The organism is Sphaerisporangium aureirubrum (assembly GCF_042658925.1).
Taxonomy (GTDB): domain Bacteria; phylum Actinomycetota; class Actinomycetes; order Streptosporangiales; family Streptosporangiaceae; genus Sphaerisporangium; species Sphaerisporangium aureirubrum.
The window spans coordinates 1-42,443 of record NZ_JBHSRF010000080.1 but is presented as its reverse complement, the minus strand read 5'-3'; the positions used below and the strand labels follow the sequence as shown (position 1 = coordinate 42,443).

General features: G+C 72.1%; 34 protein-coding genes. 23 read left to right on the top strand and 11 right to left on the bottom strand.

The features are described 5' to 3' along the window. The 5 genes from ACFP1K_RS34050 to ACFP1K_RS34030 form a co-directional block, all read right to left on the bottom strand. Positions 1–831, bottom strand: an 831-nt coding sequence (locus tag ACFP1K_RS34050; RefSeq protein WP_380761211.1) for a serine/threonine-protein kinase, incomplete at its 3' end; no start/stop codon positions are given. Between the two features lie 121 nt (positions 832–952). After that, positions 953–2,032: an ABC transporter ATP-binding protein gene (locus ACFP1K_RS34045; RefSeq protein WP_380761207.1), complete on the bottom strand. Its 1,080-nt coding sequence runs from the start codon at positions 2,030–2,032 to the stop codon at positions 953–955. After that, the gene (locus ACFP1K_RS34040) at positions 2,029–2,898 is read right to left on the bottom strand and encodes an ABC transporter permease (protein ID WP_380761205.1); all 870 of its coding nucleotides are present in this window, start codon (positions 2,896–2,898) and stop codon (positions 2,029–2,031) included. Before ACFP1K_RS34040 ends, ACFP1K_RS34045 begins: the two co-directional genes overlap by 4 nt. Then, positions 2,886–3,779: an ABC transporter permease gene (locus ACFP1K_RS34035; RefSeq protein WP_380761203.1), complete on the bottom strand. Its 894-nt coding sequence runs from the start codon at positions 3,777–3,779 to the stop codon at positions 2,886–2,888. Before ACFP1K_RS34035 ends, ACFP1K_RS34040 begins: the two co-directional genes overlap by 13 nt. A 25-nt stretch (positions 3,780–3,804) precedes the next feature. Further along, on the bottom strand, positions 3,805–4,965 hold the full coding sequence (locus ACFP1K_RS34030; RefSeq protein ID WP_380761201.1) for an ABC transporter substrate-binding protein: 1,161 nt from the start codon (positions 4,963–4,965) through the stop codon (positions 3,805–3,807). A 282-nt stretch (positions 4,966–5,247) separates the two neighbouring features. Here ACFP1K_RS34030 and ACFP1K_RS34025 point away from each other — a divergent pair, with 282 nt between their 5' ends. From ACFP1K_RS34025 to ACFP1K_RS34000, 6 genes are all read left to right on the top strand, one after another. Further along, a complete protein-coding gene (locus tag ACFP1K_RS34025) occupies positions 5,248–5,514 on the top strand; it encodes a DUF6504 family protein (RefSeq protein WP_380761199.1) in 267 nt (88 codons plus the stop codon). Further along, positions 5,514–9,041: a DNA polymerase III subunit alpha gene (locus ACFP1K_RS34020; protein ID WP_380761209.1), complete on the top strand. Its 3,528-nt coding sequence runs from the start codon at positions 5,514–5,516 to the stop codon at positions 9,039–9,041. Before ACFP1K_RS34025 ends, ACFP1K_RS34020 begins: the two co-directional genes overlap by 1 nt. Before the next feature lie 46 nt (positions 9,042–9,087). Beyond that, the gene (locus tag ACFP1K_RS34015) at positions 9,088–9,312 is read left to right on the top strand and encodes a FitA-like ribbon-helix-helix domain-containing protein (RefSeq protein WP_380761197.1); all 225 of its coding nucleotides are present in this window, start codon (positions 9,088–9,090) and stop codon (positions 9,310–9,312) included. Further along, a complete protein-coding gene (locus ACFP1K_RS34010) occupies positions 9,309–9,722 on the top strand; it encodes a type II toxin-antitoxin system VapC family toxin (protein WP_380761195.1) in 414 nt (137 codons plus the stop codon). Before ACFP1K_RS34015 ends, ACFP1K_RS34010 begins: the two co-directional genes overlap by 4 nt. 115 nt (positions 9,723–9,837) lie before the next feature. After that, entirely contained in the window at positions 9,838–11,763 is a 1,926-nt protein-coding gene (locus ACFP1K_RS34005; RefSeq protein ID WP_380761193.1) for a WD40 repeat domain-containing serine/threonine protein kinase, read from the top strand. Between the two features lie 30 nt (positions 11,764–11,793). Next, positions 11,794–16,200, top strand: coding sequence for an nSTAND1 domain-containing NTPase (locus ACFP1K_RS34000; protein ID WP_380761191.1), 4,407 nt, complete (start codon positions 11,794–11,796; stop codon positions 16,198–16,200). Here ACFP1K_RS34000 and ACFP1K_RS33995 read toward each other — a convergent pair. Then, complete coding sequence (locus ACFP1K_RS33995; RefSeq protein ID WP_380761189.1) at positions 16,197–16,877, bottom strand: DUF4328 domain-containing protein; 681 nt, start codon at positions 16,875–16,877, stop codon at positions 16,197–16,199. The two genes, ACFP1K_RS34000 and ACFP1K_RS33995, sit on opposite strands and share 4 nt — an antisense overlap. 260 nt (positions 16,878–17,137) lie before the next feature. On the opposite strand from ACFP1K_RS33995, the gene ACFP1K_RS33990 reads away from it, so the two are divergent. Beyond that, positions 17,138–17,800, top strand: coding sequence for an alpha/beta fold hydrolase (locus ACFP1K_RS33990; RefSeq protein ID WP_380761188.1), 663 nt, complete (start codon positions 17,138–17,140; stop codon positions 17,798–17,800). Positions 17,801–18,611: 811 nt separating this feature from the next. Here the strand turns inward: ACFP1K_RS33990 and ACFP1K_RS33985 are convergent. Beyond that, a complete protein-coding gene (locus ACFP1K_RS33985; protein ID WP_380761186.1) occupies positions 18,612–20,207 on the bottom strand; it encodes a TIGR03086 family metal-binding protein in 1,596 nt (531 codons plus the stop codon). Between the two features lie 64 nt (positions 20,208–20,271). Then, positions 20,272–20,733: an ATP-binding protein gene (locus ACFP1K_RS33980; protein ID WP_380761184.1), complete on the bottom strand. Its 462-nt coding sequence runs from the start codon at positions 20,731–20,733 to the stop codon at positions 20,272–20,274. Positions 20,734–20,954: 221 nt separating this feature from the next. On the opposite strand from ACFP1K_RS33980, the gene ACFP1K_RS33975 reads away from it, so the two are divergent. Continuing rightward, positions 20,955–22,559: a hypothetical protein gene (locus ACFP1K_RS33975; protein WP_380761182.1), complete on the top strand. Its 1,605-nt coding sequence runs from the start codon at positions 20,955–20,957 to the stop codon at positions 22,557–22,559. On the opposite strand, the gene ACFP1K_RS33970 is transcribed toward ACFP1K_RS33975, so the two are convergent. Beyond that, entirely contained in the window at positions 22,532–22,903 is a 372-nt protein-coding gene (locus tag ACFP1K_RS33970; protein ID WP_380761180.1) for a VOC family protein, read from the bottom strand. The two genes, ACFP1K_RS33975 and ACFP1K_RS33970, sit on opposite strands and share 28 nt — an antisense overlap. A gap of 130 nt (positions 22,904–23,033) precedes the next feature. Between ACFP1K_RS33970 and ACFP1K_RS33965 the strand changes: the two genes are divergently transcribed. Further along, positions 23,034–23,504: a MarR family winged helix-turn-helix transcriptional regulator gene (locus tag ACFP1K_RS33965; protein WP_380761178.1), complete on the top strand. Its 471-nt coding sequence runs from the start codon at positions 23,034–23,036 to the stop codon at positions 23,502–23,504. Between the two features lie 274 nt (positions 23,505–23,778). Here the strand turns inward: ACFP1K_RS33965 and ACFP1K_RS33960 are convergent, their stop codons facing one another. After that, a complete protein-coding gene (locus ACFP1K_RS33960; protein WP_380761176.1) occupies positions 23,779–24,711 on the bottom strand; it encodes a U32 family peptidase in 933 nt (310 codons plus the stop codon). Between the two features lie 169 nt (positions 24,712–24,880). After that, positions 24,881–25,900, bottom strand: coding sequence for an LLM class F420-dependent oxidoreductase (locus ACFP1K_RS33955; protein WP_380761174.1), 1,020 nt, complete (start codon positions 25,898–25,900; stop codon positions 24,881–24,883). Positions 25,901–26,126: 226 nt separating this feature from the next. Between ACFP1K_RS33955 and ACFP1K_RS33950 the strand changes: the two genes are divergently transcribed. From ACFP1K_RS33950 to ACFP1K_RS33885, 14 genes are all read left to right on the top strand, one after another. Beyond that, complete coding sequence (locus tag ACFP1K_RS33950; protein WP_380761172.1) at positions 26,127–26,903, top strand: (Fe-S)-binding protein; 777 nt, start codon at positions 26,127–26,129, stop codon at positions 26,901–26,903. Next, the gene (locus ACFP1K_RS33945; RefSeq protein ID WP_380761170.1) at positions 26,900–28,300 is read left to right on the top strand and encodes a lactate utilization protein B; all 1,401 of its coding nucleotides are present in this window, start codon (positions 26,900–26,902) and stop codon (positions 28,298–28,300) included. Before ACFP1K_RS33950 ends, ACFP1K_RS33945 begins: the two co-directional genes overlap by 4 nt. Next, positions 28,297–28,929 (top strand): LutC/YkgG family protein, encoded by a 633-nt coding sequence (locus tag ACFP1K_RS33940; protein WP_380761168.1) that lies wholly within the window; start codon positions 28,297–28,299, stop codon positions 28,927–28,929. The genes ACFP1K_RS33945 and ACFP1K_RS33940 overlap by 4 nt, the downstream gene beginning before the upstream one ends. Positions 28,930–29,039: 110 nt before the next feature. After that, the gene (locus ACFP1K_RS33935; protein ID WP_380761166.1) at positions 29,040–29,486 is read left to right on the top strand and encodes a hypothetical protein; all 447 of its coding nucleotides are present in this window, start codon (positions 29,040–29,042) and stop codon (positions 29,484–29,486) included. Further along, positions 29,468–29,800: a winged helix-turn-helix domain-containing protein gene (locus ACFP1K_RS33930; protein ID WP_380761164.1), complete on the top strand. Its 333-nt coding sequence runs from the start codon at positions 29,468–29,470 to the stop codon at positions 29,798–29,800. The genes ACFP1K_RS33935 and ACFP1K_RS33930 overlap by 19 nt, the downstream gene beginning before the upstream one ends. Continuing rightward, on the top strand, positions 29,793–30,689 hold the full coding sequence (locus ACFP1K_RS33925; RefSeq protein ID WP_380761162.1) for an ABC transporter ATP-binding protein: 897 nt from the start codon (positions 29,793–29,795) through the stop codon (positions 30,687–30,689). The genes ACFP1K_RS33930 and ACFP1K_RS33925 overlap by 8 nt, the downstream gene beginning before the upstream one ends. Continuing rightward, positions 30,686–31,855: an ABC transporter permease gene (locus tag ACFP1K_RS33920; RefSeq protein ID WP_380761160.1), complete on the top strand. Its 1,170-nt coding sequence runs from the start codon at positions 30,686–30,688 to the stop codon at positions 31,853–31,855. The genes ACFP1K_RS33925 and ACFP1K_RS33920 overlap by 4 nt, the downstream gene beginning before the upstream one ends. A gap of 142 nt (positions 31,856–31,997) precedes the next feature. Then, positions 31,998–33,110: a GNAT family N-acetyltransferase gene (locus ACFP1K_RS33915; protein WP_380761158.1), complete on the top strand. Its 1,113-nt coding sequence runs from the start codon at positions 31,998–32,000 to the stop codon at positions 33,108–33,110. Positions 33,111–33,263: 153 nt separating this feature from the next. After that, positions 33,264–34,175: a sirohydrochlorin chelatase gene (locus ACFP1K_RS33910; protein WP_380761156.1), complete on the top strand. Its 912-nt coding sequence runs from the start codon at positions 33,264–33,266 to the stop codon at positions 34,173–34,175. A 2-nt stretch (positions 34,176–34,177) separates the two neighbouring features. Further along, positions 34,178–35,269 carry a nicotinate-nucleotide--dimethylbenzimidazole phosphoribosyltransferase gene (gene cobT, locus ACFP1K_RS33905; RefSeq protein WP_380761154.1) on the top strand — a complete coding sequence of 364 codons (1,092 nt, stop codon included), beginning with the start codon at positions 34,178–34,180 and terminating at the stop codon, positions 35,267–35,269. Between the two features lie 128 nt (positions 35,270–35,397). After that, on the top strand, positions 35,398–36,438 hold the full coding sequence (gene speB / locus ACFP1K_RS33900) for an agmatinase (protein ID WP_380761152.1): 1,041 nt from the start codon (positions 35,398–35,400) through the stop codon (positions 36,436–36,438). Positions 36,439–36,483: 45 nt separating this feature from the next. Further along, complete coding sequence (gene cobA, locus ACFP1K_RS33895; RefSeq protein ID WP_380761150.1) at positions 36,484–37,722, top strand: uroporphyrinogen-III C-methyltransferase; 1,239 nt, start codon at positions 36,484–36,486, stop codon at positions 37,720–37,722. Continuing rightward, positions 37,719–40,325, top strand: coding sequence for a GTPase (locus tag ACFP1K_RS33890; RefSeq protein WP_380761148.1), 2,607 nt, complete (start codon positions 37,719–37,721; stop codon positions 40,323–40,325). Before cobA ends, ACFP1K_RS33890 begins: the two co-directional genes overlap by 4 nt. Next, positions 40,322–41,971 carry a GTP-binding protein gene (locus ACFP1K_RS33885; protein WP_380761146.1) on the top strand — a complete coding sequence of 550 codons (1,650 nt, stop codon included), beginning with the start codon at positions 40,322–40,324 and terminating at the stop codon, positions 41,969–41,971. Before ACFP1K_RS33890 ends, ACFP1K_RS33885 begins: the two co-directional genes overlap by 4 nt. Positions 41,972–42,443: the final 472 nt, after the last annotated feature.

Sequence of the window (42,443 nt, the reverse complement as noted above, 5' to 3'; positions counted from 1 at the left end):
CTGGGGGGCGGCGGGGAGGGTGGGGGAGGCTTGGCGCCAGGCCTGGGCCACCGAGTGTTCGGCGTGTTCGGGGGTGGTGCGGCCGACCATCTGGTCGAGGATCTGCTGGGAGGTGGGGCGGCGGGACGGGTCCTTGGAGAGGGTGGCGAGCACCAGGGAGTGCAGCGCGGGTTCCAGGCCGAAGAGGGACGGTTCGGCGTTGAGGATCTGGTACACCACGGCGGGCAGCGCCTCGGCGGCGAACGGGGGCCGGCCGCTGGCGGCGAAGGCGACCAGGCACCCCCAGGAGAAGACGTCGCACGCGGGGGACACCGGCTCGCCGCGCAGCGTCTCGGGGGCCATGTACCGGGGCGTGCCCATGAGCTGGCCGGTGCCGGTGAGACCGCTCAGGGTGTCCATGGCACGGGCGATGCCGAAGTCGATCACCCGGGGCCCCACGGGGGAGAGCAGCACGTTGGACGGCTTCAGGTCCCGGTGCACGATGCCCGCGCTGTGGATGGCGGTCAGCGCGGTCGCCACCCCGACGGCGAGCGCGTCCAGGCTGGACCCCCGCATCGGGCCGCCGCTGCGCACCGCGTGGTCCAGGTCGGGCCCGTCCACGAACTCGGTGACCACGTACAGCTGGTCCCCGTCCAGGTCGGCGTCCAGGACCGCCGCCGTGCAGAAGCGGCGGACCCGGCGCGCCGACTCGGCCTCCCGCCGGAAGCGGGTGCGGAACTGCTCGTGACGGCTGTACTCCGGGTTGATCACCTTGATGGCGACCCGCTGCCCGGTGCCGTCCAGCCCGAGGTAGACCGTGCCCATCCCACCCCGGCCCAGTCGGCCGACCACCTGGTATCGGCCGATCTGGGAGGGCTCACCCGGACTTAGGTTGTTCACCACGTCGCCTAACCGCTATGCACCTGTTCGCGAGTGCCTACCTTATCGAGCCAGGCCGCACCCGGACGGGCACTCATTCGGCCGCGACGGCCTCCGGCGCGCCGGCCGGTGCGGAGGACGTCCGCGCGGCGACCAGCACGGGCCGTTCCACCAGCCGTACGGACGCACAGTCGCCGGGCGCGAGCCGCACGGCGTCGTGCCCCGGCAGGTCGGCCAGGAACTCGGTCTCCCCGACCCGCAGCCGCAGCCGCACCGACGCGCCGCGGAACGAGGAGGACACCACCAGCGCCGGACCGTCGCCGGACGGCGTGACCAGCACGGTCTCCGGCCGCACCAGCACGTCGACGTCCGGCGTCGAGGGCACCGCGCCGTGCACCGGCAGCCGCTGGCCGAGCACCTCGACCTCCGTCCCCGACAGCCGCCCGGGCAGGTGGTTCATGGTGCCGACGAACTCCGCCACGAACGGCGTCGCGGGCGTGTCGTACACCTCGGCTGGGGTGCCGGACTGCTCCAGCCGCCCGTCCTTGAGGACGGCCACGTGGTCGGCGATCGACAGCGCCTCCTCCTGGTCGTGCGTCACGAAGATCGTCGTGATGCCCAGGTTCTGCTGCAGCCGCCGGATCTCCTCGCGCAGCGAGACCCGCACCTTGGCGTCCAGCGCCGACAGCGGCTCGTCCAGCAGCAGCACCCGCGGCTCCAGCGCCAGCGCCCGGGCCAGCGCGACCCGCTGCTGCTGCCCGCCGGACATCTGGTGCGGGTACCGGTCGCCGTGCACGGGCAGCCCGACCAGTTCCAGCAGCTCGGCGGCCCGCGCGTGCCGCTTGGCGGCGGGCACCTTGCGCACCCGCATGCCGAACGCCACGTTGTCGCGCGCGTTGAGGTTGGGGAACAGGCTGTAGGACTGGAACACCATCCCGGCGTCGCGCCGGTTGGCCGGCACGTGGGTGATGTCGTCGCCGTCGACGAGCACGGCCCCCTGGTCGGGGGTCTCGAAGCCCGCGACGCAGCGCAGCGCCGTCGTCTTGCCGCACCCGGACGGCCCGAGCAGGGCGATCAGCTCACCCGGCGCGACCGTCAGGTCCAGCCCGTCGAGGGCCGTGGTGGCGCCGAACGCGCGGCGCAGCCCCCGGAACTCCACCCGAGCCCCGTTCACGATTCGCTCCTTCTATTGGTTCCCGCGGTGGAAAGGACGAGCAGCAGCAGCCAGGTCAGCAGCAGGCTGAAGATGGACACGGCGACCGACATGGCGGCGTTCGACCCGGAGATGGTGACGATCCACACCGAGAACGGCTGGAAGCCGAGCAGCCGCGCCACCGTGTACTCGCCCAGCACCAGCGCCAGGGTGAGGAACGACGCGCTGGCGAGGCCGGACTTCAGGTTGGGTACGATGACCCGCAGCAGCACCTGCGGCCAGGACGCCCCGCAGTTGCGCGCGGCCTCCACCAGCGTGCGGACGTCCATCGCGCCGAGCCCGGCGTCCAGCGCGCGGTATACGAACGGCAGCGCCAGCACGACGTACGCGACGACCAGCACGACCGGGAACGTGGGGTTCTGGATCGCGATCATCGTCTGGTAGAACGGCGTGGTCGCGAGGTAGTCCGGCCCCCAGCGCAGCACGGTGCTGATCCCGGCCACGAAGGTGATGGGCGGCACCACCAGCGGCAGGGTGCACAGCACCTCCATCACCGGCCGCAGCCTCGGCGCGCTGAGCCGTACGGCCAGCATCGCGGGCAGCGTCAGGGCCAGCACCACCACGATGGTCGCGGCGGCCAGGCCGAGCGACAGCAGCAGGCTCGCGCCGAAGCCCTCGGCGTCGAAGATCTCCAGGTAGGCGTCCAGCGTGAACCCCTGGACGGGGTCGTTCACGGTGAACACGAACGAGGCCAGCAGCGGCACCACGAAGTACAGCGCGGCCAGCGCGAGCACGATGCCGCGCCAGACGCGCACCCGGCGGGGCCGCCCGCCCCGCCCGGCGGGGGCGGTGACCTCGGGCAGGACGGTGGGGGTCAGCGCAGCCATCGCGCGCTCCTGCGCTGGAGGGGAAGGTAGACGGCCATGACCAGGCCGGCCACCACGATCATGTCGAAGCTGAGGGCGAGCGCCACGTTCTCGTGGCCGATCAGCACGTTGCCGGTCAGGGCGTCCGCGATCTGCAGGGTGACCAGCGGCACCACCGTGCCCACCATGGCGGCGGCGGTGGCGTACGCGGCGAAGGCCCCGCCGAACAGCAGGACCACGCCGCCGAGCAGCGACGGGGTGAGCACCGGGATGCCGACGTACCGCCAGAACTGCCAGGCCGAGGCCCCGTTGTTGCGGGCCGCCTCGCGCCACTGGGGACGCAGGCCGTCCAGCGCGGGCACGACGACCAGCACCATCAGCGGGATGGAGAAGTAGAGGTACACCAGGGCGAGGCCCCAGAAGCTGTAGAGGCTCCAGCCGATGCCGTCCAGCCCGAGGCCGCGGGTCAGGACGCCGGAGTTGCCGAGGGTGGCGATCCAGGCGAAGGCCAGCGGGACGCCGCCGAAGTTGGCGAGCACCCCGGACGCGGTCAGCACGGCCTCGCGCAGCGCGCGGTGCCGGGAGGTCACGATGGCCTGGGCGAGGAACGTGCCGAGCACCGCGCCCACCACGGCGACCAGCGCGGACAGCTTGACGCTGCCGAGCAGGGAGGTGAGGTAGGCCCCCTGGAGGGACTCGGTGAGGTTGGCCGTGGTGAGGGAGCCCTCGGAGGTGAACGCCCCGCCGAGCAGGGCGACGGCCGGGATCCCGAAGGCGAGCCCGATGAAGATCAGTAGAGGGAGCGCGGCCGCCCAGCCGGGCGAGCGCGGGCGCCCCCGGCCGCCCCGGGCCGGTGTGGTCCGGGGCAGGCGGGCGGGCGCCGTCGAGGATGTCTCGGTCATGGCGTCGTTGCCGGGTGCGTCAAGATCAGCCGGAGACCGCGGCGCCCCAGCCGGTGGCCAGGACCTCCTTGGCCTTGGTGACCTGGGCGTCGGTCGGGAACTCGGGCGTGCCCTCGACCGCGGGCAGCTTGGCGACCAGCGCGGCGTCGGCCGTGCCGTCGGTCTGCATGGCGGGCAGCAGCACCGCGCGGGCGTAGCCCTTCAGCCACAGGTTCTGGCCCTCGGGGCTGTACAGGAACTCCTCCCACAGGCGCGCGGCGGCGGGGTGCGGGGCGTCCTTGTTGATCGCCTGGGCGTAGAACTGGGCGTACTTGCCGTCGCTCGGGACCGCGACCTTCCAGTCGACGCCCTTGCTGACGAACTCGTCGGTGTAGCCGGCGTTGAGGTAGTCCCAGTCGATGCTGATCGGGGTCTCGCCGCTCTGCACGGTGGCCGGGGTCGACTCGACGGGGTTGAAGTTGCCCGTGTCCTTCAGCTTCTTGAAGAAGTCGATGCCGGGCTGGATGTCGTCGAAGTTGCCGCCGTTGGCCAGCGACGCGGCGTACACGCCCGCGAACGCGGCGCCCGCCTTGGTGGGGTTGCCGTTCAGCGCGACCTTGCCCTTGTACTCGGGCTTGAGCAGGTCGGCGAAGGTCTGCGGGCAGTTCTCCACCTTCTTGGCGTCGCACCCGATGGAGACGTAGCCTCCGTAGTCGTTGTACCAGGTGCCGCTCGCGTCCTTCTGGCCCTCGGGGATCTTGTCCCAGCTCTGCACCTTGTACGGTGCGAACAGGCCTTCCGCCGCGCCGCTGAGCGCGAAGGCGGTGCCGAGGTCGAGGACGTCGGGGGCGCGGTCCTGGCCCTTGCGGGTCTTGACGGCGTTGATCTCGTCCTGGCTGGAACCGTCGGGGTTCTCGCTGTTGACCTTGATGCCGTACTTGGTGGAGAACGCCGAGATGATCTCGCCGTAGTTGGCCCAGTTCGGCGGGAGGGCGATGACGTTGAGCTGTCCCTCCTTCTTGGCCGCTTCGACCAGCTTGTCCAGGCCGCCGAGGTCGGCGGCGGAGGTGGCCGTCTTGGCGGCGGAGGCGGCGCCGCCGGCGTCACCGGAACCGGCGGTCGGGGCGGCGCCGCAGGCGGCACCAAGGGAAGTGGCGACGGTAAGGGCGGCCGCCAGGCCGACGATACGCGTACGGGGTGAATGCACGTTTAGCTCCCGCTATCTGATGGTATGGGGGAAAGTTACGCGACCCCGGACAATAAATAGTGTCTAGTCCGCTGCGTTCCGGTGTAGTTGTGTGAACGAACACTGATGTGATCGTCACAGTCAAGGCCGTGCCACGCATCCCTGCGATCACCAGGCACGTTACCGCAGCATGTCCGGCTCGTCCGGATTTGCCTCCGGGGTGCTGGGAACGTATGTTCGAACCAGCACCGCCCGTCTTCCCCCGGGTGTTCAGTTCCGAAGGCCCCAGGGAGAAGATCCGCCTTGAGCAGAATCTACGGCGATCCCATCGAGGTGTGGACGCGAGACGGCGAGCCCGCCCGCTTCGTCTGGCGGGACCGGCTGTACGTCGTGCGCCGCGTCCTCGACCACTGGGTGACCTCCCGCGAGTGGTGGCGGATCGCGGAGAGCGACCCCGGCGAGCGGCGTTTCTGGCGGGTCGAGGCCAGCCCCGGCGGCGACACCGGCACCTACGAGCTGCGGTTCGACACCGCGAGCGGGGGCTGGCTGATGCTGAGGGCGTGGGACTGATGTTCCCCCACCTGCACGTCGCCTCCGCCTACTCGCTGCGGTACGGCTCGGCGTTCCCCGCCGCCCTGGCGGCGCGCGCCGCGGCGCACGGCATGGACGTCCTCGCGCTGACCGACCGCGACGGCATGTACGGCGCGGTCAAACACGTCCAGGCGTGCGCCGAGGCGGGCCTGCGTCCCGTCGTCGGCGTCGACTTCGCGCTGGACCGGCCCGGCGAGGACGCCTGCCGGGTGACCGTCCTGGCCAGGGCCGCCGGGTGGGCCCACCTGTGCCGCCTTACCGCCGACGCCCACCGGGCGGGGGAGCGGGGCGAGCCCCGGGTGACCCGCGAGATGATCGCCCGGCACGCCGGCGAGCTGGTGGTCATGCTCGGCCCGAGGTCCGACGTGGGCCGGGCGGTGGCCGAGCGCCGCGACCGGCGGGCGCACGAGCTGCTCACGGACTGGCGGGCCGCCGTCCCCGACCTCGTGGTCGAGGTGGTCGACCACTACGGGCAGCGGGACACGAGCGTCGCCCGGCGCATGCTGGCCCTCGCCGGGCCGGCGGGCGTGCCGGCCGTGCTGACCAACGCGGTGCGCCACCTGGACCCGGGGGACTACCGGGTGGGGGACGTGCTGGACGCGGCGCGCAAGCTCGTGCCGCTGCACCCCCGGCACCTGGAGCACTCCGCCGCGCACGCCTACCTCAAGGACGGCAAGGAGATGGCGCTGATGGCGTCGCGCGTCTGCGGCGACGACGGCCGCGCGCGCGACCTGCTCGCCGCCACCCGCCGGGTCGCCGAGCGCTGCGTGCTGGACCCTCTGGAGGTCCTCGCGCTGGTCGGCGACCCGCAGCGGCTGCACCTGCCCGAGGTGGACGGCGACCCCGTGCCGCTGCTGCGCTCGCGCTGCGAGGAGAGGCTGGCGTGGCGCGGGATGGAACGATCCAGGGACGCCAGGGAGCGGCTGGAGGCGGAGCTGGCGGTGATCGAGCGGAAGCGGCTGTCCGGATATTTCATCGTCGTGGCCGGGATCACGGACATGATCCGCGAGATGGGCGTGCGCTGCGCCATCCGCGGCTCCGGCGCGGGCAGCCTCGTCACCCACCTGCTGCGCATCGGCGAGGTCAACCCCCTCGACCACGGCCTCCTCATGGAGCGCTTCCTGTGCGACAGCCGCCGAGGGCTGCCGGACATCGACGTGGACGTGGAGTCGGCGCGGCGGCTGGACTGCTACCGGGCCATCCTCGACCGGTACGGCGAGAGCCGCGTCGCGTGCGTGTCCATGATGGAGACCTACCGGGCCCGCAGCGCCATCCGCGACGTCGGGGCCGCCATGGGCCTGCCGCCGCACGAGATCGACACCATCGCCAAGGCGTTCCCGCACGTCCGGGCCCGGCAGATCCGCACCGCCCTGACGGATCTGCCGGAACTGCGCGGCAGCGGCCTGAACGACCGGGCCCTGACCACCATGTTCCGGCTGGCGGAGAAGCTCGACGGCCTGCCCCGGCACATCGCCCTGCACCCCTGCGGCGTCCTGGTCGGCAACGCCGGGCTGCGCGACCGCACGCCGGTGGAGCGCAGCCTGCTGGAGTTCCCCATGAGCCAGTTCGACAAGGACGACGTGGAGGAACTCGGCCTGCTCAAGCTGGACGTGCTCGGCGTGCGCATGCAGTCCGCCATGGCGTACACGCTGAGCGAGATCGAGCGGGTGGACGGCGTGGACGTCGACCTGGAGCGGGGCGTGCCCCGGGACGACACCCCCACCTACGACATGATCCGCACCGGGCGCACGCTCGGCTGCTTCCAGATCGAGTCCCCCGGCCAGCGCGAACTGGTCGCCAAGCTGGAACCCCGGGTGCTGCACGACCTGATCGTGGACATCTCGCTGTTCCGCCCCGGACCGGTCAACTCCGACATGGTGACCCCCTACCTGGAGGCCCGGCACGGCTGGCGCGAGCCGTCCTACCCCCACCCCCGGCTGCGCGACGCGCTGGCCGAGACGCACGGCGTGGTCGTCTTCCACGAGCAGGTGCTGCGCATCATCGACGTCATGACCGGCTGCGGCCTGTCGGAGGCCGAGAGCATCCGCCGCAAGCTGGGCGACTCCTCCGCCAGGGCGGGGGTCATGGTGTGGTGGGAGAGCAACGTGCTGCCCGAGTACGACCGCGCCACCACCGACCACGCCTGGCACATCCTCGACGCCTTCGGCTCCTTCGGCTTCTGCAAGGCCCACGCCGCCGCGTTCGCCCTGCCCACCTACCAGTCGGCCTGGCTCAAACGCCACCACACCGCCGCGTTCTTCGCCGGCGTCCTCACCCACGAGCCCGGCATGTACCCGAGCCGCGTCCTGCTGGACGACGCCCGCCGCTCCGGCGTCGCCATCCTCCCCCTGGACGTCAACCACTCCGCCCGCCACTGGCGCGTCGAACGCCACCTCTCCCCGGTCCCCCCCGAGGGCCCGGCCGCGCCTGGGGACTCCGCCGCGCCTGGGGACTCCGCCAGGCCGGGGGGTTCCGTCACGTCCGGGGACTCCGCAGCGCCGCAGGCCTCAGGACCGTCCGAGGGCGACCTGGACCGCATCGGCCACGGCTACGGCCTGCGCGTCCCCCTCTCTTCGGTCAAAGGCATCAGCGAGGCCGAGATCGACCGCATGGTCGCCGGCCGCCCGTACACCTCCCTCGCCGACTTCTGGGCCCGCGCCCGCCCCTCCCGCCCCGTCGCCGAGCGCATCGTGGAGGTCGGCGGCCTGGACGCACTGCACGACGTCCACCCCGGCGGCCCCCGCTGGCGCCCCGGCAGGCTGACCCGCCGCGACCTGGTCGCCCACGTCGGCACCCTGGACCGCGCCTCCGCCGCCGGCACCGTCACCGCCGCGCGGGCGGCGGCCGTGCAGATCCCCATGGCCTTCACCGAGCGCATCGAACCCGGCGAGTTCCCCGAGATGACCGAGGCCGAGGCCGTCCAGGCGGAGCTGGAGATCCTCGGCATGGACGTCAGCCACCACATCCTGGCGTTCCACCGCGAGCTCCTGGACGCCGCCGGCGTCGTCAGGTCCCACGAACTGCCCGGCATGCGCAACGGCGCCGAGATCCTGGTGGCCGGCGTCAAGGTCGCCACCCAGACCCCCGCCGTCCGCTCCGGCCAGCGCGTCATCTTCACCACCCTGGACGACTCCACCGGCCCCATCGACTTGACCTTCTTCGAGTCCGTCCAGGGCCACTGCGCCGCCACCGTCTTCAGCTCCTGGCTCCTGCTCGCCAAGGGCGTCGTCCGCCGCGTGGGCCGCGCCGTCACCCTGCGCGCCCTGGACTGCTGGAACCTCGTGGACCTCGACGAACTCTGGCGCACCCAAGGCCCCGAAAACCTACGCGACCTCCTCCTCACCCCCCGCCCCACCACCCCAGGCGTCACCGCCACCCCCCTCAAGTACGCCAACGGCTACCGCATCTCCCCCTACGCCGACAACGGCCCCCCCGCCGGCATCCGCACCCCCCCGAAGAAGCTCTGGCACACCAGCCCCGGCAGCTCGGGCCCAACAGGCCGGTAGCCATTGCATGCTAAATTGCATGCAGTCCGCATGCTAGGGTGGTGGTATGGGAACCATGCAGATACGCGACGTCCCGGACGCGACCGAACGAACCCTCAAGGCCCGGGCGGAGCGTGAAGGCAAGTCGCTGACGGCTTATGTGCGGGACCTGCTGAATGAGGAAGCGGCCACTCCGACGCTGGACGAGGTGATGGCCAGGATCGCCGCTGATGAGCCGGTGCCATATGACCCGGACTTCGTTCGCGAGACGATGCGTGAGGGCCGTCGGTGACCCTTGTCGTAGACGCCTCCATCGTCTTCCGTCTTCTGGCCAACGTGAAGGGTGATGATCTTCTTCGCCAACGGCTCACCCGTAAGCTGCATGCTCCGGCATTGATCGACGTCGAGATCGCTTCAGTCGTGCGCGGGCACGTCATCACGAGCAAGCCCGAGGTGCGTATCACCGAGACGCGCGCTCGCACGATGCTGGACCGGTACGCGCAGCTCAAGATTGTCCGGCACTCGATGCTCCAATTGCAGCCACGGGTGTTGGAGCTCCGCAACAACCTCAACGCCTACGACGGCATGTACGTGGCGCTCGCCGAGCTGCTGGAGGTGCCGTTGCTCACCGACGACGCCAAATTCGCCGGTGCGACAGGGCACCGAGCGGAGATACATCGCTACCCACCACCGTTGACGTAGTACCCGCGCGGCGAATCTCTTTGCGGATTCCGTGCCATCGCAGCAGGTCGGACAATTCAAATAAATCACAATCGGCTAGCCCTGCCCGGAACGTATGGGCATGCATGGTTTCCTGATGCTTGTGGCGGAGGACGTGGGTACGGTGGTCGCCGGGCGGTATCGGCTGGTGCGGCTGCTCGGTGAAGGTGGGATGGGGTCCGCGTGGCAGGCCGTGGACGAGCGGTTGCGGCGGAATGTGGCGATCAAGCAGTTGAGGATGCCGCCGGGGATGCGGCAGGAGGCGCGGGACCAGCTGGTGGCGCGGGTGGAGCGTGAGGCGCAGGCGGCCGGCGGGCTGCGTCATCGCGGGATCATCACGGTGTACGACCAGATCACCGACGAGCGGGGGCTGCCCTGGATCGTCATGGAGCTCATCTCGGGCCGCTCCCTGAACGAGCTGGTGGACGAGGGCGGGCGGCTGTCCCTGGAGTGGGTCGCGCGCATCGGCGCCGAGGTGGCGTCCGCGCTGGCCGCCGCGCACGCCGCGGGCATCGTACACCGCGACGTCAAACCAGCCAACATCCTGCTCGAAGGCGACCGTGTCGTGCTCACCGACTTCGGCATCGCCTCGCTGGAGGGCGACACCACGCTCACCCCCACCGGGGTCGTCATCGGCACCCCCGCCTACATGGCCCCCGAGCAGATCGACGGCAAGGAGGCGACCGCCGCCTCCGACATGTGGTCCCTCGGCGCCACCCTCTACACGGCCGCCGAGGGCCGCCCGCCGTTCAGCGGCCCGACGACCGCCGCGCTGCTGATGGCGGTCAGCCGTGGCAAGCCCGCGCCGATGGTGCACGCTGGAGCGTTACAACCGTTGTTACGCGAGCTGATGAGCAAGAACCCCGACGCCCGTCCCACCGCCTCCCGCGCCGCCACCGCCCTGCTCCGGCCCGCCGCCGCGCCCACCAGGCCCCAGACCCGCAGACCCACCCGGTCCACGCGCCCGGCCCGTGAACCCCTCCGGATGCCGCCCCTGACCCGCCGGCGCCTGCTCATCGGCCTCGGCGCGGGTCTGGTCGGCGCCGTCCCCGTGGCCTACTTCCTCACCCGCGACGGGACTCCGAGCTGGGACGCTCCCACCTCGCTCGGCCCCGCGCTTCCCGGGCACGGCGAGGAGATCCTGACGCTGGGGTTCGGCTCCGACGGCGCGACCCTGGTGAGCGCCAGCGGCGACGACGTCGTGCGGTGGTGGAAGGCCGACACCCGCGCCCCCATCGGCCGGCCGCTGACCACCGGCGCCGGTTCCCTCTTCTCGATGGTGCTCAGCCACGACGCCACGTGCATGGCCGTCGCCGGCAACGAGGGGACGGGAGACGCCGCGGCCTACAAGTTGCGGTTGTGGGACATGACCACCCGCAAGGCCAAGGGCGAGATCTCCCTCCAGGATCCCGGTGACTACCCCCGGCAGATGGTGTTCAGCGCGGACGGCAAGACCCTGGCCGTGTTCCACCACTACGACTTCCAGATCCGTCTGTACGACACGGCGACCCTCAAGCAGCTCGCGGAGTTCGCGCGCAAGGGCAACGACGCCGACGGCATGGCGATGAGCCGGGACGGCAAGATGATCGCCACCTCCAGCGAGGTGGGCAACGCGAGTGAGCTGCAACTGTGGGACGTCACCACGCGCGTCCCGGTCGAGCCGGCCCTCAAGTACCCGAGGCGGACGTTCGCCCTCGGGTACAGCCCCGACGGCATGCTCCTCGCCGCCGGCGACGCCAACGGCACGGTGTCGCTGTGGGATCCGAACACCAGCACCCTGATCGGCTCGCTGCCCAGACGCCACGCGGGAAGCATCAACACGCTGGCCTTCAGCCGGGACGGCGCCGTCCTGGCCACCGGCGGCGCCGACAAGAAGGTCTGGCTGTGGGACGTGTCGTCCCGCCGGTCGTTCGCCAAAGCCATCGAGCAGTCCGACGGCATCACCGCGCTGGCCTTCAACCCCGGCGGCACCGTCCTCGCCGTCGGCGCCGCGGACGGGAAAGTCCAGCTGTGGCGGTCCTGAACGCCTTCTGACGCGGGTGAGGTGGCCGGGATGGCGGTGGGCGCCGAAGAACAGATGCGGGCCGGTATCCGGGCCAGGGTCGCGGGCGGCTTCTGGAAGATGTCCCCCTACGCGGTGCTGGCGGTGCTCTGCGCCAGTGCCCTCGGCCCGGTGGTGGCGGCCGGGGCCGGCGGGGCGGCCGTGGCCGGGCTCGGGCTGGCCGCCGGGGTCGGGACCAACCTGCTGAGCGAGATGGTCGGCAGGTCGGTCGAGGCGATGCGGCGGCGAGGACGGGAGCCGTCCGGCCCGGAGGTGGAGAGTGAGCTCGCCGGAAGGCTCACGGCGGCCCTCGAAGGAGTGGACGCGGCCGGGCTGCGGGCGGAGATCGCGGCGGTGCTGCGGGAGATCGGCGCGGCGGGGGTGGCCCTGGAGGCGGCGGTCGAGAGCGGCGACCAGGCGATCCAGCGGCAGATCACCTCGGCGTTCGCGGAGCTCGGAGAGGAGCTGGACGAGTTCCGGTTCCTGATCACCGGGGTCGGGGAGAAGGCGGCCGAGATCCAGGAGATCCTGCACCGGCAGGACGCCGAGCGCCGCTTCGACCGGGACCGGATGCGGGAGCAGTCGATGCAGCTCACGCTGATCCGCGAGGACCTCGCCGTCATCGGGCGGCGCCGCCGGGGGGAGCGGGCCGGGCCGCGTGCCGTCCGGGAGGGATGCCCGTACCGGGGGCTGCTTCCGTTCCAGGAAGACCACGCGGAGGTGTTCCACGGGCGCGAGCTGATGACCGCCAAGCTGCTCGGGAAGGTCGCGGAGCGGCTGGGACGGCCGAGCCTGGTGACGGTGACCGGGGCCTCGGGGGCGGGCAAGTCGTCGCTGATCCGCGCGGGGTTGCTGCCGGGGCTGGCCAAGGGGCTGCTGCCGGGGTCCGGGCGGTGGGCGAGCATCGTGGTCACCCCCGGGCGGGACCCGCTGGAGGAGCTCGCGGCCCACCTGTCGGCGCTCGGCGGGACGGACGCGGCGACGCTGGCGCGCTCGCTGGCCGGGGACCCCGGCCGCGCGCACCTAGCCGTACGGCAGGCCGTCCTGGCGCGGGGCGCCGACCGGCTGGTGATCGTGGTGGACCAGTTCGAGGAGATCTTCACCCTCGGCGGCGACGCCGGGCGGCGCGAGGCGTTCGTCACGGCGCTCGCCGCGGCCGCGTCCGTCCCGCCGGAGGACCCCGGGGCGCTGGTGGTCCTGGCGGTGCGGGGTGACTACGTCGACCGGTGCGCCGCCCATCCGGTGCTGGTCGAGGCCCTTCAGGAGGGCCAGTTCGTGGTCGGGCCGATGACCGGCGACGAACTGCGCCGCGCCGTCACCGGCCCGGCCGCGGCGGCGGGCCTGAAGATCGAGAACGGGCTGGCCGAGACCGTGCTGGCCGAGCTCGGAACCGAGGGGCGGGCGGCCGGGGTGCTGCCGCTGTTGTCCCAGGCCATGCTGCTGACCTGGGAGAACCGCGAGGGAGACCTGCTGACCCTGCGCGGGTACGGCAGGGCGGGCGGCGTCCGTCACGCCGTGCAGTCCAGCGCCGACGCCGTCTACGACGCCCTGCCGGCGCACCGCCAGGCCGTTGCCCGCGAGGTCTTCCAGCGCATGACCGTCGTCTCCGGCGACGGCCGCGCCACCCGCCGCCCGGTGGCCCGCGACGACCTGTACGGCCACGCCGCCCCCGGCCGCCGCGCCGACGTCGACGCGGTGCTGGAGGCGTTCACCGCCAAACGCCTCCTGGTCCTCGGCGACCGCGTCGCCGAGATCGCCCACGACGCGCTGCTGCACGCCTGGCCCCGCCTGCGCGGCTGGCTCCAGGAGGACCAGGCCGGCCAGATCCTCTACCACCAGTTCCTCGACGACGCCCGCGACTGGGCGGACCACGGCCGCGACCCGTCCTTCCTGTACCGGGGCACCCGCCTGGCGGCGGTCCGGCAGGAACGCGAGCGGTGGGCGGCCGCGCCGGAGAACTATCCGCCGCCGGCCGCGGTGCCGAGCGAGTTCCTGGGGATGAGCGAACGGGCCGAGGTCCAGCGGCAACGCAACCGCTGGCTGACGGTGGTGGCGCTCGTCCTGGCCCTCGTCGTCTCCCTCGCCGGGACGCTGGTCGCCACCAACGCCGCCGGCCGCGCGGGCGCGGAAAGCCTGCGTGCCCTGTCCCGGCAACTCGCCTCCGACAGCGCCTGGGTGGGGGCGTTCGACCCCGCGGCCTCCCAGCTCCTCGCCGTCGCCGCCTGGCGCACGGCCCCCACCGCCGAGGCCCGCCTCAGCCTGCTGAACGCCCTCGCCAGCCCGGCCCGCGGCGCGCTCACCGGCCACACCGGCGCCGTCAACGGCATCGTGTTCGGCCCCGACGGCCGGACCCTCGCCAGCACCGCCCAGGACGGCACGGTCCGCCTCTGGGACACGGCGGCCCGCCGCCCGCTGGGGCGGCCGATGGTCAGCAGATCCGGCACCGGCTACGACCTGGCCTTCAGTCCGGACGGACGCATGCTGGCCACCGCCGGACTCCCGCACATCCAGTTGTGGGACACCGCGACCCAGCGCCCTCTCGGCGAGCCGCTGTCCGGCCACGCGGACGCGGTGTACGAGGTGGCGTTCAGTCCCGACGGCCGGACCCTGGTCAGTGGCGGCAATGACGGCACCGCCCGGTTGTGGGACCCGGTGACCCGCCGCCCGATAGGTAAGCCCCTGACCGGTCACAAGGGGGGCGTGCATCCGTTCTTCAGCCCGGACGGGGGCGTGCTGGCCACCTACGGCGACGAGGACACCATCCGGTTGTGGCGGATGCCGTACGGCCGCCCCATCGGCCGTCCCCTCAACGGCCACACCGACGCCATCCAGCAGCTCGCGTTCAGCCCGGACGGAAGGCTCATGGCCACGGCCGGCAACGACACCACGATCCGGTTGTGGGACACGGCGACCGGCCGACCCTCCGGCACCCCGCTCGCCGGCCACGGCGCGGCCGTCTACCAGATGGCCTTCAGCCCGGACGGCCGCACGCTGGTCAGCGCCGACAGCGAAGGTGTCATCCGCCTGTGGGACCCCGCCGCCCGCCGCCTCATCGGTGAGCCGTCCATCGGTCACACCGGCGCCGTGCACGCCATGGCGATCAGCCCCGACGGCGCCACGCTGGCGACGTCCGGTGTGGACCACACGATCAGGCTGTGGGAGATGAGCACCGGCCGGTCGGTCAGCCGTCCCCTGGTCGGGCACACGGGCCCGGTGAACCGGGTGGTCTTCGGCCGGGACGGCACGCTCGCCAGCACGGGGGAGGACCGCACGATCCGGCTGTGGAAGGTCGCCACCGGGCGCCGGGTGGGGGAACCGGCCACCGGCTACCTCGGCACCGTGCAGGCCGTCGGGTTCAAGGACGGCAGGCTGCTCACCGCGGAGGAGTCCGGCGCCGTCGAATCGTGGGACCTCGCCACCGGCCGCTCGTCCGGCCGGATCACCCTGGGCGCCGGGGCCCTCCCCAGCGGCTTCGACGCCACCGGCACCGTGGTGGTCACCCTCGGCGGCTCGCAGCTCAGCGAGATCCGGCTGTGGGACACCGCCACGGGCCGGCCGATCGGACCGCCGATGACCGGTCACCGCGGAACGGTCATCCAGGTCGTCCTCAGCCCGGACCGCAAGCTCGTGGCCTCCCGCGGAGACGACAACACGGTCCGCGTCTGGGACACCGCCACCGGCCGTCCGGTCAACCCGCGGGTGCCGTACATCGCCGGGGCGTCCGACCCGATCGCCTTCGGCCCGGACGGCAGGACGCTGGCCGGTGGCGGCCGGGTGTCCCTGGTGGACGCGCGGTCGGGATGGCGGAGGGCCGGGCCGCTCATCGGAGCGGGAGGCGCCCCCGCCCCGCAGATCGCCTTCAACCGGACCGGGACGCGACTCGCCGCCGGGCAGGAGGACGGCACGGTGCGGTTGTGGGACCCGGCCACCGGCCGCGCGGTCGGGCCCCCGCTGACCGGTCACACCGGCACGGTGAACCACCTCGCGTTCAGTCCCGACGGGTCGAGACTGGCCAGCGCGGGGGAGGACGACGTCGTCCGGCTGTGGGACGCGGTCAACGGCCGGGCCGTGGGGCAACCGCTGATCGGCCACACCGAGCCGGTGTGGCAGGTCGCCTTCAGCCCGGACGGCTCGCTGCTCGCCAGCGGCGCTGCGGACGGCACGGTCCGGCTGTGGGACGTCGCCACCGGCCGTCCCGTCGGGGAACCCCGCGTCGGCCACACCGACGCGGTGTACCGGCTCCTGTTCAGCCCGGACGGGACCACGCTGGCCGGCGTCGGCAACGGCATCGCCTCGACGTGGGACGTCGCCGTGCCCGCCGACCCGGCCGCCGCCGTCTGCGCCATCGCCGGGCGCACCTTCACGCCGCAGGAATGGACGCACTACCTGCGCGACGAGCCGTACCGGAAGATCTGCTAGTCCCCGGCCGGGTAGGTGTGCCGGGGCAGCGCCCGCAAGGCCGGCAGCAGCTTGAGGCGCGGTGCCAGGCCGGAGGGGCGGGTGCTCCACTTGGCGACGGTGACCTCGCGGACCGTCGCGGCACACAGCACGGCGGCCAGGACCGCCACGGCCAGCTCCGTGGGGCCGAGGCCGGTCAGCGCGCGGCCCTGGGAGGTCTCGCCGATCGGCAGCCGTATCGCGATCAGGAACAGCGTGGCCAGCCAGCAGGCCCACCACGCGGCCAGCAGTGCCAGCCACGACCCGCGGCGGCTGTCCCGCACGCCGGTGGCGTCCGCGCGCAGGGAGTGCAGGAGCAGGGCCGGGGCGGCGAGGTTCAGCACGGGCACGAACCACGCGATGGCGATCATCCCGGGTGTGGCGCCGGCCCGGCGCAGCCAGCTGAAGTACGAGCATCCGGCGGCGATGGTGGCCGCCACCACCAGCAGCATCAGCACGGCGAACCACGTCACCGCGCCGACCATGGCCTGCGTCTCCGGGGCACGCGGATCTGTGCCGAGCACCGCGACCTGGTGGGCGAGCTGCCTGCCCCTGGCCTCCTCGAAGACGACCAGGCAGGCCAAGGTGGCGATCTGAGCGGCGAGCGCCAGGTAGACGCCCATCGCCGCCCTGCCCAGTGCGGACCGCGCGTAGCGCATGTCAATCTCCCCTCGGCATGCGCGGCACAGCCATCCGGCCCACGGTGACGTGACGCGACGCCTGCTCGGACTTGTATCCAGTCCGCGATCCCCCTAATCGACCCTCCGGCCCAGAAGATCCCCCTTATCCCGGACCCGTCCGGACATGCGGGTAAGCCGAGGGCGTAACCCCGCTGGAACCGCCGCCGACCTGGGCTAACACCTGGATTATTGATATTGGATATGGAATGCCCGATACCTGGCTCACTACCATGGGCCAAATGTTGATCCGGGCACACGTCAACGGAATCGGGCTCGCCTACTGGATGGAAGGCACGACCGGCTCACCCCTGGTCCTGCTGCACGGCCGCACCGCCACCCACGCCGACTGGGGCGACTCGATCGCCCGCTTCGCCGCCCGCCACCGCGTGTTCGCCGTGGACCTGCGCGGCCACGGCGCCAGCGAGTACGCCGGCGACTACCGCTTCCCGGTGATGGCCGAGGACGTCCGCGCCCTCCTGGACCACCTCAAACTCGACCGCGCCTCCGTCGTCGGCCACTCCCTGGGCGGCGTGGTCGCCTACCACCTCGCCATGACCCACCCCCACCGCCTGGACCGGATGGTCCTGGAAGACCCCCCGCCCCCCTTCCCGATGACCCGCCCCCCGGTCCAGGAAGACGATTCCAAGGGCTTCGACTGGCAGATGGTCCACCAGACCGAGAGCCAGTTCACCACCCCCGACCCCACCTGGCGAGACTCCCTCAAGCAGATAACCACCCCCACCCTCATCCTCTCCGGCGGCCCCAAAAGCCACGTAAGACCCGAACCCCTGGCCACCCTCATCCCCACCGCCCACCTACAAACCCTCGACACCGGCCACCTGATCCACACCACCGACCCAAATGGCTTCCACACCGCCGTAGACCCCTTCCTCCACCCCTGACCCCTCCACTTGGCCCCCTCCACTTGGGCCCCCCTCCACTTGGGCCCCCTCCATCCCTGACCCCCACCTGTCCCGCCGTCGCGCAGTCCGCAGGACGAGCCGTACGGCGCCGGCATCTCGTCGCCGCTCCCCGAGGAACACCTACCGGCGCCGGGTCGGCGAGTCGTGGTACGGCGAAGTCGGCGCCGCCGTGCGGCGATCAACCTGTGGTGGGTGCGGCGCCAGGTGAAATGGTCCTTGCCGGAGGGCGCGCTTCGCGCGGAAGCCGCAAGGGCTGTGCTCATGCGGGGGACACCCCCGCGCCCCCGGGCCTGCCGGGCTCACCCTGCTCCACCGCGACGCGTTCCGATGGGCCGGTTCCCCGCCGTACGGTGGCGCCGTGTTCGCCGTACCACGACTCGCCGACCCGGCGCCGGTAGGACGAGTTCCGATGAGGTGCTGGGGCTTCGGCGGCATCGCCGCATGACGAGCGACCCGCGACGTGCGCGGTGCCGGTAGGACGAGTCCCGATGAGGCGCCGGGGGCTTCGGGGGCATCGCCGCATGACGAGCGACCCGCGACGTGCGCGGTGCCGGTAGGACGAGTCCCGATGAGGCGCCGGGGGCTTCGGCGGCATCGCCGTACGACGAACGACCCGCGACGTGCGCGGGCGCCGCTGAAACGGTCGTCGTGGAGGGCGCGCTGCGCGCGGAAAGTCGCAAGGGCTGTCCTCATGCGGGGGACACCCCCGCACCCCCGGTCCTGCCGGGCCTCAGGGACCACCTGCCGATTGACCGTGAATCACGGGGATTTCCGCCACCCCGGTGTGCGGTCACGACGGCCGGGGTGGGGACCAGTCGACGGTGCGGCCCAGGTAGGCGGCCAGGCGGTCGGCAGGGGTGGCGGTGTCCAGGGGTGGGTGGGCGGGGGCGAAGGAGCCGCCGGGGGTGCGAGGGAGGTCGCCGTAGATCTCTACGACGGCCGGCAGTACGGCTTGTGCGACGTCTGGGGCGAGGTCGGCCGGGAGGCCGAGGGCCTTGGCCAGGTCCCAGCCGTGGACGAGCATTTCGATGGTCACCTGTTCGACCAGGCGCCAGCCGGGGGCGGGGCCGAAACGCTCCTGGAGCATGCCCGGACGCTCGAAGGCCGTGAGCGTCGCACGGGCGGCGGCGTGGAAGGCGCCGGCGGGGTCGTCGCCGAGGTGGTCGTCGGTGAAGTCGGAGCGCGGGGCACCTGTGGCCAGGCTCGTCCACAGCAGGTTCTCCCAGACCAGGTGGTCGAGCAGGGCGCGGACGTTCCAGTCGTCGCAGGGGGTCGGGTCGTCCATGCGATCGAGGGGGACGGCCACGACCAGTCGTCCGACCTCCGCGAGGACGCGCCGGCACCCGTCCAGCTTCAGGGCCGGATCCGTGCCGGTGACGTCGTCGTCCGCCATGCCGGCGACGCGGGCGGCGCGGGCACCCGGCTCGGGGTTCGACCGCAGGGCGGTCATCAGCCACTGGCCCGCCGCCGCCATGCTCGGCCGCACGGGCCAGCCGTTGATGACGCACATCAACTGCCAGTACCGCTCGGCGCGCGGGTCGGCGGCGAGTTCGAGCTGCTCCAGCAACCGGCGTCTCGGCTCGGCGCCGTCGCCGTCCGGCGCGTAGCCCGCGACGGCCTGAGTGGGGAGCCAGGCCGCGACGACCCTCGCCACGACGGGTTCAGCGGCCGCCGAGTCGGCGGCGAGCCCGGCCTCGGTCGCCGCCTTCACCTCACCCAGCCACATCTCGGTGACGTCTTCGACGGCACGCAGGTCGTCCTCGTCGTGCGTGCCGGGCGCGTGCCGGGCGGCGTACTCGGCCATGCGGCGCATCGCCGCGCGCAGCTGGGGATCGCCGAGGAGTCCGCCGAGCTCGATCCAGGCGTCGACCTGCTCCGACGTGGGGTTGTCCGGAAGGTCGGGCAACCCCGCGAGCAGCCCGTCTCGATACGTGGGCACGTCGAGATCCCCCACGACGTCGGCGACGAAGTCGCGGATCATCGCGTTGCGCTCGGCGGCGGACAGTCGTGCCAGCTTGGTCATGAAGAAAAGCTCCTCGGGAGTGGATTTACGCCTGGCGACGGACCGCAGCACCGCCTGCTGCCGCCGCAACGTACGGATGCGCACCTCCATGGCGTCCGCGTGGATGGCCGCGACCTCGGCAAGGTCGCGCCCGCGCTCGACGATCTCCCCGATGGCGGCCAAGCCGAGCCCGAGGTCGCGAAGGGTCCGCGCGAGCTCCACCCGGGCCACGGACTGACCGTCGAAGAGCCGGTAACCGGCCGTCGTACGTCCCGCCGCCGGTACCACGCCGACATCGGACCAGTGCCGGATCAGCTTCACCGACAACCCCGTCCGCTCCGCCAGCTCTCCGATGCTCAGCAACGCGTCCTCGTCGCCCCGCACGCGAAACACTCTCAGGTCTCCCACAATGGGAGAGTCAACCCCGTCGGCGAATGGGATGCGAAGGTCAGCCGCCCGAGGCGGAGAGGTAGGCCCACACGCGGTGGCCGGTGGCGGGAGTGCCCTGATGGCCGGCGCGGGTGGCGAGGGCGTGCACGATCGACAGGCCGCGGCCGTTCTCCTCGTACGGAGCCCCGGGCCCGCCGAAGCAAGGGCTCCCGCCGCCGCCGAGGTCGAACACGGTCAGCAGGACACCGGCGGCCCGCGTAGGCATGCGGCAGGGTGCCGGGGTGAGCGTGACCTCCACGGTGAAGTGGCCACCGGCCGAGCCGCTCCGCGTGTGCCGCAGTGCGTTGCCCGCCAGCTCACCCACGATCAGCTCGGCGTCCTCGGCGAACGGCGTGTCACCGAGCAGGAACCGGACGAACCTCCGCGCGGCAGGCGCCTGATCCAGGCCCCCGGGGAAGACCCGCCGCCAGATCAGGACCTCCGGCCCCAGCCGCTCCCCTGCACGGGAGTCAGAAGACATCTGCACAAGCCAGAACTCTGACCCGCCCGGCCCACCCCGCCGAGCCCGCCGTCCACCACCAGGACCGCTCGGGCACCAAGGACGGCTGACCTGCACCGACGCTCCCCAGCAAGACGATCATCACCGCGGAACGCCCTGACCGGATATCACGGTTCCTGCGGACCGGCGTAACCGAACGACTACTAGGAGTAAAGTTCGGTCCAAGGGAAAGGCGGTGCCGTTTGTCCGGCGAAGGAATCCACATCCTGCTCGAATGCAGACGGCGCAGCGAGACGCTCCGCGCCAAGGGCTACACCTACGACCAGATCGCCGACCTGTTCGGCGTCTGCCACGACGTGAGCCCTCTGCGCCTCTACCGCTACGCCTACGGCCGCACCGCCGCCGAGGCCGCCGCCATGTACAACGACCTCGACCCGGCGGGCACCGCGGCCCTGCGCGAGTCCCGCCTCTACGACTTCGAGCACTGGCCGCAACGAGGCCAGCGCCCCACCGCCCGCACCCTGGCCCTGTTCGCCCAGGTCTACCGCACCGCCGCCCGCAACCTGGTCACCGACGAGACCTACGCCACCTACACCACCCGCGACCGCGACCTCATCGACCGCACGGACCACCGCGTTTCCCGCCTGCCCGCTCCCGTCTCACCCCGGCCGGCCCGCCGTGTCACCATGAGTACGGAAGCGGCACACGGCACACCCCCCGTCCCCGCCCCTCAGGACTGCGCCGCGCTGCTTCGCGCCCTCGGAGCCGAGGAGGCCGATGTGAAGCGCCGCGACCTGCTGTTCGAGCTGGCCCTGGCCCTGGGCGGCACCCCCGCCCTGGTCCTCCTCCGCCACCTGTCCCCACCCGAGAAGGACCGCCTCCTCACCGCCGTCCGCCCCTCCACCCGAGTGGACGCCGCCACCGTGGAGGTCATCGAAAAACTCACCGCCCGCTGCCGCCGCCTGGACGACGACTTCGGCCCCGCCACCGTCCTCCCCATAGTCGACGGCCAGCGCACCCTGATCACCGGCCTCCTCCACCGAGAGACCCTCCTCCCCGGCCTACGCGAACGCCTCATCAGCTCCTACGCCCAGCTCAGCCAGCTCGCCGGCTACCTGCACTACGACCTGATGGACCACACCGGAGCCCGCCTGCGTTACGAGGAGGCGCTCGCCGCCGCCCACCAGATCGCCGACGCGACACTGATCGTCTACCTGCACACCTGCCTGAGCTGGATGGCCATCGACCGGGGCGAGGTGGGCCGAGCCCTGGACCACGTCTTCGCGGCCGAAGGCTGGCTTCGCCGAAGCCCGAGCCACCTGGTGCGTTCCGTCCACGCCATGGACCGCGCCCGGGTGATGGCCCACGACGGCCGCGCACGGGACAGCGCGCACGCACTGGACCAGTCGATAGACCTGGTGGGCCTACGCCGGACGGAAGCCGACCCCGCCTACCTGTACTGGTGCACCCCAGGCTGGATGCAGAACCACGCCGCCGACTGCCTGCTGACCCTGACCCGCCTGGACGAGGCGATCACCTCGGCCGAACGAACCCTGGCCTCCTCCACCACCCCCAAACTCGTCCGTGGCCAGGCCATGCTCTACTGCGCCGAGGCTCTTATCCGCCAACGAGACCTCCCGCACGCCATCACCAGAATCCGCGAAGCCGCCCGCCTGACCCCCGTCCACAGCTCCGCTCGCCTGGCCGACTCCGTCCGCCGCACCCGCACCCGCCTCCAGCCCTGGGCGACCAACAAACACGTCCGCGCCCTGGACGAGGAACTACGCACTCTGGGCATCACCAGCGGCGAGGCCGGACCTCAAGGCACGACGGTGAAGAATTCGTAGCTGTGCCCGTTGGGGTCCCGGACATAGACCCCCCGCCCACCACCGAGCCGGTTGATCCCCCGATTCCACCCCTCCTCCGGCCCCGCCCCGTACTCGATCGCCGGATCCCGCCCAAGCCGCTCCATCAACGCGTCAAACGTCCCGTCATCGACAAGAAAGGCGTAATGCCCCGGCTCGGCCCGCCGCCGCTCGTCGAAGTCGAGCGTGAGCTCGTCATTGACCCGCACCGGCGCGAACGGCCCTGCCTCGGCGGAGACCGGCACCCCCAGAAGCCCCGCGAAGAACGCCGCCGCGACGCCCTTGTCGGCGGCAGGCACGATCATGTGGTTCAGAACGACCGGCATGCAGACGTCTCCTCGAACAAGGCTGGCCAAAGACCACCAGCACTCCAATACATGCGATACGCACGCAATATACATGCAGATCGCACATATTTCCATGCGATTCGCACCTATCAACGGCTAATGTGGCCAGGTGAGCAACGATCAAGCAGACCAGCAGCAAGACCCCACAAACGGCGGCCCGGCTCTGTTCCGCCTGGTCCGCTTCTGGTCACGCCGCTGGATCAACACCGCCTCCCAGGAACTGACCGGCGAACCCCGCCACGTCCAGCACATCCTGGCCGTAGAGGCCGTCCACACCGCCGCCAAGCACTCCACCGAGATCACCGTAGGCACCGTCGCCCACCACCTAGGCCTCGACCACTCCGGCGCCAGCCGCATAATCCGAGACGCCGTAGAAGCCGGCTACCTGACCCGCCTCCCCTCCCCCCAAGACCGCCGCCGCGCCTCCCTCCACCTCACCGACCCCGGCCATTCCCTACTCCACGCCTCCCACCAATGGCAAAACCAAACCTTCACCGCCCTAACCGCCACCTGGCCCCCCCAAGACCGCCACCAGTTCGCCACCTACCTCAACCGCCTGGCCGACGACCTCAGCGTGTGACCCGCCTCGTTCGGCCAGGTATGCGCGCCTGAGGACCGAGGAGTCGGCGTGGACGATTACGAGCGCTCTCGGTCTTCCGCGATGATGTCGTCGAGCTGTGGGCCCCAGCCCGTCGTGAGGCGGGCGATCTGGTCCATGTCCACAGGCTGCTCCGGAGGGGGCATAGCCTCTGGTAGCGCATCATCTGATGGGCGGGCGGCGAGAAAGCCCGATGCCGTCGCGCGGGACCTCAGCCGGTCCAGGGGCGAGTTGGGATCCATGGTCGCCATGACGGTCAGCCGCCGGTGACCGGTAGGGCCAGGCCGGTGGCGCCGGGGGTGGAGAAGACTGCCTTTGAACCGGCTCGGGTCAGGAGGTCCAGGCCCAGTCTGGCTCGGCGGACGCGTTCGATCGACAGGGCTACCGCGGTGGCTTCCAGGTGGGTGCCGGAGGGGTAGATGTCTGGGGCGTTGCGCAGGCCGAACTTGGTGTAGACGGGGGCTGCGAGTTCCACCAGGCGGGGGAGTTCGTAGTGGCGGACGAAACCGCCGAGGTTGTCTGGGGATTCGATGTAGATGTCCAGGGGCTGGGTGACCGTGGTGCGGATGGACGCGATCTGGGGGAGGGTCAGGTCGGTGGGCAGGTTGAGGGTGTTCGCGCCCAGGTCGGCGATCACCTTGGCGGTGGCGGCGTTGGCGATGGGGAGCATCACCGAGACCTTGGCCTGCATTTCCGGGGGGAGTTCGCCGCTGTCGCGCAGTTGGCCGAAGACGGCGAGTACGCCCAGGTCGGCGATCAGGACGCTGCGGACGCCGAGGTCGGCCGCGCGGCGGATCTCGTCCACCACGGCGACCAGCTGGTCCTGGCCGCGTACCGCGGGGGCCAGGCCGCCGCCGGCGGGGGCGCGGCTCATCGCGGAGGTGTCCCAGCCGGCGCAGGGGCGGGCGAACAGGGACAGCTCCACGCCGGCGGCGGCGGCCATGCCGACCATTTCGCCGATCTCGCCGTCGGTGAGCAGGCCCACGCCGCTGCCCTGTGAGACCCGGGTGACGGGGACGTCCAGTCGCTCCGCCTCGCGGAGGACGGCGGCGAGGCTGGCGGGTCCCTCCACGCTGGGGATCTCCACGCGGTACTGGGCGCCGTCGGGGAATCGGCCGGGAGACGGCGGCGTGGGGCCGTCCTCGGCGGGCAGGCCCAGCCGGACGAGTAGCTCATGGGTGGTTGACATCGACATTCCCGGCCTCCGCGCGCTCGGCATCACACCATGGGCGGCTCGGGCTCGACGGCCCGGCGCGAACGTCGTCCGCTGTGGCGGCGCGGTTCGTGACGGCCCAGGGCTGGACGAGGCTACACCCCGCGCGGTCGTCCCCGGTGCGGCGGCCCGGGTGTGCCGCGGCTCAGCCGAGGACCAGGTCGCGGACGGTGCGGAGGGTGGGCTCGTCCTGAGGGCCCATGGCCAGCAGGGTCGTCACGGGGGAGTCCCGCCAGAGCTGGAGGCGGTCGCGGATGCGGGCGGGGGGTCCGAGGAGGCTGATGCCGTCGGCCAGTTCGTCGGGGATGGCGTGGAAGGCCTCGTCCTTGCGGCCGGACAGGTAGAGCTCCTGGATTTTCTCGGCGGCGTCGGCGTAGCCCATCCTGGCGATGATGTCGGCGTGGAAGTTGCGGGACTTGGCGCCCATGCCGCCTATGTAGAGGGTGAGCATGAGTTTCACGACGTTCAGGGCGGACTGCAGGTCGTCGGTGACCATGAAGAGGACCATGGCGGCGATGTCGAAGTCCGGCGGGGCGTCGGCCAACGAGTCGCCGTACATGGACCCGATCTTGTCGGGGAGGGTGAAGAGGGGCAGCCAGCCGTCGGTGATCTCGGCGGCCAGCGCGACGTTCTTGGGGCCCTCGGCGCCGAGGTAGAGGGGGATCTCGGGGCGCAGGGGGTGGGTGATGAGCTTCAGGGGCTTGCCCAGGCCGGTGCCGCCGGGGTACGGCAGCGGGTAGTGCGGGCCGTCGCTGGTAACAGGTTCTTCCCGGCGCCAGACCTTGCGCAGGATGTCGACGTACTCGCGGGTGCGGGCCAGCGGGCGGGGGAACGGCTGGCCGTACCACCCTTCGACGACCTGGGGGCCGGAGGCGCCGATGCCGAGCAGCAGTCGCCCGCCGGTGAGGTGGTCGAGGGTCATGGCGGTCATGGCGGTGGTGACGGGGGAGCGCGCGGAGATCTGGGCGACGCTGGTGCCCAGCTTGATGCGGCTCGTGCGGGCGCCGTACCAGGCCAGGGGGGTGAAGACGTCGGAGCCGTACGCCTCGGCGGTCCACACCGAGTCGTAGCCGAGTCGCTCGGCCGCCTGGACCAGGTCGGTGGCGTCGTGAGCCTGGCGCTGCCAGTAGCCGAGGTTGAGGCCGAGTTTGAGGTCGTCGCTCATGTCCGCTCTCCGGTGGGGGTGCGCAGAGGGTAATTAGAACACGTTCTACCTGAAGGGGTCGAGGGGGGCGCCCTCGGGCGGGACGAAGATCATGGAGTAGGGTCGGGATCGTACGGTGTTCCATCCCGCGCCGTTCCGGCACCGCGCTGCGGGCTCCGAGGCCGTGCGGCGCGGAGCCTGTGTGGTCCGCGGTGGCGGCCCGGCGCGGACCCAGGAAAGGGCTGCGATGCGGGTCGCCCTGTTCATCACATGCGTCAACGACACCCTGTTCCCGCACACCGGCAAAGCGGTCGTGACACTGCTGCGGCGCCTCGGTTGTGACGTGGAGTTCCCCCCGGAGCAGACCTGCTGCGGCCAGATGCACGTCAACACCGGATACCGCGACGAGGGGATACGGCTCGCCAAGGGCTTCCTTGAGACGTTCCGCGGCTACGACGCCGTGGTGGTCCCGTCCGGATCGTGCGCCTCGATGGTGCGCGAGCAGTACCCCAAGCTGGTGGCCGGCATGGGCGCGACGCGGGCCGGGGCGTTCACCAGGGCGCACGGCGGGCGGACGCGGTTCGCCGAGGCGGTGGCCGAGGTGACGCCCAAGGTGTACGACCTGTCGGAGTTCCTGGTGGACGTGCTCGGGGTCACCGACGTCGGGGCGTACTTCCCGCACCGGGTGACCTATCACCCCACCTGCCACTCGCTGCGCGGGCTGCGGGTGGGGGACAAGCCGACGCGGCTGCTGGAGGCGGTGCGCGGGCTGGAGCTGGTGCCGCTGCCGGGGGCGGAGGAGTGCTGCGGGTTCGGCGGGACCTTCGCGGTGAAGAACGCGGCGGTGTCGGCGGCGATGTGCGCCGACAAGATCGGGAACGTGGAGGCGACCGGCGCCGAGGTGCTGTGCGCGGCCGACAACTCCTGCCTGATGCATCTCGGCGGGGCGCTCCGGCGGCAGCGGGCCGGGGTGCGGGTCATGCACCTGGCGGAGATCCTGGCGAGCACGGAGGCGGGGCGATGAGCAGGACGTTCGTCGGGATGCCGGCGTTCCCGCGGAACGCCGAGCAGGCCGTGCAGGACTCACAGCTGCGGTTCAACCTGCGCAAGGCCACGCACACCATCCGGGGGCGGCGGGCGGCCGTCGTGGACGAGGTGCCGGACTGGGCCGAGCTGCGGGCCGCCGGGAAGGCCGTCAAGGACGACGTGCTGCGCAACCTGGACCGGTACCTGCTGCAGGTGGAGGAGGCGGTCACCGCGGCGGGCGGGCACGTCCACTGGGCGGCGGACGCCGCGGAGGCCAACGCCATCGTGACCAAGCTGGTGCGGGAGACCGGGCACCGCGAGGTGGTCAAGGTCAAGTCCATGGCCACGCAGGAGATCGGGCTGAACGAGGCCCTCGCGGAGGCGGGGATCACCGCGTACGAGACCGACCTGGCCGAGCTGATCGTCCAGCTCGGGGACGATCTGCCGTCGCACATCCTGGTGCCGGCGATCCACCGGAACCGGTCGGAGATCCGGGAGATCTTCGACGAGCACATGGGGGAGTGGGGGCGTCCGGCGCCGCCAGGGCTGACCGACGAGCCCGCGACGCTGGCCGAGGCGGCGCGGCTGCACCTGCGGGAGCGGTTCCTGTCCACCAAGGTGGGGATCTCGGGGGCCAACTTCGTGATCGCGGAGACCGGCACGCTGGTGGTGCTGGAGTCGGAGGGCAACGGGCGGATGTGCCTGACGCTGCCCGAGACGCTGATCAGCGTGGTGGGGATCGAGAAGGTGCTGCCTGCGTGGGCTGATCTGGACGTGTTCCTGCGGTTGCTGCCCCGGTCGTCCACCGGGGAGCGGATGAATCCGTACACGTCCACCTGGACGGGGGCCACCGAGGGCCAGGAGTTCCATCTGGTCCTGCTGGACAACGGGCGGACGCGGGTGCTCGCCGACGAGGTGGGGCGGCAGGCGCTGCGGTGCATCCGGTGCTCGGCCTGCCTGAACGTGTGCCCGGTGTATGAGCGGACCGGAGGGCACGCGTACGGGTCGGTGTACCCGGGGCCCATCGGGGCGATTCTCACGCCGCAGCTGCGGGGGATGGCGTCGGAGCTGGATGCCTCGTTGCCGTACGCGTCCAGTTTGTGCGGGGCGTGTTATGACGTCTGCCCGGTGGCGATCGACATTCCGGAAGTGCTCGTGCATCTGCGGGCCAAGGCCCCGCATCCGGTGGCCGAGCGGGCCGGGTTGCGGGTGGCCGGCTGGGTGCTGGAGCGGTCGGGGCGGTTGCGGGCGGTGCAGCGGCTGGCGTCCCGGCTGCGGAAACTGGTGCCTCAGCGGTGGCTGCCGGGGCCGGGGGCGGCGTGGACGCAGACGCGGGACGTGCCCGCCGTGCCTTCCGAGTCGTTCCGGGACTGGTGGGAGCGTGAGGGGCGATGAGTTCTTCTCGGGAACGCATTCTTTCCGCCATCCGGGCGGCGGTGGCCGGCGCGGCGCCTGTGGAGGTGTCCCGGGGGCGGCGGTGGGCCGGGCCTTCGGGGGATCTGCTGGACTTGTTCGCGGAGCGGGTGCGGGACTACCGGGCGATCGTGCATGTCGTGCCGGAGGCCGACGTGCCCGCGACGGTGGCCAAGGTTCTCGGGGCCCGGGGGGCGCGGCGCGTGGTCGTTCCCGGCGGTCTGCCCGCCGAGTGGGTGCCTGACCTGGAGCTCGTCCGGGACGAGCCGCCGTTGCGGCCGGCCGAGCTGGACGCGGTCGACGGCGTCGTCAGCGGGTGCGCCGTCGCCGTCGCCGAGACCGGGACGATCGTCCTGGACGGCGGCCCCGGCCAGGGCCGCCGTGCCCTGACCCTCCTGCCCGACTACCACCTGTGCGTGGTGACCGAGGCCCAGGTGGTCCCCACCATCACCGAGGCCGTCGCCGAGCTGGACCCCCGCCGCCCCCTCACCTGGGTCAGCGGCCCATCCGCCACCAGCGACATCGAACTCAACCGCGTCGAGGGCGTCCACGGCCCCCGGACCCTGGAAGTCATCATCGCCACCCACCGCCCACCATCGCCTTCACCCTAGGCACACCCCACTCCCACCCCCACCTCCCTGGGGTTTGAGGGGATGGAAACCACTTGAATGGGAGTTGAGTGCTTGATACGGTTTTGAGTACTTGACTGAGGGGACAGCGGATGAGCTCGGGTGAGGATCTCAGTGCGGTGCAGGCGCTTGAAGAGATCGCTCGTGTCCGGGAGAGGGTGCGGCGGTCCGGACGGTGGGTGGGAGGGCTGTACCTGTTCTGGGGGGTCTCGGCGGTCGGGTACTGGATGGCGATGTTCTTCGGGCCGCCGCCGGTGCAACGGGGGGCCGCGATCTTCTGGGTGCTGCTGACGGCCGGGTCGTTCTTCTTCATCTACCGGCAGGGCGTGCACGGGTACGGGGTGGACAGGGACTTCATCAACAAGGTGAGCGTCGGGTGGGTCGTCAGCATGGTGGGGACGGCGCTGGCGGGCATTTTTCTACTGCCGGACGACCCCACGGGGTGGTGGGTGGCGGTCGCGGTGGTGCTGTCGGCTCTCGCGGCGTTGCCCATGCTGTACGGGGGCTGGCGGATGCGGCCATGGGCAGCAGACCGTTGACCAGCCAGGGGGCCCATCCCCGGCACGGGCTCGACCCGATCATCCACACCCCGGTACGGCTGTCGATCATGGCGGCGCTGGCCGCCGCCGACCGCGTCGAGTTCCGCTTCCTGCGCGACACCATCGAGGTCAGCGACTCCCTCCTGTCCAAACACATGCTCACTCTCGAAGAGGCCGGCTACGTGACGGTCGAGAAGGCCTTCATCAGCAAGAAGGCCGGCACCTGGCTGTCTCTGACCTCCGAGGGCCGAACGGCCTTCCAGGAATACGTCTCCATCCTGGAGACGATCACGAAGGGATCCCCCCATGCTTGAGGTACGCCGACTCAAGAAGAGATACGGCGACAAGATCGCCCTGGACGACGTCAGCCTGTCCGTCCAGGAAGGCCAGATGTTCGGTTTCGTGGGCGCCAACGGCGCGGGCAAGACCACCACGATGCGCATCATCATGGGCGTGCTGTCCGGCGACGGCGGCGAGGTCGAGTGGCGCGGCAAGCCGGTGGGCTTCGAGACCCGCCGCCGGTTCGGCTACATGCCCGAGGAACGCGGCCTGTACGCAAAGATGCGGGTCGCCGAGCAGATCGTGTACTTCGGGCAGCTCGGCGGCATGAGCCCCGCCACCGCCCGTGGCTCGGCGGACACGCTGATCGAGCGCCTCGGCCTCACCGAGCGCCGCGACGACGACGTGGACAGCCTCTCGCTGGGCAACCAGCAGCGCGTCCAGCTCGCGGTGGCCCTGATCCACGAGCCCGAGCTGCTGGTCCTGGACGAGCCGTTCTCCGGCCTGGACCCCATCGCCGTGGACGCGCTGGCCGGGGTTCTCGCCGAGCGCACCGCCAAGGGCGTGCCGGTCGTGTTCTCCAGCCACCAGCTCGACCTGGTGGAACGGCTGTGCGACTCGGTGGGCATCATCAAGGCCGGCACGATGATCGCCGGCGGCACCGTCGCGGACTTGCGCGCACGGGAGTCGCGCAAGCGCCTGCGCATCGTGGTGAGCGGCGCCGAGCCCGGCTGGACGGACCGCCTCCCCGGCACGATCGTCACCAAGAACGACCGGCCGGACGGCACGGGCCGCGACGAGGTCGTCCTCACCCCTGCCGACGACCAGGAGGCGCTGCGCGTGGCCGCGCAGGCCGGCCGGGTGGAGCACTTCGGATGGCAGGAGCCGTCCCTGGCCGAGATCTTCCGTGAGGTGGTCGCGTGAACATCGTCCTGCTGGTGGCCCGGCGCGAGATCGGCGTCCGGGGCCGCACCAAGGGCTTCCGCTACGGCCTGCTGGTCACCGCTGTGCTGGTGGGCGTGCTCGCCTCGCTGCCCAAGCTGCTCGGCGGCCCGTCCGAGTACGTCGTCGGCCTGTCGGGCCCGCGCGCCGAGCAGATGGCGGCCGCGCTGTCGGCGCAGGTGGCGCAGCACGACGACACGACCATGCGGTTCGAGCGCTACCCCGACGAGGCCGCCGCCCGCAAGGGCGTCGATTCGGGCAAGGTCGAGGCCGCCGTCACCGGCGACAAGGTCATCTCCAAGGGCATGGTGGACGGCGACCTGTCGGTGATGCTGGACACCGCGCACCGCATGGTCACCACCGAGGCCAACCTTGCCGGCGCCGGGCTGGACCCGGCCAAGGTCCAGCAGGCCCAGCAGGTCACCCCGCTCACCCCGGTGATGCTGAACGGCACCGGCGAGGAGGCCGGCGTCCGGCTGGTCCTGGCCATGACCATGGTCGTCATCCTCTTCATGCTGCTGATGCAGATCTGCACCTGGGTCGCGATGGGCGTGGTCGAGGAGAAGGGCAGCCGCATCGTCGAGATCCTGCTCACCGCGGTACGCCCGTGGCAGCTGCTCGGCGGCAAGACGATCGGCCTCGGGGTGCTCGGCCTGGCCCAGCTCCTGGTCATCGCGGTGGTCGGCCTCGGCGCCGCGCAGATCACCGGCGCGGTGCCCGACCTGCCGGACGGCACCTACGGCGTGGTGGCGAGCGCGGTCCTGTGGTTCGTGCTCGGCTACGTCTTCTACGCGGCGATGTTCGCGGCCATCGCGGCCACGGTGTCGCGGCAGGAGGAGCTCAGCGGGGTGCTCACCCCGGCCACGATGCTGCTGATGGCGAGCTACCTCATCGGGTTCTTCGCCGCCCGCACGCCGGAGGCCCCGCTGACCCGCGTGTTGTCGATCGTGCCGCCGTTCTCGGGCATGGTCATGCCGGTCCGGACGGCCGTGATGAGCGTGCCGCTGTGGGAGACCGCCCTCGCCATGGGCCTGATGCTCGTGGCCGCCGCCGGCGTGCTGGCGCTGGGCGGCAAGATCTACCAGCGCGCGGTGCTGCGCACCGGAGCCCGGGTGCGGCTGCGGGAGCTGTTCGGCACCGCCGCCTGACCGTCGCGGCGGGTCCCCGGCGCCGGGGGCCCGCCATGGCCGTATATTCGCCGACCGGTCACGACTCCCCCAGGGGACACCCCGAGTTGCGGACGACCCCCCAAGTGCGGTGAGCTGATATGTCCGCACAGGGGGGTTTGCTTTGACCGGATTCGACCAGCACTTGACGATCACCACTCGGCGACTCGTCCTTCGGCCCTTCGGCCCCCAGGACACCGACCGGGTACGTTCCATCGTCGAGTCGGGGGTTCCCTTCCTCCCGCCGGGCGCCCCGGGCCACGTCGCGGGCGTCCCCCAGTGGCTGGCGTTCGGCGTCCACGAGCTGTGGCGCTCCGGTCAGGGCGTCCACCTGGCGATCCTCTCCGACGACGTGATCATCGGCGCGATCAGCCTGTTCCGCACCATCTGGGGCACCGGCACCACCGAGGTCGGCTACGGCGTGCACCCCGCCTACCGCGGCCGCGGCTTCGCCCCCGAGGCCGTCGCCGGCCTGACCGACTGGGCGCTCACGAAGGGCGGCCTGCGCCGGGTGGAGCTGCGCGCCAACCTGGACAACTCCTCGTCGCTGCGGGTCGCGGAGAAGACCGGCTTCACCCGCGAGGGCGTGCTGCGCGGCGCCGGCTACGAGGACGACGGCCCGCACGACCTGGTCATCTTCGGCCTGCTCGCCCGCGACCTGTCCATGGGCCCGCCCACGATGAACGGCCGCGGCTTCGGCACCGGCGTCCGCATGGAGAGCGAGCGCCTCATCCTGCGCCCCTTCACCGGCACCGACGCGGAGGACGTGCTGGCCGCCGTCGAGCACGACAGCGAGATCCGCCGCTGGATGCCCTGGGCCGAAGGCTACGACCTGCAGCGCGCCTACGACTGGTGCACCCGCTACGCGCACGCCGACTCGGTGAACGGCGTGCAGTTCGCCATCGAGCCGAAGAGCGGCGGCCGTCTGGTGGGGTCGGTCGGCGTGCAGCGCGCCGACTGGGAGCGCGGCGACGTCGAGATCGGCTACTGGATCTCCCCGTGGGCCCGCCGCCGGGGCTTCGCCCGCGAGGCGGCCCGCGCGGTCACCACGTACCTCATGATGCGCGGCTTCCACCGCGTCACCCTTCTCGCGGCCGTCGGGAACGTCGCCAGCCAAGGGGTGGCCAAGAAGGCCGGTTTCACCGAGGAGGGCGTGCTGCGCCGGGCCCTCCCGGTGGGCGACGGGCTGTCCGACGCGGTGCTCTTCAGCCTCCTCAAGGACGAGAGCCCCTGGTGATTCCGTGAACCCCGGGACTGCCGGGATTCAGGGGAAACGCCAGAGGACTCTTCAGGGCAAATGCTGGGCAAAGGCTCGCCCATGACCTGACAGATTCAGATATCCTCGCGACCCGACCCACCATTTCCGCAGGTCAACGTATCGGAGATCCACATGAAGCCGCCGCTTCTCCTCATCGGGCACGGCGCCCACGACGACACCGGCGCGGCAGAGTTCGGCAGATTCGTTCATCGCCTGCGGTGCCGGCTGGACCGGATCGCGGCGGACGTCTCCGGCGGCTTCATCGCCCGCGGCCGTCCGTCGCTGGCCGATTCGGTGGCCTCGCTGGTGGCCCGCGGCCACCACCGGCTGGTGACGATCCCGCTCATGCTCTGCGACACCGGCGACGTCCCCGCCGCGGTCCTGCGGGCCCAGCTGACCCACCCGACGCTGACCTGCGACCAGGGCCGCCCCCTGTCCGCCTCGCCCCGGGTGCTCGCGCTGATGGCCGAGCGGCTCGCCGACGCGCTCGCCGAGATGCCGCGCCTCGCCGTCGTCGCGGCGGGGGAGGAGCACCACGAGGGGCTCCGCGAGCCGGTGTCCCCGGCGGAGACCGCGGTGGTACTGGTCGGCCACGGCTCGGACGACACCGCGGGGAACGCCGAGGTGCACCGGGTGTCGCGGCTGTTCTGGGAGACCCACGCCGCCGACCTGCTGACCGTCGAGACGGCGTACGTGTCGGACGCCCCGCCGAGCGTCGCCCAGGGCATCGAGCGGTGCCGCCGCCTCGGCGCCAAGCGCGTCGTCGTCCTGCCGTACCTCCTGTTCGCCGGCGGCGTGCTGGAGCGCATCTGGGCGGAGGCGCTGGCGTACGCGGCCGGGCACACCGACCTGGACGTGCGGTTCGCCGAGGTGATCGGCGACTGCGAGGGGCTCGCCGACCTGATCATCGAGAGGTACGAGGAGACGCTCGCCGTCGCCGAGCCCGCGCCCGCCCGGTGGGGGCCGCCGGACGAGGCCGAGCTGCTGGCCGAGGTGCACCAGCTCTCCCGCGCGGAGGCCACGCTGGCGGAAGGACTGGTCTGACCATGGGTGTGCTGGAGACCACGCTGGCGGCGATCCGCCCGGCGGACCAGGAGGCGCGGGCCCAGGCCCTCGCCCACCAGGACCGCCTGACCAAGCCGCGCGGTTCCCTCGGCGTGCTGGAGGACGTCGCGGTACGGCTGGCGGGCATCGCGGGCACGAGCCCCCCGCCGTCGCCGAGCCCCGCCGCGCTGGCCATCTTCGCCGCCGACCACGGCGTGCACGCCCAGGGCGTCACCCCGTGGCCGCAGGAGGTCACCGGGCAGATGGTGGCGAACTTCCTGGCGGGCGGCGCGGTGGCCAACGCCTTCGCCGCCCACGCGGGCGCGACGGTCACCGTGGTGGACGTCGGGGTGGCCGCCGAGCTGGCCCCCGCCCCCGGGCTGGTCATCCGCAAGGTCGCCCCCGGCACGGCCGACATGTCCGCCGGCCCGGCCATGACCGCCGAGCAGGCCCTGGCCGCGGTCGAGGCGGGCGTCCTGGTGGCCCGCGAGCTGGTGGACGCGGGCGCCCGCTGCCTGGTCACCGGCGACATGGGCATCGCCAACACCACCGCGTCGGCCGCGCTGATCTGCGCGTTCACCGGCAGCGACCCCGCCGCGGCCACCGGCAGGGGCACCGGCGTGGACGACGCCATGCTCAGCCACAAGATCGAGATCGTCCGCCGTGCCCTTGAGGTGAACGGCGTCACCGCCCCCGAGGACGGCATGCCCGCCGCCGAGGCGCTGCGCAGGCTGGCGGCGGTCGGCGGGCTGGAGCACGCGGCCCTCGCGGGATTCGTGCTGGGCGCCGCCGCGGCACGGGTTCCGGTCATCCTGGACGGCGTGATCGCCGGGTCGGCCGCCCTGGCCGCCGCCGCGCTCGCCCCCGCCGCCATCGACTACTGCGTGGCCGGCCACCGTTCGGCCGAGCCCGGCCACGCCATCGCGCTGGAACATCTCGGCCTGCGCGCGCTGGTCGACCTGGAGCTGCGGCTCGGCGAGGGCACCGGGGCGCTGCTGGCGTACCCGCTGGTCGGCGCCGCCGTACGGGTCATGCACGAGGTCGCCACCTTCGACTCGGCGGGCGTGACCGAGAAGGACGCCCAGACGACCTGACGCGGGGCCGGGGACACCCGGACGGTCCGGCCGGGGCGACACGGCGATGGCGGGCGGTCCGGCGCAGCCAGCTTTACCTGACTACGACGATATAGTGACATTTCGCCGTTAAGGACGATTGGACTGCGATGCGCTACGGCCCGATGTTCGGCCCCGACATCACCTTCCTGGGTGTGGCGCGCTGCGACCTCGGAGACCCGGAGACGTACGCGGACGCTGACGTCGTCATCCTCGGCGCGCCCTTCGACGGCGGCACCAGCAACCGTCCAGGAGCCAGGTTCGGCCCGATGGCCCTGCGCCAGGCGTGCTACCTGCCGCACGACGGCTCCCGCCCCAGCCTCGCCCTGCGGGTGGACGCCCTGCGCGACCTGAAGGTCGTGGACGCCGGGGACGTCGAGTGCTACTCCGGCGACATCGAGAGGTCGATCGCCGACATCGAGGAGGCCGTGTACACCATCACCGCCTCAGGCGCCGTCCCCCTGGTCCTCGGTGGCGACCACACCATCGCCCTGCCCGACGCCCGCGGCGTCGCCAGGCACCACGGCTTCGGCCGCGTCTCCATGATCCACTTCGACGCGCACGCCGACACCGGCGACATCGAGTTCGGCCACCTGCACGGCCATGGCCAGCCGATGCGCAGGCTCATCGAGTCCGGCGCCATCCGGGGCGACCGGTTCCTCCAGGTCGGCCTGCGCGGCTACTGGCCCGGGCCGGAGACCCTGACCTGGATGGCCGGCCAGAACATGCGCTCGTACGAGATGACCGAGATCGTGACCCGGGGCCTCGGCGAGTGCCTCACCGAGGCGTCCGCCCAGGCCCTCGACGAGTGCCACGGCGTCTTCCTGTCCGTCGACATCGACGTCTGCGACCCCGGTCACGCCCCCGGCACCGGCACCCCCGAGCCCGGCGGGCTGAGCGCCCGCGAGCTGCTCGACGCCGTCCGGCGCCTGTGCTACGAGCTGCCGGTGGTCGGCATGGAGGTGGTCGAGGTGGCCCCGCCGTACGACCACGCGGACATCACGGCGTTCCTCGGCAACCGCGTGATCCTGGAGGCGCTGTCGGCCATGGCGCGCCGCCGGGCGGACGCCGCCGGGGGAGAGCCGTGGGATCCCCGCCTGCCGCTCCTGGAGGGGAGGCTTTCCGCGCCCGGCGCGACCGGAGACCTGTAGGTTTACCTCGCATCGCCACAACCGGGGAAAGGGAACACCGTCCTGATGTCGTCGTCGCCCTATCTGCTAGGTCTCCGCCTCAACGGCAAGCGTGCGCTCGTCGTGGGCGGAGGGCGTGTCGCGCAGCGCAGGGTGCCCACGCTGCTCGACGCGGGCGCGTCCGTCGTGCTGGTGTCCCCGAGCGTGACCCCCGCCCTGGACGACCTGATCGCCGCGGGCCGTGTCACCTGGATCCGGCGGCGGTACGAGGTCGGCGACTGCGACGGCTCGTGGCTCGTGCAGGCCTGCACCGACGACCGCGCGGCCAACACGGCGATCGCCGCCGAGGCCGAGGCCAAGCGCATCTGGTGCGTGCGCGCCGACGACCGCGACGCCTCCGCCGCGTGGACCCCGGCCAGCGGCAGGGTCGGCGAGATCAGCGTGGCCATCACCGCGGGCGGCGACCCGCGCCGCGCCGCGGGCATCAGGGACGCCGTCGTCAACGCGCTGCGGGACGGCACCGTCGACGCCCGGCGCAACCGCGCCAAACCGGTCGGGGTGGCGCTGGTGGGCGGCGGCCCCGGCGACCCCGGTCTCATCACCGTCCGCGGGCGGCAGCTGCTCGCCCAGGCCGACGTGGTGGTGGCCGACCGGCTCGCCCCCCGGGCCCTGCTGGACGAGCTGGCCCCCGACGTCGAGCTCATCGACGCCGCCAAGATCCCCTACGGCCGCTACCTCGCCCAGGAGCGCATCCACGAGCTGCTGATCGAGCACGCCAGGCAGGGCAAGTTCGTGGTGCGGCTCAAGGGCGGCGACCCCTTCGTCTTCGGCCGGGGCGGGGAAGAGATGCTCGCCTGCGCCCGGGCCGGCATCCCCGTCACCGTGGTCCCCGGGGTCACCAGCGCCGTGGCCGTTCCCGCCGCCGCCGGGGTGCCGGTGACCCATCGCGGGGTGAGCCAGGAGTTCCACGTCATCTCGGTTCACGTGCCGCCGGACGACCCGAAATCAACTGTTGACTGGGTGGGACTGGCGAGATCACCGGGAACCCTGGTACTTCTGATGGCTGTTGAACGTATTGCTGTGATCGCTGACACATTGCAACGAGATGGACGTTCGCCGGAAACCCCCGTGATGGTGGTACAGGACGGTACTCTTCCGACCCAGCGCGCTCTTTATGCCACCCTTTCCACGGTGGCGGAGCGCGTGACCGCCGCTGGGACGAGGCCCCCGGCGATCGTCATCGTCGGCGACGTCGTCAGGGTCGGCCAGGAGATCGAAATGGTACGAGCGGAGCGAGTTCCGTGACATCGACTGCGAAGAAGGCCGGGCGCGTGGACGAGCACGCGGCACGGCCCGATGACGCGGCCGTCGAGGGGGTCGTCCCCGAGACGCCGGAGGAGCAGACGATGACGTTCCAGGCGATCGCGGACTCCGAGCCCGGCGTCGAGGCGCATGCCGCCACGACCACCGAAGCCGAGCCGGACTCACAACCGGTGGCGGAAGGTGACGGCACCACAGGCACCGCCCCACCCGCCAGCGAGCCCTCCCGGACCGGCCCGGAGAGCCTAGCGGACGCCCCGGACGGCACCACCGGCCGGGGCGGCACCCCCGCCGGCGACCCCGCGGCACCGGAGGCCGAGGCGGGATCCACCGAGCCGTCGCCCGTGGACGGGCCGGACGGCGCCGCGACGGCCGTACCCGCCGATGACGAGCCCGGCCCGGCCGCCGCCGGGGACGAGCCCGCGTACCCGGGCGACGCGACGGACATGACGGACATGGAGTCTCACGTGCCGGAGGGCGAGGCGGCATCCCCCACGCCGAAGGGCGACGCGGGATCGTCCGCTCCTGATAGCAAGGCGGAATCGCCCGGCCCGGACGGCGAGGCGGGATCACCGGGCCCGGACGGCGAGGCGGGATCACCGGGCCCGGACGGCGGAGCGGGATCGTCCGACCTGAACATCGGCATGGCATCGTCCGGCTCGAACGACGAGACGGGACCGTCCGAGCTGAACATCGGCATGGCATCGTCCAGTGCGCACGACGAGACGGGACCGTCCGGCCCACAGGGTGCGGACGGATCGCCCGCCCCTGAGGGTGAGGACGAATCGCCCGCCCCCGAGGGTGACGCCGGATCCCCCGCCCCGGAGGGCCAGGGGGAGGCACCCGCGCCGGAGGGTGACGACGGCGGGTTGTTCCAGCCCGCCGAGCGCGTCCGCGAGGTGCCGTTGCCCAAGCCCGTCTCGCGTGCCCTCACCGCCGCGCTCGCGGGGCTGAAGAACAGCGTCACCGGGCTCAGGCTCGGGCTGGACGTGCCGGGCGTGGCCGAGGCGCGCAAGGCGCAGACCGAGATCCTCGCCCAGCTCGAGGACTACGTCATCCCGCGCGTGCACATGAGCACCGCTCCGGCCCTCATCGCCGTGGTCGGCTCCACGGGCGCGGGCAAGTCCACACTGGTCAACACCCTCGCCGCCGCCAAGGTCAGCCTCACAGGGGTGCGCCGCCCCACCACGGGCACGCCCGTGCTCGTCTGCCACCCCGACGACCGCGACTGGTTCGCCAAGGGCGACGTGCTCGGCGGCCTGGTCCGGGTCGACCGGCCGGGCGGCGACGGCACCCTGGACACCATCGTGCTCACCGCCAGCGAACGGCTCCCGAACGGCGTGGCGCTGCTGGACACCCCCGACATCGACTCGGTCGTGGAACGCCATCACGAGACCGCCCGCCGCATGCTCGACGCCGCCGACCTGTGGATCTTCGTCACCACCGCCAGCCGGTACGCCGACGCGCCCGCCTGGGAGCTGCTGCGCCTGGCCAAGGAACGCGGCGCGCGGCTGGCCATCGTGTTGTCCCGGGTGCCGGAGAAGTCCCGCGACGTCATCGACAAACACTTCGCCCGCATGCTCCAGGAGTACGGCCTCGGCGACGTCGAGCGCTTCGTCGTCGAGGAGTCGACCGTCACCGCCGGCCGCCTGGCCGACGCCGACGTCGCCGACCTGCGCATGTGGCTGACGGACCTCTCGGTGGACGAGCAGCGCCGCGAGCAGGCCGTGCGCGCGACCCTGGACGGCGTGCTGAACAGCTTCCGCGCCCGCGTGCCCGCGCTGGCCCGGCACCTGGAGGCCCAGGTCGCGTTCCGCGCTCAGCTGCGCACCGACGTGGACGCCGCGTACATGGGCGCGCTCGCCTGGATCGACGAGGCGACCGGCGACGGCTCGTTGCTGCGCGGCGAGGTGCTGGCCCGCTGGCAGGACTTCGCGGGCTCCGGCGACCTGATGAAGACCATCCACCTGCGCCGCCCCGGCCGCCTGGCGTCCAAGGCCGGGCAGCAGGCGCCCGCCCGGCTGCGCGCCTTCAAGTCCGCGCTGCGCGCCGGGCTGGAGTCGGTGATCGTCACCGCGGCCCAGCGGGCGGCCGAGGAGGTCGTCAACCGATGGCGCCAGCGTGAGGGCGCGGGCGACCGCCTCGCCGCCACACCCGGCCTCGCGCGGCCGTCCGACGAGCTGGTGCGGCGGGCCGGGCGCATGGTCGGGGCCTGGCAGGAGCACGTCGTCGCGCAGATCCGCTCCGGAGGCGTCGCCAAGCGGTCGGTGGCCAAGGTCGTCGCGTTCGACGAGGAGGCGCTGTCCCTGGTGTTCATGGTCGGGTTACTCGGCTACGGCAACTCCGACGTGGCGGCGAACTCCGGCACCACCACCCTGCCCGAACGACTGCTGCGCGGCGTGCTCGGCGCCGAGGCCCTGCGCAGCGTCGGCACCAGGGCACGCACCGACCTGCGGGCGCGGGTCAGCGTGCTGTTCGACGAGGAGACCATGCGGTACGTGCAGGTGCTCGACGAGGCGGGAATCCCCGACGAGGCCGCGGCCAAGCGGCTCTACCAGGCAGCGTACAACCTTGAGGTCGCCCGATGACTGTCAGCGGCGCACGTGCCGGGACGATGGAAAAGCGCACCGATCTCGGCTACCGGCTCACGGCCCTGGCCAAGGTCGTCGAGCTCGGACCTGGGCGGGTCGATCCCGTCCTGCTCGCCGAGGCCGGGCGCCTGCTGCTGCGAGCGGGTGACCGTCTGAGGCTGTCCGGGGACCACACCGTGGTGGCGCTGGCCGGCGGCACCGGCAGCGGCAAGTCGTCCCTGTTCAACCGGATCTCCGGCCTGGAGCTGTCCCCGACCGGGGTCCGGCGGCCGACCACCGCCCGCACCCACGCCTGCGTGTGGGGCCTGGACGGCGCGGGGCCGCTGCTCGACTGGCTGCAGATCCAGTGGCGGCACCGGTTCGCCCGGGCCAGCGCCCTGGACCGGGGGGAGAGCCAGCTCCACGGGCTGATCCTGCTCGACCTGCCCGACCACGACTCGATCCGGGCGCTCACCGACCACGAGGCCGACCGGCTGATCCAGCTGGCCGACCTCGTCGTGTGGGTGCTCGACCCGCAGAAGTACGCCGACGCCGCCACCCACACCCGGTACGTGCGCGAGCTGGCCGGGCACGAGGCGGTCACCGTGTTCGCCCTCAACCAGGCCGACCGGCTGGCGCCCGAGGAACTCGCCGAGTGCGTCGTCGACCTGTCGGACCTCCTCAAGAGCGAGGGCGTGTCGCAGCCGCGCATCGTGCCCACCTCGGCGACCACCGGGCGCGGGGTGAACAGCCTCAAGAGCGTGCTGGCCGAGTCGGTCGCGGGCCGGCGGGCCGCCGTCCAGCGGCTGGAGGCCGACCTCGACCGCATGATGGACAAGCTCACCAAGGTCATGCCCGTCCCGGAGGCCATGTCGGTGCCGCCCACCGTCGACGCCGCCCGCCAGGAGGGCCTCACCGACGCGCTGTGCGACGCCGTCGGGGTGCCCGCCGTCGGCGAGGCCATGGAGAACATCTACGGCGCCCGGTCCCTCGCCTGGGTCGGCTGGCCGTACGCCCGCTGGGCCTCCCACCTGCGCCCCGACCCCGCGCACAGCCTGCGCCTCGGCAACTTCCGCGACGAGATCAGGGCCGTCACCGCCACCTCGATCAGCGCCCAGCCCGCCGAGGTCGAGAACGCCGTCCAGGCCCTGGCCGACGGCCTCACCCCCGGCATGCCCGACGCCTGGCGTGACGGCGTCCGCGACGCCGCCCGCACCAACCTGCGCCACCTCCCCCAGGTCATCTCCGACGAGGTGGCCGAGATCGCCCCCCGCCTGGACCGCGTCCCCCTCTGGTGGCGTCTCCTCAAGATCTGGCAGTACTTCCTGGTCCTCCTGTTCGTCTCCGGCCTAGCCTGGGCCGGCAGCATCCTCTTCTACGGCGTCCTCAACCCCCGCCGCCCCGCCCCCGAACTCCTCAGCGACGTCTCCGCCCTCCCCTGGGTAGCCTTGATGATCGCCAGCGTCCTCGGCCTAGGCCTCCTCTCCGCCATAGCCAGCCGCAACTTCGTAGTCCTAGGCGCCACCAGAGAACGAGAGTCCCTAGAACGCGAAATGCGCCGCCGAATCTCCGCCGTAGCCCAATCCCAAGTAATCCACCCCTTGGAACAATCCCTCCACCACTACAACAACTTCCACACCGCCCTAACCGCCGCCCACCGCTAACCCCCCACCACCCCTGCCCGGCTCGTCAGCCCCGGCGCCCCGGCAGCCCCGTTGGCCCCCGGCCCCCGTCGGCCCCGGCCCCTGGCCCCCGTCGGCCCCGGCCCTCGGCCCCCGTCGGCCCCGGCCCTCGGCCCCCGTCGGCCCGGCCCTCGTCATCCGGTCCGCGACGCCTTATTCCGGCGCCGGGTCGGCGAGAAGTAGTACGGCGAATTCGGCGCCGTCGTACGGCGGCGGACAGGCGTGCCCGCCAGGTCATGGGCCTCGCGAAGGCGCGCTTCGCGCGAAAGGGCGCAAGGGCTGTCTTCTGTGGGGGCGAGCCCCAATGTCACTTAGCTTAAGTTGATCTTGTTGTGGTGTTGGGTGATGAGGGCGATAGTTGGTGGTTTTGTGTGGCGTGTGCCGATGTCGTTGTCGCGTTTGGCGTGGTATTGGTTGTGGCGGGTGCGTTTGACCACGCGGGGGTAGGTGCGGT

Coding starts and splice junctions, on each gene's coding strand:
- ACFP1K_RS34040 (WP_380761205.1), bottom strand. CDS start 2,898: ATGGCTGCGCTGACCCCCACCGTCCTGCCCGAGGTCACCGCCCCCGCC.
- ACFP1K_RS34035 (WP_380761203.1), bottom strand. CDS start 3,779: ATGACCGAGACATCCTCGACGGCGCCCGCCCGCCTGCCCCGGACCACA.
- ACFP1K_RS34020 (WP_380761209.1), top strand. CDS start 5,514: ATGTTCCCCCACCTGCACGTCGCCTCCGCCTACTCGCTGCGGTACGGC.
- ACFP1K_RS34015 (WP_380761197.1), top strand. CDS start 9,088: ATGGGAACCATGCAGATACGCGACGTCCCGGACGCGACCGAACGAACC.
- ACFP1K_RS34005 (WP_380761193.1), top strand. CDS start 9,838: ATGCTTGTGGCGGAGGACGTGGGTACGGTGGTCGCCGGGCGGTATCGG.
- ACFP1K_RS34000 (WP_380761191.1), top strand. CDS start 11,794: ATGGCGGTGGGCGCCGAAGAACAGATGCGGGCCGGTATCCGGGCCAGG.
- ACFP1K_RS33995 (WP_380761189.1), bottom strand. CDS start 16,877: ATGCGCTACGCGCGGTCCGCACTGGGCAGGGCGGCGATGGGCGTCTAC.
- ACFP1K_RS33990 (WP_380761188.1), top strand. CDS start 17,138: ATGTTGATCCGGGCACACGTCAACGGAATCGGGCTCGCCTACTGGATG.
- ACFP1K_RS33980 (WP_380761184.1), bottom strand. CDS start 20,733: ATGTCTTCTGACTCCCGTGCAGGGGAGCGGCTGGGGCCGGAGGTCCTG.
- ACFP1K_RS33970 (WP_380761180.1), bottom strand. CDS start 22,903: ATGCCGGTCGTTCTGAACCACATGATCGTGCCTGCCGCCGACAAGGGC.
- ACFP1K_RS33960 (WP_380761176.1), bottom strand. CDS start 24,711: ATGTCAACCACCCATGAGCTACTCGTCCGGCTGGGCCTGCCCGCCGAG.
- ACFP1K_RS33955 (WP_380761174.1), bottom strand. CDS start 25,900: ATGAGCGACGACCTCAAACTCGGCCTCAACCTCGGCTACTGGCAGCGC.
- ACFP1K_RS33950 (WP_380761172.1), top strand. CDS start 26,127: ATGCGGGTCGCCCTGTTCATCACATGCGTCAACGACACCCTGTTCCCG.
- ACFP1K_RS33945 (WP_380761170.1), top strand. CDS start 26,900: ATGAGCAGGACGTTCGTCGGGATGCCGGCGTTCCCGCGGAACGCCGAG.
- ACFP1K_RS33940 (WP_380761168.1), top strand. CDS start 28,297: ATGAGTTCTTCTCGGGAACGCATTCTTTCCGCCATCCGGGCGGCGGTG.
- ACFP1K_RS33935 (WP_380761166.1), top strand. CDS start 29,040: ATGAGCTCGGGTGAGGATCTCAGTGCGGTGCAGGCGCTTGAAGAGATC.
- ACFP1K_RS33930 (WP_380761164.1), top strand. CDS start 29,468: ATGGGCAGCAGACCGTTGACCAGCCAGGGGGCCCATCCCCGGCACGGG.
- ACFP1K_RS33925 (WP_380761162.1), top strand. CDS start 29,793: ATGCTTGAGGTACGCCGACTCAAGAAGAGATACGGCGACAAGATCGCC.
- ACFP1K_RS33910 (WP_380761156.1), top strand. CDS start 33,264: ATGAAGCCGCCGCTTCTCCTCATCGGGCACGGCGCCCACGACGACACC.
- cobT (WP_380761154.1), top strand. CDS start 34,178: ATGGGTGTGCTGGAGACCACGCTGGCGGCGATCCGCCCGGCGGACCAG.
- speB (WP_380761152.1), top strand. CDS start 35,398: ATGCGCTACGGCCCGATGTTCGGCCCCGACATCACCTTCCTGGGTGTG.
- cobA (WP_380761150.1), top strand. CDS start 36,484: ATGTCGTCGTCGCCCTATCTGCTAGGTCTCCGCCTCAACGGCAAGCGT.
- ACFP1K_RS33885 (WP_380761146.1), top strand. CDS start 40,322: ATGACTGTCAGCGGCGCACGTGCCGGGACGATGGAAAAGCGCACCGAT.